The sequence below is a fragment of the Foetidibacter luteolus genome (genome assembly GCF_009650435.1).
GTDB lineage: Bacteria > Bacteroidota > Bacteroidia > Chitinophagales > Chitinophagaceae > Foetidibacter > Foetidibacter luteolus.
The window spans coordinates 135,176-192,846 of record NZ_VVIP01000038.1 but is presented as its reverse complement, the minus strand read 5'-3'; the positions used below and the strand labels follow the sequence as shown (position 1 = coordinate 192,846).

At 45.8% G+C, this 57,671-nt stretch carries 47 protein-coding genes and 1 tRNA gene (1 of these 48 cut by a window edge); 27 read left to right on the top strand and 21 right to left on the bottom strand.

From position 1 onward, the window contains the following. Positions 1 to 169, top strand: partial view of a DUF6929 family protein gene (locus tag F0364_RS11895; protein WP_153798002.1) — the end only. 794 nt of this gene lie to the left of the window's left edge; 169 of the gene's 963 nt are visible here — the last part of the coding sequence; its start codon lies beyond the left edge, outside the window; the stop codon is at positions 167 to 169. Between the two features lie 2 nt (positions 170 to 171). Here the strand turns inward: F0364_RS11895 and F0364_RS11890 are convergent, their stop codons facing one another. After that, positions 172 to 597 carry a hypothetical protein gene (locus tag F0364_RS11890; RefSeq protein WP_207632627.1) on the bottom strand — a complete coding sequence of 142 codons (426 nt, stop codon included), beginning with the start codon at positions 595 to 597 and terminating at the stop codon, positions 172 to 174. A gap of 167 nt (positions 598 to 764) precedes the next feature. On the opposite strand from F0364_RS11890, the gene F0364_RS11885 reads away from it, so the two are divergent. The 7 genes from F0364_RS11885 to F0364_RS11855 all read left to right on the top strand — a co-directional run bounded on the left by F0364_RS11885 (position 765) and on the right by F0364_RS11855 (position 9,409). Then, complete coding sequence (locus tag F0364_RS11885; protein ID WP_153798001.1) at positions 765 to 1,748, top strand: GlxA family transcriptional regulator; 984 nt, start codon at positions 765 to 767, stop codon at positions 1,746 to 1,748. 101 nt (positions 1,749 to 1,849) lie between these two features. Beyond that, on the top strand, positions 1,850 to 3,253 hold the full coding sequence (locus F0364_RS11880) for a sialate O-acetylesterase (protein WP_153798000.1): 1,404 nt from the start codon (positions 1,850 to 1,852) through the stop codon (positions 3,251 to 3,253). Between the two features lie 182 nt (positions 3,254 to 3,435). Continuing rightward, positions 3,436 to 5,010: a M1 family metallopeptidase gene (locus tag F0364_RS11875; protein WP_153797999.1), complete on the top strand. Its 1,575-nt coding sequence runs from the start codon at positions 3,436 to 3,438 to the stop codon at positions 5,008 to 5,010. Positions 5,011 to 5,117: 107 nt separating this feature from the next. After that, positions 5,118 to 6,053, top strand: a complete 936-nt coding sequence (locus F0364_RS11870) for a sugar phosphate isomerase/epimerase family protein (RefSeq protein ID WP_153797998.1) — start codon at positions 5,118 to 5,120, stop codon at positions 6,051 to 6,053. Positions 6,054 to 6,344: 291 nt separating this feature from the next. After that, the gene (locus tag F0364_RS11865; protein WP_153797997.1) at positions 6,345 to 7,319 is read left to right on the top strand and encodes a hypothetical protein; all 975 of its coding nucleotides are present in this window, start codon (positions 6,345 to 6,347) and stop codon (positions 7,317 to 7,319) included. A gap of 36 nt (positions 7,320 to 7,355) precedes the next feature. After that, entirely contained in the window at positions 7,356 to 8,111 is a 756-nt protein-coding gene (locus F0364_RS11860) for a TssN family type VI secretion system protein (protein WP_153797996.1), read from the top strand. Positions 8,112 to 8,347: 236 nt separating this feature from the next. Beyond that, entirely contained in the window at positions 8,348 to 9,409 is a 1,062-nt protein-coding gene (locus F0364_RS11855; protein WP_153797995.1) for a hypothetical protein, read from the top strand. A gap of 199 nt (positions 9,410 to 9,608) precedes the next feature. Here F0364_RS11855 and F0364_RS11850 read toward each other — a convergent pair whose 3' ends face one another. From F0364_RS11850 to F0364_RS11795, 12 genes are all read right to left on the bottom strand, one after another. Beyond that, complete coding sequence (locus F0364_RS11850) at positions 9,609 to 10,553, bottom strand: phosphatase PAP2 family protein (protein ID WP_153797994.1); 945 nt, start codon at positions 10,551 to 10,553, stop codon at positions 9,609 to 9,611. After that, complete coding sequence (locus tag F0364_RS11845) at positions 10,537 to 11,178, bottom strand: sterol desaturase family protein (protein WP_153797993.1); 642 nt, start codon at positions 11,176 to 11,178, stop codon at positions 10,537 to 10,539. Before F0364_RS11845 ends, F0364_RS11850 begins: the two co-directional genes overlap by 17 nt. 25 nt (positions 11,179 to 11,203) lie before the next feature. Further along, positions 11,204 to 11,743 (bottom strand): DUF4833 domain-containing protein, encoded by a 540-nt coding sequence (locus tag F0364_RS11840; protein ID WP_153797992.1) that lies wholly within the window; start codon positions 11,741 to 11,743, stop codon positions 11,204 to 11,206. Then, positions 11,740 to 12,465 carry a CDP-alcohol phosphatidyltransferase family protein gene (locus F0364_RS11835; protein ID WP_153797991.1) on the bottom strand — a complete coding sequence of 242 codons (726 nt, stop codon included), beginning with the start codon at positions 12,463 to 12,465 and terminating at the stop codon, positions 11,740 to 11,742. The genes F0364_RS11840 and F0364_RS11835 overlap by 4 nt, the downstream gene beginning before the upstream one ends. 11 nt (positions 12,466 to 12,476) lie before the next feature. Then, positions 12,477 to 15,002, bottom strand: a complete 2,526-nt coding sequence (locus tag F0364_RS11830) for a DUF5686 and carboxypeptidase-like regulatory domain-containing protein (RefSeq protein WP_235921070.1) — start codon at positions 15,000 to 15,002, stop codon at positions 12,477 to 12,479. 46 nt (positions 15,003 to 15,048) lie between these two features. Beyond that, on the bottom strand, positions 15,049 to 15,426 hold the full coding sequence (locus tag F0364_RS11825) for a GtrA family protein (protein ID WP_153797989.1): 378 nt from the start codon (positions 15,424 to 15,426) through the stop codon (positions 15,049 to 15,051). A gap of 427 nt (positions 15,427 to 15,853) precedes the next feature. Beyond that, positions 15,854 to 16,303 carry a phosphatidylglycerophosphatase A family protein gene (locus tag F0364_RS11820; RefSeq protein WP_153797988.1) on the bottom strand — a complete coding sequence of 150 codons (450 nt, stop codon included), beginning with the start codon at positions 16,301 to 16,303 and terminating at the stop codon, positions 15,854 to 15,856. Continuing rightward, on the bottom strand, positions 16,300 to 17,628 hold the full coding sequence (locus F0364_RS11815) for an inositol-3-phosphate synthase (RefSeq protein WP_153797987.1): 1,329 nt from the start codon (positions 17,626 to 17,628) through the stop codon (positions 16,300 to 16,302). The genes F0364_RS11820 and F0364_RS11815 overlap by 4 nt, the downstream gene beginning before the upstream one ends. Before the next feature lie 34 nt (positions 17,629 to 17,662). Further along, positions 17,663 to 18,649, bottom strand: coding sequence for an NAD-dependent epimerase/dehydratase family protein (locus F0364_RS11810; protein ID WP_153797986.1), 987 nt, complete (start codon positions 18,647 to 18,649; stop codon positions 17,663 to 17,665). Beyond that, positions 18,646 to 19,767 carry a GNAT family N-acetyltransferase gene (locus F0364_RS11805; RefSeq protein ID WP_153797985.1) on the bottom strand — a complete coding sequence of 374 codons (1,122 nt, stop codon included), beginning with the start codon at positions 19,765 to 19,767 and terminating at the stop codon, positions 18,646 to 18,648. The genes F0364_RS11810 and F0364_RS11805 overlap by 4 nt, the downstream gene beginning before the upstream one ends. Further along, positions 19,764 to 20,975 (bottom strand): serine palmitoyltransferase, encoded by a 1,212-nt coding sequence (gene spt / locus F0364_RS11800; protein ID WP_153797984.1) that lies wholly within the window; start codon positions 20,973 to 20,975, stop codon positions 19,764 to 19,766. Before spt ends, F0364_RS11805 begins: the two co-directional genes overlap by 4 nt. A 318-nt stretch (positions 20,976 to 21,293) precedes the next feature. Continuing rightward, complete coding sequence (locus F0364_RS11795; protein WP_153797983.1) at positions 21,294 to 22,106, bottom strand: 2,3,4,5-tetrahydropyridine-2,6-dicarboxylate N-succinyltransferase; 813 nt, start codon at positions 22,104 to 22,106, stop codon at positions 21,294 to 21,296. A 405-nt stretch (positions 22,107 to 22,511) separates the two neighbouring features. On the opposite strand from F0364_RS11795, the gene F0364_RS11790 reads away from it, so the two are divergent. From F0364_RS11790 to F0364_RS11765, 6 genes are all read left to right on the top strand, one after another. Then, entirely contained in the window at positions 22,512 to 23,078 is a 567-nt protein-coding gene (locus F0364_RS11790) for an L-threonylcarbamoyladenylate synthase (protein ID WP_153797982.1), read from the top strand. A gap of 142 nt (positions 23,079 to 23,220) precedes the next feature. After that, positions 23,221 to 23,442: a hypothetical protein gene (locus tag F0364_RS11785; protein ID WP_153797981.1), complete on the top strand. Its 222-nt coding sequence runs from the start codon at positions 23,221 to 23,223 to the stop codon at positions 23,440 to 23,442. Between the two features lie 38 nt (positions 23,443 to 23,480). Then, entirely contained in the window at positions 23,481 to 24,899 is a 1,419-nt protein-coding gene (locus F0364_RS11780) for a CCA tRNA nucleotidyltransferase (RefSeq protein WP_153797980.1), read from the top strand. A 260-nt stretch (positions 24,900 to 25,159) separates the two neighbouring features. Beyond that, positions 25,160 to 25,738 (top strand): IS1096 element passenger TnpR family protein, encoded by a 579-nt coding sequence (locus F0364_RS11775; RefSeq protein WP_153797979.1) that lies wholly within the window; start codon positions 25,160 to 25,162, stop codon positions 25,736 to 25,738. A 59-nt stretch (positions 25,739 to 25,797) separates the two neighbouring features. Beyond that, on the top strand, positions 25,798 to 26,694 hold the full coding sequence (locus F0364_RS11770) for an SDR family oxidoreductase (RefSeq protein ID WP_153797978.1): 897 nt from the start codon (positions 25,798 to 25,800) through the stop codon (positions 26,692 to 26,694). Between the two features lies 1 nt (position 26,695). Then, a complete protein-coding gene (locus tag F0364_RS11765; RefSeq protein ID WP_153797977.1) occupies positions 26,696 to 27,502 on the top strand; it encodes a CHAD domain-containing protein in 807 nt (268 codons plus the stop codon). 169 nt (positions 27,503 to 27,671) lie between these two features. On the opposite strand, the gene F0364_RS11760 is transcribed toward F0364_RS11765, so the two are convergent. Continuing rightward, entirely contained in the window at positions 27,672 to 28,955 is a 1,284-nt protein-coding gene (locus tag F0364_RS11760) for a Xaa-Pro dipeptidase (RefSeq protein WP_235921069.1), read from the bottom strand. A gap of 702 nt (positions 28,956 to 29,657) precedes the next feature. On the opposite strand from F0364_RS11760, the gene F0364_RS11755 reads away from it, so the two are divergent. Then, complete coding sequence (locus F0364_RS11755) at positions 29,658 to 30,974, top strand: glycerate kinase type-2 family protein (RefSeq protein ID WP_153797976.1); 1,317 nt, start codon at positions 29,658 to 29,660, stop codon at positions 30,972 to 30,974. Between the two features lie 146 nt (positions 30,975 to 31,120). Here the strand turns inward: F0364_RS11755 and F0364_RS11750 are convergent, their stop codons facing one another. The 4 genes from F0364_RS11750 to F0364_RS11735 all read right to left on the bottom strand — a co-directional run bounded on the left by F0364_RS11750 (position 31,121) and on the right by F0364_RS11735 (position 36,630). Further along, the gene (locus F0364_RS11750; RefSeq protein ID WP_262885380.1) at positions 31,121 to 32,086 is read right to left on the bottom strand and encodes an NAD(P)-dependent oxidoreductase; all 966 of its coding nucleotides are present in this window, start codon (positions 32,084 to 32,086) and stop codon (positions 31,121 to 31,123) included. Beyond that, positions 32,064 to 34,196, bottom strand: a complete 2,133-nt coding sequence (gene metG / locus F0364_RS11745; RefSeq protein ID WP_153797974.1) for a methionine--tRNA ligase — start codon at positions 34,194 to 34,196, stop codon at positions 32,064 to 32,066. Before metG ends, F0364_RS11750 begins: the two co-directional genes overlap by 23 nt. Before the next feature lie 341 nt (positions 34,197 to 34,537). Next, positions 34,538 to 36,106, bottom strand: a complete 1,569-nt coding sequence (locus F0364_RS11740) for an acyl-CoA mutase large subunit family protein (protein ID WP_153797973.1) — start codon at positions 36,104 to 36,106, stop codon at positions 34,538 to 34,540. A gap of 17 nt (positions 36,107 to 36,123) precedes the next feature. Next, positions 36,124 to 36,630 carry a DUF7935 family protein gene (locus F0364_RS11735; protein WP_153797972.1) on the bottom strand — a complete coding sequence of 169 codons (507 nt, stop codon included), beginning with the start codon at positions 36,628 to 36,630 and terminating at the stop codon, positions 36,124 to 36,126. Between the two features lie 28 nt (positions 36,631 to 36,658). Here F0364_RS11735 and F0364_RS11730 point away from each other — a divergent pair, with 28 nt between their 5' ends. The 7 genes from F0364_RS11730 (at position 36,659) to F0364_RS11700 (ending at position 43,847) form a co-directional block, all read left to right on the top strand. Then, positions 36,659 to 36,841, top strand: coding sequence for a hypothetical protein (locus tag F0364_RS11730; protein ID WP_153797971.1), 183 nt, complete (start codon positions 36,659 to 36,661; stop codon positions 36,839 to 36,841). Between the two features lie 246 nt (positions 36,842 to 37,087). After that, complete coding sequence (locus F0364_RS11725) at positions 37,088 to 37,552, top strand: hypothetical protein (RefSeq protein ID WP_153797970.1); 465 nt, start codon at positions 37,088 to 37,090, stop codon at positions 37,550 to 37,552. Positions 37,553 to 37,693: 141 nt separating this feature from the next. After that, positions 37,694 to 37,766, top strand: a tRNA-Gly gene (locus F0364_RS11720). A gap of 345 nt (positions 37,767 to 38,111) precedes the next feature. After that, the gene (locus tag F0364_RS11715; protein WP_153797969.1) at positions 38,112 to 38,846 is read left to right on the top strand and encodes a DUF6515 family protein; all 735 of its coding nucleotides are present in this window, start codon (positions 38,112 to 38,114) and stop codon (positions 38,844 to 38,846) included. A gap of 517 nt (positions 38,847 to 39,363) precedes the next feature. After that, positions 39,364 to 40,863 (top strand): LamG-like jellyroll fold domain-containing protein, encoded by a 1,500-nt coding sequence (locus F0364_RS11710; protein ID WP_153797968.1) that lies wholly within the window; start codon positions 39,364 to 39,366, stop codon positions 40,861 to 40,863. A gap of 374 nt (positions 40,864 to 41,237) precedes the next feature. Beyond that, positions 41,238 to 43,637 carry a glycoside hydrolase family 9 protein gene (locus F0364_RS11705; RefSeq protein WP_153797967.1) on the top strand — a complete coding sequence of 800 codons (2,400 nt, stop codon included), beginning with the start codon at positions 41,238 to 41,240 and terminating at the stop codon, positions 43,635 to 43,637. A gap of 33 nt (positions 43,638 to 43,670) precedes the next feature. Beyond that, the gene (locus tag F0364_RS11700) at positions 43,671 to 43,847 is read left to right on the top strand and encodes a hypothetical protein (RefSeq protein WP_153797966.1); all 177 of its coding nucleotides are present in this window, start codon (positions 43,671 to 43,673) and stop codon (positions 43,845 to 43,847) included. Positions 43,848 to 43,875: 28 nt separating this feature from the next. On the opposite strand, the gene F0364_RS11695 is transcribed toward F0364_RS11700, so the two are convergent. The 3 genes from F0364_RS11695 to F0364_RS11685 form a co-directional block, all read right to left on the bottom strand. After that, a complete protein-coding gene (locus F0364_RS11695; RefSeq protein WP_153797965.1) occupies positions 43,876 to 44,316 on the bottom strand; it encodes an RDD family protein in 441 nt (146 codons plus the stop codon). Positions 44,317 to 44,366: 50 nt separating this feature from the next. Further along, positions 44,367 to 46,388, bottom strand: coding sequence for a M13 family metallopeptidase (locus tag F0364_RS11690; protein WP_153797964.1), 2,022 nt, complete (start codon positions 46,386 to 46,388; stop codon positions 44,367 to 44,369). A 711-nt stretch (positions 46,389 to 47,099) separates the two neighbouring features. After that, positions 47,100 to 47,885, bottom strand: a complete 786-nt coding sequence (locus F0364_RS11685; protein WP_153797963.1) for a DeoR/GlpR family DNA-binding transcription regulator — start codon at positions 47,883 to 47,885, stop codon at positions 47,100 to 47,102. A 634-nt stretch (positions 47,886 to 48,519) separates the two neighbouring features. On the opposite strand from F0364_RS11685, the gene F0364_RS11680 reads away from it, so the two are divergent. The 5 genes from F0364_RS11680 (at position 48,520) to F0364_RS11660 (ending at position 57,189) form a co-directional block, all read left to right on the top strand. After that, positions 48,520 to 51,642 (top strand): SusC/RagA family TonB-linked outer membrane protein, encoded by a 3,123-nt coding sequence (locus tag F0364_RS11680; RefSeq protein WP_153797962.1) that lies wholly within the window; start codon positions 48,520 to 48,522, stop codon positions 51,640 to 51,642. A gap of 20 nt (positions 51,643 to 51,662) precedes the next feature. Continuing rightward, complete coding sequence (locus F0364_RS11675; RefSeq protein WP_153797961.1) at positions 51,663 to 53,198, top strand: SusD/RagB family nutrient-binding outer membrane lipoprotein; 1,536 nt, start codon at positions 51,663 to 51,665, stop codon at positions 53,196 to 53,198. Between the two features lie 637 nt (positions 53,199 to 53,835). Beyond that, entirely contained in the window at positions 53,836 to 55,482 is a 1,647-nt protein-coding gene (locus tag F0364_RS11670) for an alpha-L-fucosidase (RefSeq protein WP_153797960.1), read from the top strand. A 98-nt stretch (positions 55,483 to 55,580) separates the two neighbouring features. Next, on the top strand, positions 55,581 to 56,066 hold the full coding sequence (locus F0364_RS11665; RefSeq protein WP_235921068.1) for a RidA family protein: 486 nt from the start codon (positions 55,581 to 55,583) through the stop codon (positions 56,064 to 56,066). A 55-nt stretch (positions 56,067 to 56,121) separates the two neighbouring features. Beyond that, the gene (locus F0364_RS11660) at positions 56,122 to 57,189 is read left to right on the top strand and encodes a dipeptidase (RefSeq protein ID WP_153797959.1); all 1,068 of its coding nucleotides are present in this window, start codon (positions 56,122 to 56,124) and stop codon (positions 57,187 to 57,189) included. Positions 57,190 to 57,671 lie beyond the last annotated feature (482 nt).

Below are 57,671 nucleotides of genomic sequence, written 5' to 3'. Positions count from 1 at the left end.
GAAAATTAACAGGTTGGTTGACCTTTCTACAGCCGATAAAAAATTCAGGGGATTCAAAATTGAATCCGTTTGCATACAAAGCGAAAAAGACCGCAGTCTTAAAGTGCACCTTGCAGCCGATAATGATACCGGCAAAACATATCTTTTTAAGGCCGTTATAAAACTGTAAACTCAGAGCTTATGTTCAGCCTGCTTTTCCTGTAACTCCTGTTCCTGTATCTGTGTTTGTGTTCTTTCTTTTTTAAGGCTGGTGCGCAGCCAGGCATAAATGCTCATATAACAATTGGCAATCCATACAATGGAAAAGCCTGCTACAAGGTAACCCCGCCAATCGTTAAGCAGTAATTTAAACCCTGTAATAGCCAGGAACAGGATGGTAACATAATGGCTAAAACAATATTCGCAGGTAAATAAGTAAAAAAGTTTTTTACGCAGGAGCGATTTGGAGTTGCCGGAGCATTTTTTGCACCAGCCCGTAAATTCGCTGAACACTTCTTCGTGTGTAACCGTCCACGAAATACAGGCCACAGGCAGGGCCATTACAAAAAGCCAGGTAAGCTGTTGGTTAAGCTGTATCATAGCGTTATTTAACTGCATTTTTTTGAAAATGTATTAACACAATAGTCAGGCCAGTTGCCATTTGTAAAAAATAAAGCCTGGGGCAAACCAACATTCCCAAATTGTTTTACGTACCATCTATCACATACAAGTTTCTGAAACTGCTCAAATTATTAACTTGTCCAGCTTTCAAAATACCAGACACCATGAAAAAAATATCCCTGCTTGTTTATGAAGAAGCCATCCTGTCTTCTTTAACCGGTGTGGTTGACATTTTTACTGCCACTAATTATTATTTGCTTGAAAGTGGGAAATCTCCGGCTTTTGAAATAGAAATGGTAAGTGAGTCAAAGGCGGCCACGCCATTAAACCTGCCAGCCGGCCATGTAGGCCACAGAACGCTGGATGAAGTAGATAAGACTGACCTTATTATAGCCCCGGCTTTTAACGGCCCGGCGGATATAATAATGCAAAAGAATAAATCTCTTATTGACTGGATAAAGAAAATGAACCAACGTGGCGCGGAAGTGGCCAGCCTTTGTTTTGGCAGTTACTTTTTGGCCGAGGCGGGCCTGTTTGATGGCAAGCAATGCACGTCTCACTGGATAGCCATAGAAGATATGCGCCGCCGCTACCCGAAGGTGATAGTAATGGCAGACAGGGTTATTACAGACCAGGGCGGCATTTACAGCAGTGGAGGGGCTTTTTCATCTTTAAACCTGATACTTTACCTGGTGGAAAAGAACTGTGGTAAAGATGTGGCTATATGGGCCAGCAAAATGTTTTCCATAGATATGGACCGTGTAAACCAGGCACATTTCGCGGTGTTCAGGGGGCAGCACCTGCACGAAGATGAAGCTATTTTAAAAGCCCAGAATTTTATTGAAGAAAATTATCACCATCCCATTACCATAGAGCAGATTGCCGATAAAATACACATGAGCAAACGTAATTTTATCAGGCGTTTCAAGAGCGCAACCCGCAATACGCCGCTGGAATATTTGCAGCGTGTAAAAATTGAATCTGCTAAAAAAGCGCTGGAGAGCAATACAGAAAATATTTCTTCACTTATGTACGATGCCGGGTATAACGACATCAAAACATTCCGTAAAATTTTTAAGCGCATAACAGGTTTAACCCCGCAGGATTACCGCAACAAATACAGCCGTGTGTTAAGCCAGGCAAGTTAACCGGGGCACAAATAGTATTTTTTTACAAGGCAACCCAACTTCATTTGGTTGGTACAGTTTTTTAAAATAGCTTAACCGCTCTAACAAAACAACCAGCTACCATGTTGAAAAATGTTTTGGCGTTTGCCACCTTGCTAATCAGTGCATCATCCTTTGCTAATGTTCGTTTGCCGCATGTTATAAGCAGTAATATGGTACTGCAGCAACAGGCTACCACAAAACTGTGGGGCTGGGCATCGCCCGCCGAAAAGATTTTTATCACTACTTCCTGGAACAATAAAACAGATTCCGCTGTAGCCACCAGGGATGCCAACTGGCAGCTTGCCATACAAACACCCGCTGCTGGCGGGCCTTATACCATCACCATTAAAGGTTATAATGAAATTGTGCTGGAAAATGTGCTCATTGGCGAAGTATGGGTTTGCAGCGGCCAGTCAAATATGGAGTGGGGTTATCAGCAGGGGCTTAAAAGCATTAAAGACGAACTGCCCACCGCCTATAACAACAACATCCGTTTTTTTAATGTGCCCAAAACAACATCCACCTATCCGCAGGATGATTGCAATGCCACCTGGTCGGTTTGCGACAGTAACAGCATCAAAACATTCAGTGCTGTAGGGTATTTCTTTGGCAAAAAACTAAATAAAGACCTCAATGTGCCCATCGGGCTTGTTAACAGTAGTTGGGGCGGCACACCTGCCGAAGTATGGACACCTGCAGATGCTGTTGCCAGTAATGCTACCCTAAAAGATGCAGCGGCTAAATTAACGCCTGCGCCCTGGTGGCCGTACCTGCCTGGCTATGCGTACAACGCCATGTTAGCTCCCTTAACCGGCCACGCCATTGCCGGCGCTATCTGGTACCAGGGCGAAGGTAATACCGGCACTGCATCTACCTACACGGCCCTGATGGATACCATGATCAACGCCTGGCGCAAGGCATGGAATAAAGACCTGGCTTTTTACTATGTGCAGATAGCGCCCTTTAAATATGGTAATAAAAACATAGGCGCCTTATTGCGGGAAGCGCAAACCAAAACCATGCAGCATCCCAACACAGGCATGGCCGTTATTACAGACCTGGTAGATGACACCAACGATATCCACCCCACCAACAAACATGATGTTGGCCTTCGGCTGGCCAACCAGGCGCTGGCAAAAACCTATCACAAAAACGGCATTGTTTACCAAAGCCCAATGTACAAAAGTATCTCTGTACAGGATGGTAAAGCCACCATCAGCTTCGATTTTGCTACTGCCGGCCTCAGCGCAAAAGACAAAAAAATCACAGAGCTGTATATAGCCGGCGAGGACAAAGTTTTTTACCCTGCCGAAGCAAGAATTGAAAACGGCCAACTGGTGGTTTGGAGCAAGCAGGTAAAGCAGCCTGTAGCCGTAAGGTACGCCTTCGGCAACACGGCAATCGGCAACCTTTTTGGTAAAGACGGCCTGCCCGTCGCCCCATTCAGAACAGATGACTGGGAGGTAGATACCAGTAAACTTTAACTCCCGCTGTCAAAAGGGGCATTATTGGGTAACATTGGCATTTTTATGGTACCGGCAGCGGTTTTTCATGGCATCGCCTGTTGCAAATATATTTTCTGCAATGCCCGTGGCAGCTCCGGTTTCAGGTACCGGCAGCAAAAAGGTTGGCTAAACCTTTCAATACTATCCCCTTATTTTGCGGTATGATTAATAAGTTGTTTACCTGTTTTATTATTAGCCTGTTAGCGGGCAACCTATCCGCACAGTTACCCAATAAGGATATTGATGTATTGCATTACCGCTGCAGCATAGCTGTAAACGATTCAAACAACATTATTAAGGGCAACGCGGAAATAACATTGCAGTGGGTTAATACCGCCGGCAGGTTAAAGTTAGACCTGGCAGAAAAATCCGCCAACGGAAAAGGCATGCTGGTAAGTGCTGTAACTCATAATGGCAGCACGCTTGCCTTTACACAGCAGGGCGGGCAGTTGTTTATTGAAAATGGTGGCAAATCGGGCGAGCAGCAAACCTATGCGATAGCTTACGAGGGAGAGCCGGCAGATGGCCTGGTAATAGGCACCAATAAAAATGGCCGCCGCACTTTTTTTTCAGACAACTGGCCTAACAGGGGGCATAACTGGATACCCTGTAATGACCATACATCAGACAAGGCAACGGTTGAATTCTTGGTAACCGCGCCGGAGCATTACGAGGTGGTATGCAACGGGCTGATGGTGGAAGAAAGCAACCTCGAACAGCATACAAAACTTACACACTGGAAGGAGGAAGTACCTATAGCGCCTAAAGTATTCGCGTTGGGCGTGGCTGAGTTCGCCGTTAATTATTGGGGTAATGTAAACTGCATTCCTGTATCGGGCTGGGTATACCCGGAAGATAGGGAGCAGGGTTTTAAGGATTATAAGCTGGCCAAAGAAATACTGCAATGGTACATTACACAGGTAGGGCCTTACGCGTATGAAAAGCTGGCCAACATACAATCAAAAACCATGTTTGGCGGCGTAGAGAATGCCGGGGCTATTTTTTACGCGGAAAAATCAGTAGGCAGTCCAGGTGTAGAATCTTTAATAGCACATGAAATAGGACATCAGTGGTTTGGTGATGCGGCATCGGAAACAGACTGGCCGCACCTGTGGTTGAGCGAGGGGTTTGCTATTTATATGACGCACCTGTACATAGAGCAGAAATATGGAACGGACTCCCTTAAAGCAAGCATGGCGAAGGACAGGGTTACGGTCATAAAGCTTTCCCAAAAGCGCAACACCCCTGTCGTAGATACTACCGGTATTTTAAACCCTATGGGCTTGCTGAACGCCAACAGCTACCAAAAAGGCGGGTGGGTGTTGCACATGCTGCGGCGCCAGTTGGGCGACAGCGCTTTTTGGAAAGCCGTGCGCAATTATTACGCAACTTACATGAACAAAAATGCCTCAACAGAAAACCTTCAGCATTTTTTTGAAGAAGCCAGCGGACAGCGCCTGGATAGCTTTTTCCGCCAGTGGCTGTACACACCGGGCCAGCCAAAATTAACCGTTACCTGGAAGTACAACGCAGCAAAACAATCCATAGCGGTTACTGTTGAACAACAACAGGCGCAACCCTTCCGGTTTCCCCTGAAACTGCAGTTTAACGCAGCCGGTAAGGTTTTTACCCCAACACTCAACATTACCGGCAAAACTTATACAACGGAAATACCTGTTACTTTCCAACCGCTGCAAATGATAGTTGACCCTGATGTTGACCTGCTTTTTGAATAAGTGCCTTGTATGCTAAGCGAACGGCCACTGCTATAAGCATAAAACGCGGGTATACTGCCTGTTATACTGTAAACAGTTGTAGTTTAGGGCAAACAAAAACATAATCTATGATAAACAGGCGTAACCTGTTAAAGGTTTTAGGAGGCGCCGCTGCCGGTGCGTTATTGCCCCGTGTAAGCAGGGCTGCCATAACACATACACCCGTAGCCAAAGATGGGTTTACCTACTGCCTCAACATGGCCACCATACGCGGCCACAAGCTGGGCTTTGCCAAAGAACTGGAAACAGCTTCCAAGGCGGGATTTACCGCTGTGGAAATTTGGATAGACTCCCTGGAAACCTATCTTAAAACCGGCGGCACGCTTACTACTGCCAAACAAATGCTTAACGACCTGGGCATAACTGTTGAAAATGCCATTGGTTTTGCCGAATGGATTGTGGATGATGATGCCCGGCGCAGCAAAGCCCTGGAGCAAATGCGGCGCGAAATGGATATGCTGGCTCAGATAGGCTGCAAACGCACTGCCGCGCCACCGATGGGCGCAACCGGCCTGCCGTTGCTTGATTTAAACAAGGTGGCGGAACGCTACCGCAATATTCTTTTGCTGGGCGACAACTCCGGCGTGGTGCCGCACCTGGAACTATGGGGTTTCTCCAAAAACCTGGGCCGTGTAAGCGAAGTGATGTATGCGGCATTACAAACCGGCCATCCCGCTGCCAGGGTTTTGCTGGACGTGTTCCACCTGTACAAAGGCGGCTCCAGCTTGGAAACACTGCCGCTGATTAGTAAAGACGCCATAGATGTATTGCACATGAATGATTATGCCGCCGGCCTTACCCGGGAAGCCATAACCGATGCCGACCGTATTTACCCCGGTGACGGCGTGGCGCCGGTAAAACAAATACTGCAGGTGCTTAAAAAGAGCAGTACACCATTGGTTCTTTCACTGGAAGTATTTAACAAAAACTATTATGCCCAGCCTGCGCTGGAAGTGGCCAAAACAGCTTTGGCCAAAATGAAAGCGGTTACGACAGGGGTGTGAATGGTGAATAGTGAATGGTGAATAGTGAGTGGTGAATAGTGAATGGTGAATGAAGTTCGTTTAGTTAAGGATGTCAGCCTGAGTTCCGAAGTTCCGTACCCTGGAAACGCTTAATATAGGGCAGGGTACCTGTAATTCCTTCTTTATCAGCAAAAAGATTACCCGGTTAAATCCAAACCCCCATTTTTTTCGTAATACAATCAGCCATTGGGCTTTCACATCTCCAATATCCCGCACTTCGTCCTGGTAATCGTAAATAAGAATTTCAGTCACCTGAAAAACACCGCTACAATGAAGCTGAATTTTACCATAGCCTTGCTGGCTGTTGCTGTACAGTTGGCGGCCCAGAGTATCCCCATTACAGATACCGCTTTGCCGGGCACAGTTTTTCAATTAAAGAAAGAACCACGTTTTTATCTTAATTACCATGGCGGCTACGGCATGGCCATTGGGTCTTCTTACGGTTATTTTCCTGACAATATCAACTCTGTGAGTGTTAGGCAGATAGAGGGCAACGAACCTGTAAAAAGCACCACCTACAGGGAAAATACAAAAGGCCTGGGCACAGGTTTCAGGCTGGGTATTGGCGCTTACTACGCGGTAAACGACTTTATTAACGTGGGCCTGGATGTGGACTATTTTCAGAGCAGCATAACAAAAACAAAAGATTCTTCTTTTTACATGATAACCACTACCGAAGGCATGGTGATGGAACAGCAGTTTAATGGCCGTTCAACCAATACCTACAATGCACGGGTTTTTACACTGTCTCCAGGTATTATTTTTAAAGCCATTACAAGGCCCGGTTGGTATTTGTACAACAAAATAGGTGTTACGGCAGCTTTTGGTATGAAGGTGAAGCAAACCGAACGGGAAAATAATTCTATGCAGATGGGTATTGACGGGAGTTTTAAGGACTCCGCCGCAGCAATCAGTAAAGAATATAAATACAGCATCAACAGCCCGGCGATGGGCTTTAACGCGGGCCTGGGTGCACAATTCAAGCTTTTTGAACGGGCAAGGTGTTTTGCGGAACTACAATTTTCTCATGTGCTGTTTTACCCTGAAAAGCGCTCAGCAACCAGCTACATTGTAAATGGCTCTGACAGGCTGGGCAGTTTGCCAACCGCGTTAAGGGAAGTTGAGTTTGAAAAAGGCTATACGGATAATGGCGTAATTGACCCTAACCAACCTATTAAAATGGTAAGGCAAAAAGTGCCCATTACTTATTTGGGGCTGGTGGCAGGCATAGCTTACCGGTTTTAGGTAAGCCGCAATTATTTACTTACAAAGCAATCTTCCATGAAAAAACAACCATACCTATTCTGGAAAAAATTTCTGGCCAAACTTATAGCTAACCGGCAGGTACTGCTGGTGTACACATGCTTTTGCCTGGTGTTTTTTTTATGTGCAGGGCTGGTGGTATTGGTTAACAGACAGGCGATTTTACCAGCGGTAGTGCAGTTGGGTTTGTTTTTTGCGCTGGGCGCTTTTCACGTGAGAAATATGCTGCACCGTTTTTTGTTTCTTAATTTTTCTTTTGCTACTGAGCCTTTGCTGCTTACCGTGGTATTGGGCGCAACCTGTTGCTTGCCATTGCTGTTTATCTATGCTTCCGCTGCTGTAAACCTACTGCTGGCAGCGGCATGTTTTTGCGCTTTCCTGCTGCCCTGCCTGGCGGTGCTTACCCGGCAGGCATATACGGCGATACCTGCCAGGGAATACAAGTCATGGAGTTTATCTGACCATTATATGGGCGATGAGCTAAACATATTGGTACAGCAGGATATGGAGGTGCAAATAATGCTGCAGGGAAAAAACATGAAAGAAAGCCCGGTGTTTTTGTTGCAGGTGCCCAGGCAACGCAAACTGGGCGAAGTGTTTTCTGCACTGATAAAAGACAAGCAGATTCCCGGTGTTAAGGATGCCACGCAATACCGCTGGAACTTTTACATAAAAGAGTTGTGGGGGCTGAAAAAGCATTTTCTTGACCCGGGCCGCAGCCTGCGGCAAAATGCCATTAAAGACAGGAGCCTGATTATTGTAAGGCCCCTGTAATTAAAGGCGCTACTGGTTATTACCGCCGTACTGTAACCTGCCAGCGAAAAAAGCAGCAGGTTACACCGGTGGGTGAGGGATTGAAGCGGATACCCCGGTGAGGCCATGGCAGCAGGGCTTTTGTGCCGGAGTATGAGCGTAAAGCCCGACCCCTTGCGATAGCTTGGGGGCACCCCCTGAAAATCTTATAACATAAGAATACAACAGCCTTGTTAAATGCGGGGCAAAGTTTAAACATGCCAAACAAAAAAATGATATCCCTGGAGCCGCTGAATGTGCAGGAGCGTAAGCAAAGGCTTGCGGGGTTTTACCTGTTGTACGCCTTATCGCTGTTAACGGTAGCCGCTATGCTGTATTTTGTGTTTGTTTCATGGAGGAGCAAGAACAGGTATGCGCCTGTTTCAAGCATAAGCGCAACTGCAGAAAATGTATCGCTGCAGCCGCCCGATTTTATTGTGGAAGACCTGGTGTATGTAAGTGCCTCTCTTAACAGCCTGCAGGCCATAGACAGCCTGTATGAAAAACAGCTATTCGACTCCACGCAAAGCAGGATGGATGTGGTGGCCAGCCATCTAAACCGCAGCGAAACCGAATTCAGGAAGGTGGTTGACAGCGCCAGGGCTAAATTGACAGCCAATAATAAGCTGTTGCAACCGGCGCTGCTATCGTCTGTGATGGACATATACGATGGCATGCTTAAGAACCGTGAGTCACTTGCCATTGCAAGGAAGATGGCCATGCTGTCCGGTTCGGGCATAAGTGCCGGCGACCGGCTTAACCTGCAACTGCAATATGAACTTACAGCCAAAAACAACCGCATAGCTGAGCTGGAAACCCAGGTTGACCAGATGATAACCAACCAGAACGTGCAGGAGATAGCTACAGGTAAAACGGAGGATGTGCAACAGCAAAACAAGCAATTATTGAATGAGTTGCACAACAAAACAGAAGCCATCAGCCGACTTACCGCTGCCAATACCAGGCTGCAGGAAGAGCTAAAAAACGCTCCAGGTAAAGTAAGCGCTGCCACCAACACAGTTACCGATGCACAGCTTGCCAGCCTGCAAGCCAGGCTGGAGCAGGTAACGGGTGATTTATACTTTACACAAGTAGAATGCAACCTGAAACGTATTGATGCCAAGCAGATTATTTCAAGCGCCCGCCAGCGTACGGAACTGCTAACCCAAAGCCTGCAAACGCTAACAACTCTCTCACGCTCTCAAAACCCGGCCATACAAACCAAGGCCAGGCAAAAAATACAGGAACTTAATGCCATAGCCAAGGAGTTGAGGGATTAAAGAAAGGAGGAAGGATGAACAAGACACAAAGACTACGCGGTGGGAAAAATTGCTTAGCGGACAGAACATAAAAGAGTTTCCAGTTTGCTGCTTTGCCGCGCAAATTGCGCAACGGCGGCCTCATAGGAGTTCCCCCTGCCGGACTCATAAAAATGCTTTGGCCGTTTATTAAACCTGCCTTTGATGAAGGGGTAAATATTTAATCAATCTTAAGCTTATAACGGGCAAGAAACCGGATGAAGTTACGGTCGTTCATCAGGTACTTTTTGAAGATAAATATGCCTGCTATAGCGCAGAGTATGCCTGCCAGTACATCCAGTATGTAGTGGTGGCTGGTATAAACGGCGGCAAACCAAATACCTGCCATTACCGTGGCTAACAATACGTTTACCCAGCCCAGCCTGTTTTTGAGGCCGTAGTAAAATACAATAAGCGGGTAAGCGGAATGCAGCGATGGCATTGCAGCGAATACGTTGGAACTTTTACTGTACAATGATTTAAAGATCCCGGTATGCAACAGGTCATCGAACCGGTGCAGGCCGGCTGTATTGCCAGGCGTGGCGGCGTGAAAATGAAACCCATGCTGCTGCACATACCAGGGCGGTGCGGCAGGGTACACGTAATATACCACAAAACCGAGCAGGTTTACCAGTAAAAAAGTGAGGGAGAACTGTAAAAACTGGCCCCGGTTTTTGTAAAAAAGATAACCGGCAAACACCAGCGGCACGGGCACCCAGCAAAGGTAGAATACACCGCTGAGCACATCTAAAAATGTAGATGGGTGCTGTAACCAGAACTCGTTAGGTGTTATCCTGCCGGTAGCGGTAGGTATGCCGAAAAGAAATTTTTCTCCGTTATACAGGCTTTCTATGCTTACTGTTTGAAAGCGGTAATTGGGAAAGGCCTTCATGTAATCGAATATGATCCAGTAAACGATGAAAATGGAAAACCCTAAAATAAACTTGCGGGTGATGGATGAAGCATAGTACAGGGTGTTAAAAAGCAATACCAGCATCAACTGGTCTGTTTTAAAACCTACCAACAGGGCAGACAGTAATATGTAGCCTATGGATATGGCTGTGGTAACCAGTATGTCCTGCCTGGAAAAAAGGTGTGGTGCCACCAGGCTAACGCTTTTCTTCATTCTTTTGCTTCTTTGGAAAACCGGATCTGAATATTACATCCCACAAAGCGGTGCTTACGCCATAACCTTTGGTTGAATCATCGTAGTGGTGAAGCATGTGGTGTTGCTTCACTTTTTTCATAAGGGAGCTTTTAAAATTATAGTGGTGCATAGCATAATGCATCATGTCGTAAATAAGGTAACCAACAAGGAAGCCCGGAAAGAAGGCGTAAAGATTGGTTTTGTTTTGCAGTATCCATAAAAACAGGAAATAAAACAAGAGTGCCAGGGGTATGCTGGCCGATGGCGGCATTACCAGTCTTTTGGCATCTTTGGGATAATCGTGGTGTACGCCATGAAAGATAAAATGCAGCCTTAAACCCCATTTGGATTTTGGCACATAGTGGAAAATATACCTGTGCAGCAGGTATTCGGTTATCGTCCACACGGCAAGCCCGCCAAGAAAATACAGGGCGAAAAAGCCGGCGCTTATGCCATTTGCAAAGGCCAGGTAAATAAAAACGGCTATGGCCGGTATATAGATAAACAGCGGCACCGAGAAATGTACTTTGGAGAGACTTTCCATAAAGCTGCTCCTAAACATCCTGGTAGATTCGGTTGAGTTTGAAACGTAATTCTTTTTCATTGTATCATGCTTTGCAAAGCTGCAATTATATTTTCATTCTTTCTGTAACTTCTGTTCCTGTTACCGGGTCAATGCCCACCAGGTCCACATACTCCACATGGGGCGTCCAGAAAGAGCCGCCTTTAATGCGCACAAAAATACGGTTTAGTATAGCCTGTTTTTTATTTATCGTGGCGTATACATGGTATTTGTTATCTGCCGCCTTCATTAAATGCATCAGGTATTTTTTATACGATACAAAATGAAGTTCGTACTTATCCTTCTCCAACAGCCTTGTTTTTACACCGTAGGCAAACTTACGCTGTACAAAATTCAGTTCTGCCCGCTGGCCTTTTTCGCCAAACCGCAGCCAGAAAACATGCACGGGGTCTTCCTCATCCAGTATGCCATCTTTATAGTTCAGTTCACATACAATGGTGTTGGTGTTGGGGTCCCGCTGCAGGTAAAACAACTGGTTTGGGTTGGGTGGCGGCGTAGGAAAAACCATTTCCTGGGCCATTACTAAACCTGTAACCAATATGCCTGCTATAAATAAGGTTAGCTGTTTAACAGTAGTATTTTTCATGATTTTTTTGGGGTGCCTTCTTTAGCGTCCAAAGCTTTTTTAGCATCGTACAGCCGCTTGATGGCCGTTATGTTGGTTAGCACTGCCATAACCGTTATGGGTATGGTAAACACACTCATCGTTTCAAAAATATGGTACCTGAAACCGGGAATGTACAATTTGTAATTACCGCCTATAACAGATGCCGTAAGTCCGCAGGCTATGGCTGCTACCGCAGTGAGTATCACTCTTTCCGGCCGCTGCATGAGGCCCCCTTTATTTTGTATGCCCAAACCCTCGCTGCGGGCCCGGGTATAGCTAACCATCATGGAGCCTATCAGGGCTATAAACGCGAATAAAGAGCTTAAAAAGTAATGCTTGGCCACCAGGTAATAACAAATGCCCAGGAACATTACCATTTCGCTGTAGCGGTCCAATACAGAATCGTACAGGGCGCCAAAGGTGGATGTCATGCCGCCCAGCCGGGCTACCTGGCCGTCCAGCATATCAAACAGGCCGGCAAAAAGTATAAGGCCGCCTGCCCAGCCTACATAAGATAAATCTCCACGGTTGCCCTCTTCGGCCCCTATAATGAATATTACCGCTACGCCAATGTTTAGTATAAGCCCCGTTGTGGTTACGGTATTGGGTGTAAACCCAATGCGTATCAAACCCCGTACAAAGGGGTTGATAACTTTATAAATAAGCTTTTGCAGCCTGTCCCGCAATAATTGTTCTGCCATAATTCAAGCAATCAAAAATCAAACTTAATCCTGGATCTAATGCCCCATTGGCTTACATCAGGATTGTTTAAATAAGTAAGTCTTTTTACCAGGTCAATACGAAGTAACCTGAAAATATTGGTAATGCCTGCACTAACTTCTACATAAGGTCCATCATTGAGTATATACGTAGTTGGCAGGCCTGTTACTGTATTTACCGGGAACTTAAAGGTTTCTTTGTTTATCGCCGGGTTATTCTGGTCGCTGATGCCACCATACAACACTTTGGCTGTTATTACTTCTCTCCACTTCAGCTTTTTGAACAGGGGTATTTTATTAAATATAAACCCGTTAAAGTAGTGGTCAACATTAATGCCCACATACCTGTCGCTGATGAACTCCATAAAATTCATCAGGTTATAGGCATTTAGCTGGTAAGAAAAGCTTTGGTTGGCCCTGTGAACGGTTAACAACGGAAATGGCACGTTGCCGAATATTTTACCACCTTCTACTGTTACATCTGTATAACCTAACTGTGCCAGGTAAAACCGCTTGTCTATAGTAAGGTTAAGGTTATGATAGTTGTACTCGCCACCTGCAAGGCCCTTAATGCCGGCAATGTACCGCAGCCTGAAAATGGGGTACTCATTAATAATGGGTATCCTGAATATTTTACCCTGGTAAAATTTTTCATGTGGCGCCCACCGCAACTCAGCCGATAACTCAGTAGTGGTTACATTGGGTATGTTTTTTACATCGCCCCCGTTCTGTTGATCAAATACAATGGCGCCTGCGGGGGTTTGTTTCCAGTTTTTAAAGCCAAGCGTGTAAGATAGCCTGTTACTGAATTCCCGTACATATTCTGCTTTAAAGATGTTGTTGTACAGCCACTTGTCGTTATTGCCCCGTTTAAAGGATAATAAAAAATTATCTTCCTGTACAAACTGCAGTTCCTGGCCGGGTATCTTGGTATCCCGCTGGTAGCTGAACCTTAAGTAATTGAGCGGAAAAGAATATATAGACTTATGGTTAAACGAATAGGTGGCTGCCAGGTAATACTTCCACTTTTCATCTTTAAAACCATAAGCCAGGTAGTTTTCAAAGAAAATATTTTTGCTGAAGTTAGGTGTGGTACGACCACCGGCACGCAGCCTGAAACCTTCCACCGGGTTAAAGCTGTAAAAAGTGCTTACCGGCCCCAGTTCGTAATTGGGCCCCATTTGCTTATAGCCTGCCAGCAAAAGGGTAAGCCAGTCCATCAGCCTGCGGAAAGATTTCATGTTCTTAAGGCTGTCTATATTGGTATAAACTTTCGATTCAACTTCCGAGAGCGGCTGGTGCCTGTTAGCTATCCAAAAACTATCATTGCCAACACTGGTTATATTTTGAAAGGCCACTTCTGCAGGCCCCTGGTAAACAGTATCTGCCGCCGGCTTATTGATAATGTAATCTTTCAGCGAAACGGTTCGTTCCCCAATAATACTGCCTTTTGAGCCCTGTGTTAGCGAAAACTCAACCAGCATATTGCTGAGGATGCGGTGGTAACGGCCATCCGGGCCTCTTTCAAAATCCTGGTTTATTTTAAGGTCTTTGGTCCAGTTAAGGTTGGCGTTTTTACTGATGGTAAAAGTTATTTTCTGAACCGCATAATTGCCATCCAGAGTAATAAACATGGTTCCTTTAAACAACAGGTCGTTGGGGTTACGGGGGTAAAAAGCCATTTTTACCAGCTTTATGCCATCCTGCTCCACGGTATCCCGTATGTAAAACATGTAAAAAGTGGGGGCGAGGTCTGCAATAGGGCTCAAAAACTGGGTGGTCATAATGTTGATGTTGTTTTCGTACACATCCACATCCTGGTACAGCCTGTTAAGGTAACTGTTTACACCACTGTTGTCAATAAATTCGCCATAATCCACCCGCTTTTCGCCCAGTATATAAGCTTTTTCTTTCTGCGGGTCCCGCCGATAGTATTTCTGGGAAAGTTTTTCATCCAGGTACACCGGCAATAATGCCTTGCCTTCTATTTTGGAAGTGTCTTCATTCTCCAATACAAAACTGAAGTTTTTAAACAGCTTGCTTTTCAGCAGTTTTTCGGGGCGCTTGGTAAGCGAAAGCTCCATTTTCTGGTACTCCTGGTACTGTACGTAATCGTAAGCGCTTTCACGGTTCTTGCTTTTGTTGTCTATTACCTTTCTTATCAGTTCTACAGCAGGGTTATTCTTATTGCGGTATTTGGCCCTTTTGTTAGTGCTTACCACTACTTCATTAAGGTCGTAAGTGGGTTGCAGCTCAATATCAATTTGCTGTTCTTTACCCGGTGTTATTTTTTTTATGGTTGTTTTGTAACCTACAAAAGAGTATTCTACTTCTTTCAGGTTAAGGTCGCTGGTTTTAATGGTATAGGTACCGTCAGTAGAAGTAATTACACCTCTGCCACCCCTGAAGAACACGCTTACCGATGTAAGCGGACTTTTGCTGGATGCATCAATTACCTTACCTTTTACCACTGTTTGCGCCATTGCTGTAAGGCTGCCGCACAACAGCAGAACCAACACAAAAAAATGTTTATTTAGTCTTGCCCAATTCATACAACTTAGTCAGTTATGCTTTAAATACGAATTTTTTTTGCAACGGGTAATTATAACCAAACGCAACCAGTAACGATATAAACAACTTAACTGCTACGTAGTAGTGCTTGCCCACCAGCTTTATACCGGCATAAAACCCGCCGGTGTTTAAAACCAGGTTTCCGCACCATACCAAAACGTAACGCAAAGCCTGTTTGTAAGTACTGCCGCTGCCTGCGTTAAAAGCCCAATGCTTTCCTATCAAAAAATTTGTTACGCCACCACAAATGGTGCCGGTCATACTGGCAAGCACAACGTCTATCCTAAAAAATTTTTCCAAAGCAATCGTTATAAAGTAGTCAACCGACGAAGCGATTAACGAGGCTGCATTTGCTTTAAGGAATGTAACCATCTTTATAACTTTAAATTCTGCCGCCCCCTGCGGTGGCCGAAAATTTTTATGGGCCCGGCTGACGGAACAGGAATGTTACTTCTGTTGCGTCGCACTCTTGTACTGAGGCAACTCTATTCAGCAATTGCCTCAGCAGCCTGCCCTGGACATAGCCAAAGCTATTGACAATCATACCCCACTTGCTCCCCCTGGAATACGTCGGTTTTTAGCATTACGCATTCATGCAGCCTGCTGATGGGAGAGGCTTGTTAAAATATACCCCTTCAACCATGTAAGGCCTGCCTATACTCAGGCTGTTACACTTTGCGCCAGGGATAGAAGCGGAAAGCCCGCAACCACCGTAGCCTTAGCGAAGGTAGTGAGGACTTGCAGCGGATAGCCCGGCCCGCCCTGTATTTTGGAGGGGGCGCCTTGCATTCTTTCTCTTTTACAGAAATAACTGCAATAACGCCAGCAATGCCCGTGCATAAATGCCAGCCAGCACATCATCGGCCATAACACCCCAGCCACCTGGTAACTGCTCTGCCTTCCTGATATACAGGGGTTTAACTATGTCAAAAAATCTGAATAATATCAACCCGGCTATAATATTTACCGCAGTTAACTTAACAAACGCCAGTGCAATCATCATGCCTGCTACTTCGTCTATCACAACCCGGCTGCTATCGTGCCCCCATTGGGCTTCTACCTTACCTGCGCTCCATGTACCCAGTACGCATACTGTTGATATTACAAAAACCTGCCATAGAAACATATTTTCTATGGCAGGCGCAAAAAAACAAACAATACACCAGGCTGCGGCGGCAACCGTTCCGCCCCCTTTTCCAATATACCCAATTCCGCCGGCCGTGGCAACTACCTGGTAAAATTTAATCATAGCTCTTCTTCCACCAGTTCCTGGTAATAATCCAGTCCCAGGTGCGTAATCAGCTCTTCGCCCATCATGTGGCGCAGTGTGTTCTGCAATTTGATGAGCTGTTTAAAAATATCGTGTTCAGGCCTTAACTCGGGCAATGTTTGCGGCGATTTAAAGTAGAATGAAAGCCATTCCTGTATACCGCTCATGCCTGCACGTTTGGCCAGGTCGCTAAACAAGGCAAGGTCCAACACAATTGGCGCAGCCAAAATAGAGTCCTTACACAAAAAGTTTATTTTAATCTGCATATTGTAGCCCAGCCAGCCAAATATGTCAATATTGTCCCAGCTTTCCTTGTTATCGCCGTGTGGGGGATAATAGTTGATCCTGATTTTATGGTAGATGTCGCCATAAAGCTCCGGGTCAATATCAGGCCTGAAAATATCTTCCAGTACACCCAGTTTGGAGACTTCCTTGGTTTTAAAGTTATCCGGGTGGTCAAGTACATAGCCATCGCGGTTGCCCAGTATATTGCTGGAAAACCAGCCACGAACACCCAGCGCCCTTGCCTGCAGGCCGGGGGCCAGTATTGTTTTCATTAAGGTTTGGCCGGTTTTAAAATCTTTACCGCCAATAGGTGTACCGGTTTCTTTGGCCAGTTGTTCAAGCGCAGGTATATCGCAGGTAAGGTTGGGGGCGCCGTTGGCAAAAGGAACACCCAGTTTAATGGCGGCGTAAGCATAAATCATGCTCGGCGCAATCATGGGGTGGTTTTCCTTTAAACCTTCTTCAAAAGCTTCAATTGTTTCATGCACCTCTTCTACCTCAATGTATTTTTCGGTAGAGCCGCACCATACAATCACCACACGGTCGCAACCATTCTCCCGTTGAAAGTTTTCAATATCATCTATTAACTGCAAAGCCAGATCGTATTTGGTGGCTCCGGTTTTTACGTTTTCACCGTCAAGGTTGCTAACATAGCTTTTGTCAAAAACGGCAGTCATTGGCTTAATTGCTTCCAACTGGGGCTTGATGGCATTTAACAGGCTGGTTTCCAGAACTTTGGCATTAACAGCGGCTTCGTACACGTTATCTTTGTATAAATCCCAACCTCCAAAAACAATATCGTTTAAACTGGCAAGCGGCACAAAGTCTTTAATTTTCGGATAGCGGTTTTCTGTTCTTTTACCCAGGCGGATGCTGCTCATTTGTGTAAGTGAACCAACAGGCTGTGCCAGCCCTTGCTTAACGGCTTCAACACCAGCGATGAAAGTGGTGGCAACAGCTCCCAAACCAGGCATTAATACACCCAGTTTTCCTTCAGCAGGCAAGATTTGCTCTTTCATGTTATCCATTTTAGAATTAGTAATCAGTTAGTTTTCATAACCATTTTTCCTGCTTATACCAGCTCATGGTTTCAGCTAAACCTTTTTCAAGGTTATAAGCAGGGGTAAAACCCAGTTCGTTTTGTGCTTTTTCTATATTACAGCACCAGTTAACCGCGGTTAACTCACTTAACTTTTCCCTGTTCAACGCAGGTGTTTTATTTAATAAAACATAGGTTTTTTCCAGGGCTAACGCCAGGACCCTAACAACGCCCAGGGGTAAATGAAACCTGAGTGTTTTTTTGTACAGAAGTGGTTTGGTAAGATTGGCTAAATCGTAGCGGCTATAACTGTTACCATCGGTAACGTTATAGGTTTGGTGAACAGCAGGTGCAAAGATAGCGTTCAGTGCCAAAACGGCAAGGTCTTTTACATAAATAAAACTTAATTGTTGTTGCACTCTGCCAATATAGGGTTCCAGACCACGGCTAAGGGCTTTAAACAGGATGAATATATCTTTATCCCTGGGACCATACACAGCGGTAGGTCTTAATACGTTTAATGGAATATTCAATTGCGCAACTTGTTGTTCTGCAAGTAGTTTGCTGCGGCCATACGCTGTTACGGGGCGGGGCGGTGTAGATTCTGTTATTAAACTGTCCGGCTGCTGCAGCGGGCCAATGGAAGCAAGGCTGCTTAAAAAAACTATCTTTTTAATAAAAGGGCTGCAGCATTCCGCGGCTTTAAACAGGTTATAAGTATAATCTGCATTAATGGCTGTATAATCAGCTTCAGATTTAGCCTTGGTAGTTCCGGCAGCATGAATAATGTAATCGTATTGTTTTTCTTCCAGTTCTTTCTGAAGCGAGGCAATATTGCCAAAGTCGGGATACGTGTATGTTATGGGCAGGTGCTGCAGGTGTTTAATATCGCTGCTTTTTCTGACAGCGGCATACACATCAAGCCTCCGTGCCAGCGCTTCATTTACAAGGTGAAAACCCACAAATCCACTGGCGCCGGTAATTAATATCTTTTGCTTCATAATGGTTTTTCGTAAATACGGTATTTGCTGGTTATTTTACCGTTGATACTTTCTATGCCGCTATTCATCAGGGTGTTGGTTTCCAGTATCCACGATGCTTCGCCGCCTTTTATTTTTTTTGCGGCGGCTTTTTTAATAATGGTGGCATAAAAACAGGCTTCAATACCCATTTTACGATAAGGTTCCAGTACACCCAGCGCCAGTACACGTACAAAATCTATTTTCTTAAGGCCAAACAACAGTTTGAAAATTCCAAACGGTAATAACCGGCCTTTTTTTATTTTCCGTTGCAGTTGGTTTACATCGGGTATGCCCAGGGCAAAACCAATTAGTTGGCCGTCTTTTTCTGCCACCAGGCAAAAATCGGGGTCCAGTACAAGTTTAAGGTCTTTGGCCAGGTAGTTAAACTCATTGGTTGTCATGGGTACAAAACCCGTGTTCTTATCCCAGGCAGCATTGTATATCTCTCTCACCTTAACCACTTCGTTCTTAAAATCTTTCATATTAATAGCCCGGATAACTATGCCTTTGCGGTTAAGCCTTTCTGTAAGGGTATCCAGCAGTTTGAGAGAGCGCTGGCTAACCGTAGCGGTTTCAAGATCCCATGCCAACAGATCAATCTTTTTAGTAAAACCATACTTTTCTGTCAGGGTGTTATAATATGGCTTGTTGTAAGTCATCATGGCCCTTGGCGGGCGGTGATAGCCCTCAATCAACATTCCCAATGGCTCATTGGTTGATGGGTTAACGGGGCCAATTACCGTATCCGCACCTTTCGCCTTTAACCAGTTTTCTGCTGTTTCAAAAAGGGCAGAGGAAACATTTTCATCATTCACACAGTCAAAAAAACCAAAGAATCCATCTTTGGTATTATTAAACTGGTTATGGTTATTATTGAGTATGGCGGCTATCCTGCCTTTTAGTATATCTCCGTCCCAGGCTAAAAATTTTTCAACACTGGAATGTTCATGAAAGGGGTGTTTGCCGGGGGTAAGTAAATCCCGCTGGGCAATAAAAAGCTCGGGCACATAGTTCTCGTCATCTTTATACAACTCATGAGGAAAATCAATAAACCTGGCTAACTGTTTTTTTGTTTGTACCGGTTCAACCCGAATCATATCGCTTGTTTTTGCATAACCCGTTTTATATCCAGCATGTCGGCAGCTTTGGAAAGCTTTTCAACCGCTTCTTCAATCTGGCCAAAAGTGTGGGTAGCCATCAGTGAAAAACGAATAAGGGATGCATCGGATGGAACGGCGGGAGATACCACCGGGTTAACAAATACGCCATCTTCCTGCAGCATTTTGGTAAACAGGAAGGTTTTATGGTTATCCCGTACATACACGGGTATAATGGGGCTTTCTGTATAGCCTGTGTCAAAGCCGTTTTCCTGCAGCAACTGCATAGCATAGCGGGTATTGGCCCAAAGCTTGTCAATGCGTTCGGGTTCTGCCTGTATAATATCCACAGCGGCTATAACACTGGCAACCGATGCCGGCGTCATACTGGCACTAAACATCAGGGCCCTGGCACGGTGTTTCAGGTAGTCTATCACTTCCGCGTCGCCGGACACAAACCCACCCAGCGAGGCCAACGATTTGCTGAAAGTGCCCATAATAAGGTCAACCTTATCAGTTAAACCAAAATGCGATGCTGTGCCTGCGCCTTTGTCGCCAATAACGCCAAGGCTGTGTGCATCATCCACCATAATATTAGCGCCATACTTATCGGCAAGCGCCACTATTTCGGGCAGATTAACAATATCGCCCTCCATGCTGAAGATGCCATCTACGGCAATCAGCTTCATGGATTCGGCAGGCAGCCCGGCAAGTTTCTGCTCCAGGTCCTGCATATTATTATGTGCATATTTGATAGTGCGGGAGAAAGATAACCGGCTGCCGTCTATAATAGAAGCGTGGTCATATTCGTCCAGTATCAGGTAATCGTTACGCCCGGTGATGGAAGAAAGGATACCCAGGTTTACCTGGAAGCCTGTACTGAACAAAAGGGCAGCTTCTTTACCAGTGTATTCGGCCAGTTTGGCTTCCAGCTCCAGGTGTATGTCAAGCGTGCCATTCAAAAAACGGGAACCGGCGCAACCGCTTCCATATTTTTCCACGGCTTTTTTGGCTGCTTCTATTATCTGGGGGTGGTCTGTTAACCCGAGGTAGGAGTTTGAACCAAACATCAAAACCCTCTTGTTGTTCAAAATCACTTCTGTACCCTGGCTGGACTGTATCGTGCGGAAATAGGGATAAAGTCCCATCTCTTTCAAGTGTTTGGCATCTGTAAAGGATGCGACTTTCTGATGTAGTTTTTTATGCATTAAGTAACTCACTTTTCAAGGGATTATGAAAAATTACGACTTATAAAAGTACTAATTGTAACAATAAATTAATGTCATTTTAGAAGAACACAAGTTTTTTCTTCTAATTTTCCAGATATAAACACGCAAAGATGTGGAAAACTTGTAATACCGCAATACTCTAAAACAGGATTCCCTCACGGGTGTATGTTCACATGGCAACTTCCGGAACCTGTAATTGTTTATGAATATCAAGATTACTGACACAAATTGTTGCCTGAAAGATAAAGAATCCCTTTTAAATTCCTGTCCAGTTTCCTCACCTCTGCGTATAAATATTTATGCACTAACGTTGAAATCTCTCAGAGCGTCGTTCAGGCTTGTCTTTAAATCTGTGCTTGCCTTGCGCTGGCCAATAATCAAAGCGCAGCTTACGCCAAACGAACCCGCAGGAAAATCCTTGTTATAAGTACCTGGTATTACTACGCTTCTTGCCGGAACCCTTCCTTTATATTCTATCGGTTCGCTGCCACTAACGTCAATAATTTTTGTTGATTGGGTAAGTACAACATTTGCACCCAACACGGCTTCTTTTTCTACAATCACGCCTTCTACCACTATGCAGCGGCTGCCTATAAAGCAACCATCTTCAATAATTACAGGGCTGGCCTGCAATGGTTCAAGTACCCCGCCTATGCCAACGCCGCCACTAAGGTGTACGCCTTTGCCAATTTGTGCGCAACTGCCTACTGTTGCCCAGGTATCTACCATGGTGCCTTCATCAACGTAAGCGCCAATATTTACATAACTTGGCATTAACACTACGTTTTTGGCTATATAGGCGCCATAGCGTGCCACCGCATGGGGTACGGCACGTACACCTAACTCCTTATAATTTGTTTTCAACAACATTTTATCATGAAACTCAAAAGGAGGGATATTCCAGGTCTTCATGGTTTGAACGCTGAAATACATGAGAATAGCCTGTTTAACCCATTCATTTACCGCCCAGCCCTTATCGGTTGGCATCGCGGTTCTTAACCTTCCCTTATCAACTTCCTCAATTACAGATTTTACGGCCTCCAGGTATCGCATGTCTTTCAAAAGTTCCCGGTTTTGCCAGGCATCCTGTATTAATTGTTTGAGTTCCATCTTCAAAAAATTTGTGCGAAAATAACAGATGCGGGCCGAATACGTAGTTTTGCTTTTACAATAACGTGGAAAGTTTACAAATTATGATGCAACAGTTAGCTGGTTACCAATATTTTATAATTTCAATTTAAGGCAGGTGAGATTTTGTGTGTACTTCATCGTGCTTCAAATTTTGTAATAGCTTTTTTGGGGGTGTCCCTCGTACCTCGAGCCGGGCAGAACTACGTTCGCAACCTTCGCAAAAGCAACATTTAGTTGCTTTTACGAAGGTTGTGCTCATACTCCGGCACAAAGCATCGCTGCGATGGCCTCACCGGGGTATCCGCTGCAATCCCTCACCCGATGGTGCACCCTGTTGTATTTTTTGTAAGCAACTTATATAAATATTTTAAATAAAAACATCTAATGATTGATTTTCAAATTGATATAGAAAATTGCATAAATGTTCTCAGGGCAGGAGGGATTATACTTTATCCCACAGATACCGTTTGGGGATTGGGCTGCGATGCCACCAATGCAGAAGCCGTGGAGAAAATTATTGTTCTAAAAAAGCGTCCGGCTGAGAAAAGCTTTGTAGTACTGGTGGCTTCTGAAAGGGACGTTCTTCAATACACGGCAGCTCCTGACCCAGCTATTTTTGATTACCTGCAATCCCAGGAAAAACCCACCACGGTTATCTATGACCATGCAATCGGCCTGGCTGAAAATGTTGTGGCCGCGGATGGTTCTGTTGCTATCCGTATTACAAAAGATGAATTTTGCCGGCACCTGGTTAAACGTCTGCGCAAGCCCCTGGTAAGCACTTCGGCTAATTTCAGCGGCATTACACCCCCAGCCATATACGCCCAGGTTGATAAAGAGATTGTTGCCGGCGTTGATTATGTACCGCGTTACCGGCAGGATGATACCCGTCAGTCTCCGCCATCTTCCATCATACGGTGGAAAAAGGGGGAGGTCGTTAAAATAAGATGAGTATTTTACATTAAACTTTGTAAGCTTATCATTATAAATAGATTATGATTTAGAATTGAATATAAACAGGAAAGAGGATAAGTTTTTTTGGTAATTATTTTTAGTCGTCGTAGCTATGCCATAATACCAAACCAATATTCTGATGAACGTTCCTATGTCTTCAGGCTCTGTAAAAGCGCATTGTAAAATCAACCCGCTGCTTGATTTAATTATTCAAACAGGCCTTGAGAAACAAACCATTTACCAATCTTACCAATTAGACAAATTAAAGCGAAACAACCCTTCAAAGGTTATGTATTTCCTGCACCAAAAAAGAGTTTTTCCTGCCTGGGATGCTAATAAAAATGAGCTGGAGTTTGAATAAAGCTTCGCTGGCTTAGGTCAACTATTATCTTTGCCCTTATGCAAATAGATTGCACGGAAAGGGAATTATTCATTTTTAAGAAAATAGCCACGGCGGCACGGGAAGCTGGTGTAGAATGCTATCTTATCGGCGGTTTTGTAAGAGATAAAATTATTGGCCGCCCTACTAAAGATGCTGATATTGTTTGTCTTGGCGATGGAATAGCCCTTGCCCATGCTGTTGCTGCCAGGTTTAACCCCGCGCCACCTGTTGCCTTTTTTAAAACTTTTGGAACAGCGCAGGTTAAGCTGCCTGACCTTGAGCTGGAGTTTGTAGGCGCCCGCCGGGAAAGCTACAGCCAAAACAGCCGCAAACCCGCTGTTGAGCCCGGAACGTTGATTGATGATCAAAACCGCCGTGACTTTACCATTAATGCCCTGGCTATCAGCCTTAACCAGGCGGATTACGGAAGTTTGATTGACCCATTTAATGGCCTGCTGGATATAGAGCGTAAGCTGATACAAACGCCTTTAACCCCAGGTCAAACCTTTAGCGACGACCCATTGCGCATGATGCGGGCCATAAGGTTTGCCACCCAGCTTAATTTTACCATTGCCCCGGAAACCTTTGCTTCCATACAGGAAAATGCAGAGCGCATTTCTATAGTAAGCCAGGAGCGTATAACAGATGAGCTTAATAAAATAATGCTAAGCCACAGGCCATCTACCGGCTGGGACCTTTTGTCAAAAAGCGGGTTGCTCTCTCTTATTTTTCCGCAAATGATGGCGCTGCATGGCGCGGAATACCAGGATGGGCACGGGCATAAGGATAATTTCTATCACACCTTGCAAGTGCTTGATAATATAAGTGTTAACACGAATGACTTGTGGTTGCGCTGGGCAGCATTGCTGCACGATATCGGCAAGCCCGCCACCAAAAAATTTGAGGAAGGCCACGGCTGGACATTTCATGGCCACGAGGTTACCGGGGCCCGCATGGTGCCAAAGATTTTTGCCCGCCTTAAATTGCCCCTTAACGAAAAAATGAAACTTGTGCAGAAACTGGTGGCTTTGCACCTGCGGCCCATTAGCTTAACAAAAGAGAATATTACAGATAGTGCCATACGCCGCCTGCTGTTTGACGCAGGTGAAGATATTGATAGCCTGATGTTGCTTTGCAGTGCCGACATAACCAGCAAGAATAAGTTTAAGGTAAAACGCTACCTTCAAAACTTTGCGCTGGTAAAACAGCGCCTGCAGGAAGTGGAGGAAAGTGACCGCATAAGAAACTGGCAACCACCTGTTACAGGCGAGATGATTATGGAGAAATTTGGCTTGCCGCCAAGCCGTGCCGTGGGTGTTATTAAAGATGCGATAAGAGAAGCCATACTGGATGGGGCTATACCCAACGATTTTGATGCCGCCTACCAGTTTATGCTGCAAAAAGCGCAGGAGTTAAATTTGCGGCCCATTGAATAAAATGTATTTTCGCTGGCTGGTGAAGATTAGTTTCCCGAACTGGTGACCAGCTAAAAAGGAAATTAATGATATGGGCTGCATGGCAATAGAATTATCTTAGTCGCACCCCGCAATGCAGAGGGATGCCGGGCATGCTGGTGCGTAAAGCGGTAGCGTACAAGAGTGCGACGTATCGATGCTCAATGCATATTCCGTCTGCCGGGCCCATAAAAATCCAGTTACAGGTAACGGATGGTTATTTACAAACTATATACTTTTAAATGGCTATTTTAAAATTCAGAGTGTATTACGAAGAAGACGATGCGGTTTACCGGGACGTGGTTATTAAACATACGCAGTTCTTTAAAGATCTGCATGGTGTTATACTTAAATCGTATGAGTTCGATTCCAAACACCAGGCTACTTTTTACCGCAGTAACGATCATTGGTTGCGCGGCCGCGAAATAAGCCTGGAGAAATATGATAAAAAATACCAGGCAGAGCCCCTGCTGATGGAAAATACCACCATTGGCAGCGAAATACGCGATACCAACCAAAAATTTGTATACGTGTACGATTTTGCCAAGAACTGGACATTTTTGGTAGAGTTGATTAATGTAAGCAAGGAAGAGAATTCAAAAACCGTTTACCCGGCTATTACCCGTACAGAAGGTATTGGCCCCCAGCAATACGGCACACGCAGCCTGCTGGGTAACAAATTTGCCGACATTGAAGAAAAGTACGACCTGGACAAAGGCGCCGAAGGATTTGGCACAGAAGGCGATGACAGTGGCGGCGATGAAGACGAGTTCGGCTCCGGCGAGGAAACCGGTGAAGAAAGCAATAACGATGAATATTAATAAACTGTAAAGCTTTTATTAATTATTTTTTGTTTGTGTTACCTTCTTAAATTGGCTGTATGAAAATACTTATAACCGGCGCCAATGGCTTTTTAGGCCAGCACCTTACATTGCACCTGGCTGCAAAAGGTTATCATGTATTGGCTGTAAGCCGTGGCGATTGCCGTATTCCGCTGCCACATAATTTTATTTTTGCCTCACTCGATATAACAGAAAAGCAACCCGTTGATGCCCTGGTAAAAGTCTATGCTCCGGATGTTATTGTACATGCGGCTGCCATAAGCAAACCCGATGAATGTGAAAAAAACAGGCCTGCCTGCCTGCTGCACAATGTTACCGCAACCCAGTTTTTGTTACATGCCTTGCAGGCATTACCACAAGGCAAATCGCAATTCATTTATATATCCACCGATTTTGTTTTTGGAGAAAACGGCCCACATGCTGAAGAGGATGAAAAAGGGCCGCTGAATTTTTATGGCGAAAGCAAACTGCAGGCCGAACGGCTTGTTGAACAAAGCGGCTTACCCTTCAGCATAGTAAGACCGGTATTTATTTATGGCGCTGTTTGGCAGGGGCTAAGGCCAAGTTTTCTACACTGGGTTAAAAATAACCTGGAAAAAGGCCAGCCCATTAAAGTTGTAAGCGACCAGCAACGTACCCCCACCTTTGTGGAAGACCTTTGCAAAGGCATTGAAAGCATTATTGAAAATCGTAAAACAGGTGTTTACCATCTTGCCGGTAAAAACATTTTATCGCCCTGGCAAATGGCAATGGATACGGCGGCAATTTTAGGCCTGGATGCAGCATTAATAGAAAATGTTACGTCTCAATCTTTTGCAGAGCCTGTAAAAAGGGCAAAAAAATCAGGGCTTAAAATAGATAAGGCCATACATGAGCTGGATTATAACCCTGTTGATTTTAAGGAAGGTATTCGTTCTACTTTCAATATAACCTAAGATGCTTACCCCACTGCAGAAATATTTTGCGCAGCGTGTAAAGAACCTCTTTAACCATTTGCACGATTTTGAGCTGAATGGAGATGAGGTTTCTATGCACGATTTTAGGGTAGAGCTAAAAAAAATGCGTTCCATTGTAAGGTTCCTGGAGCAAATTTATCCCAAACCCAAACTTAAAAGAGCTTCGCATTTACTCCGCAATATCTTCCAGGTAGCAGGTGAAATAAGGGAATACCAGCTTTTACAGCAATGGTTACAGAAGGGCAATTTTTTTGTGCTGGAAAAAGAATACTATCCGCCGGAACGGTTAAACAACATGGTTGAGGCCTTCCGCATGCGGGCCGATGATTACAAAACCGATTTGAATGAGATAATAGAAACGGTAGGGCATTATGTACATTCCACCAACGAAATTCTGGCAGAGCAATATTATACCGATATGAATGCGCAGGTGGAAAACATGACCCGCCGTAACCTGCCGCAAATTGACTGGCACGAACTGCGCAAACTGATAAAACAGCGCATTTACAGTTTTAACTGGGTACGCCACGAAGACAATTACGAGGATAACGCTTTTGCTTATTACAACAAATTACAGGAAACAATAGGGCAGTGGCACGACCTGGAAATTATTAAAGATAACTTCTCACAAAAGCAGGTTTGGCTATCGCAGGATATTGAAGTGCAAAAAGATTTTAACCTTGCCTGGGACAAATTAACCACCGGGCTTAAACAAAAAGAGCGTGTTATAGAAGATATGTTGGCAACCAGGCAGGCAGAAGTAAAGGGGATAAAGTCTGATGCATGAAGTTTTGTCCCCCGCTTACCATTCCCCACTCCCCACCGCCTTTTTATGATACCAGCTACATCACTCCGTAGCATCACCTGTTGCGTCGCAATCCGTTCATCGTTCTGTCCATCGGGCAGCTTTTCAGCCCCTTGTAGATTATGCTGAAGAAAAGCCCCAATCACCATTATTACTGCTTCGTCAGCTCATCCTTATACACAACGCCGCCCTTCATAACAAAGCCCACTTTTTCCAGCGCTTTAATATCGTCCAACGGGTTAGTGGCAACGGCGATGATATCAGCAAATTTGCCAACAGAGATGGAACCGGTTTTTTCTTTCCAGCCCAGCAAATCCGCCGCGTTAACGGTAGCTGCCTGTATGGCCTGCATAGGGGTAAGGCCATATTTAACCATGTAAAAAAACTGCTTGCCATTCCAGCCATGCGGGTATACACCCGCATCCGTTCCAAAAGCAATTTTAACCCCGGCCTTAACGGCTTTGGCAAAGTTTTCCCTTTGCAGCTTGCCAATCATTTTTTCTTTGTTGATAATCTTTTCAGGATAGCCCAGGTTACCGTATTCGCTTAATATGTAATCATCGTTGTAAATATCCGCAACCAGGTAAGTGCCGTGCTGTTTCATCAGTTGTATGCCTTCATCATCTATAAGGCTGCCGTGTTCTACAGAAGCTACGCCTGCTTTTACTGCAATCTTTATCGCCTCGGCGCCATGCGCATGGGCGCAGGTTTTCTTCTCCCACATGGTGGCTTCGCTTACAATAGCATTCATTTCTTCCTGCGTAAACTGCGGGGCGCCTACGCTTTCTTCTTCGGTTAGTACCCCGGCGCCGGCGCCAAACTTAATTACATCCGCGCCGTATTTTATGTTATAGCGTACCTGTTTGCGTAATTCTTCCACGCCGTTGGCTACGCCCGTCATTTCTTTCGGGTACTTCCATTCAAGGTAAGGAGAAAAGCCGTTAAGGTCCCCATGACTGCCCGTGGAGCCAATAAACAGGGTAGCCACCTGCAGGCGTGGGCCGGGAACATCCCCGTTGTTGATGGCGTTGCGCAAAGCCACGTCAACAAGGCCAATAGCCCCAACATCGCGGCAGGTGGTAAAACCTGCTTCTAAAGTACGTTTGGCATAGATATGGGCGGTAACAGCAAAATCAACCGGGGTTTTGCGAAAGATTTCACCATAATAATCGCCGCCCGGTTGGGATGTAATGTGTGTATGGCAGTCAATCAGCCCCGGCAGTACTGTAGCTTTTGAAAGATCAATAACAGTAGCGCCGGCAGGTATGGCAATATCCGCCGCTACCTGTTTAATGGTATCGCCGGATACCAGTATCATTTGATTATTGAGTATGCGGCCATTTTGGGTATCTACCAGTTTGCCGGCTTTAATAACAGTTACATTTTGCGCAGCAGTTATGCAGGGCAACAGAAGAATCAACAGGATTAGTCTCACAAAGTTTGTTTTAGTTGGGTTTACTTAGAAAACCACACTAATATACGATGCTATGTTAAACATAAAAAGGGAGTGGTGAGTGGTGAGTGGTGAATAGTGAATGAGGGCCAACATTAAACTTGTTACTTTTTTCCATCGTACATCCCACATCAAACATCTTACATGATTAGGACAAGTGGGGGAGTGGTAAATGTAAAGTGGGGGTAAGCCTTTTAAACATCATACATCCCACATGAAACATCTTACATAAAAAAGTACTTCGTAATTCGTACTTTTTCCATCGTACATCCCACATCATACATCTAACATAAGTAAGTACTTCGTACTTCAAACTTCGTACTTGGGGGTGCCCCCAAGCTGCGCAAGGGGTCGGGAAGAACTTCGTTCGTAACATTCGTCAAAACAACATTTAGTTGCTTCTCCTCGCTTGTGCTCATACTCCGGCACAAAGCAGCGCAGGCTCTCCACCTTTAGGGGGAGTTGGAGGGGGTACTCAGCGGGGTATCCGCTTCAATCCCTCACCCGAAGGTGTAACCCGCTGCTTTTTTCGCCGGGCCTATTGGGTGAAATAACAAGGGATGAAGCTGTTCCCCCTGAGTTTATCTAAGGGTTAGGATAGTATATAGCTGGTATGAGATTGTGCACCGGCACATTGCCTACAGCGTTAATGGCAGTTCCTTCAAAAAGTTGTAACCTTACAGCATGAAGTCTTTGAATGATGCCATTGAAATTTTTAACGCTGCGGTAAAAGCTGTACAGCCTGCTGTATTAATACCTCAACAGCTTTCAGTAAAGGATAACCACCTTCTTTTACCTGGTGGTACATGGCCGCTTGATAAGGGGAAAATTTATTTACTGTCAGTAGGCAAAGCTGCTTCGGCCATGGCACAGGAAGCGGAAAAAATATTGGGCAGTCATATAACAAAAGGGCTGGTAGTAACCAAGTACCACCATAGCTTGCCGGTTAAGTTTTGTACCACCATAGAAGCCGGGCACCCTGTTCCGGATGAAAACAGCATAAAGGCAGCGGAGGCCATAAAAGGTTTCCTGCAAAATCTTGCTGGTAGCGATTTGCTGCTTTGCTTCATCAGTGGTGGCGCTTCTGCTTTAATTGCTGACATAGCTGAAGGCATTTCGCTGGCGGATTTGCAACAGTTGTCCAGGCTGTTGTTGCAATGTGGCGCATCCATCCATGAAATAAATACCATCCGTAAACATACCAGTACATTAAAAGGGGGCCAGTTGTTGCGTTATGCTAACGGGGCCAGGGTAGCGGCATTTCTTATCAGCGATGTAATGGGCGATGATACCTCAGTTATTGCCAGCGGGCTTACCGTAGCGGATAAATCTACATTCGCGGATGCATGGAAAATTGTAAAGCAATATAATTTGGAAGAAAAACTTCCGCATGCCGTTGCAGCGCATTTACGCAAAGGGCTGAATGCTGAGATAACGGAAACACCCAAGCCCGGCGACGATTGCTTTGCCAATACCATCAACAGCATTATTGCCAGCAATAGCATTGCGTTAGGCGCCGCGGCAGGCACAGCCCGTAAACTGGGGTACAACGTAAGCATCATTAATGCTGCTATTGATGGTGAAGCACGGCAACGGGCCGCGGAATTTGTAAATGAACTGCTGCATTATGAGGCTGCAAAACCTGCCTGCCTTTTAATGGGTGGAGAAACCACGGTAACCATCCGTGGTAAAGGAAAGGGTGGCCGTAACCAGGAGTTTGTGCTGGCTGCATTACAGGAGTTAATTCAGCAACAAGTAACTGCGGATAAACTTCCTGTAGTTTTATCTGGCGGCACCGACGGCACGGATGGCCCTACAGATGCTGCCGGCGCGGTTATAGACAACAGCATAATGCCGCTCTTAGCTTCGTTACAATTAGATCCATTGCCTTACCTGCGGAACAATGACGCTTATCATTTTTTTCAGCAAACCAGCAACCTGCTGATTACCGGCCCAACACAAACCAATGTGATGGATGTAGTGGTGGGGTTGGTAGGCTAAACACATCCGGGTCTGAAAAGATGCCATAGAAAACCGGACGATGAAAGTAATGCGACGCAACGAAGTCGCCACATAGCACAGTCGCTGGTAACCAAAATAATGTTGGCATTAATAGCAGACTCCTGATTTTATGCCGCCACGGCAACTCATTTTAAAGCCAGCGCTACAGCCGTCCAGTCATGCTCAGCCAGGCCTTGCTGCATGCATTGTTCCAGTTGCAGTTTTGCCTGTTGCCCAAACGGCATTTTAGAGGATGTTTCCGTGGCCTGCTGCAATACAAGGTTCACATCCTTCAAACCTAATTTTAGCGCAAAGCCGCCGGGCTCAAAAACTTCTTTCAACAGTATATTGCTATAGTTAACATAGATGGGCGAAGTAAATAGGGTTTGCGTAAGCATATTCATCCATGCGCCTGCATTAAGCCCGCTGCGTTGGGCAAGGTTAATGCCTTCGGCCATAGATTCTATGGCAGTTACAATTAAAAAGTTACTGCATAGTTTGGCAACATTGGCGGCGCCCGGCGCTTCGCCAAATTCCCATACATTAGCCGCGCCGGCATCCTGCAGCAAAGGCCTAATAATTTCTATGGTTGCTTTGCTGCCTGAAGTAAGAAAGTTGAGCTTCCTGGCTTTTGCTGCTTCGGGCCTGCCCATAACAGGGCATGCTATGTAGTGGCTGCCATTTTGCTGGTGAATACCGGCCAATTCATTTGACGTAGCAGGCAAAACAGTACTGATGGAAATATGGATACCGCCGGACTTTAAATGGGTGGCAATGCCATCCGGGCCTGAAGTAATGGCCTGTAAAGCGGCATCATCTGATACGATGCTGAAAACAATATCGCAGTCCGTGGCCAGTTGCTTAATACTGCTGCAAACAATTGCGCCTTTAGCTTTTAACGCATCAGCTTTAGAAGCGGTGCGGTTATATACCTGCAAGGCGTGGCCTTTGTTTAATAAGTTTTCCGCAATGGGTGTTCCCAAATTGCCAAGACCAATAAAACCAAGTGTCATATAGGTTATTTTGTTGAGTAATATGTTTAACAAAAACAGCAGGCCATGGCCTGCTGTTTTTACTGTTATAATAACATCAGCTAACTTCTGCGCCTGCATCAACTGCATCTTCAGGGTTAATGAAATGTAGCTTGCCACTGGCATCTTCAGCCATCAATATCATGCCATTGCTTTCTATGCCACGCATTTTACGGGGTGCCAGGTTAGCTACAACAGTTACCTGCTTACCAACGATATCTTCGGGTTTAAAATGCAGGGCAATGCCAGACACAATTGTCCTGGTTTCAAAGCCAAGGTCAATGGTAAGCTTAAGCAGCTTATCTGCCTTCTCCACTTTTTCAGCGGCTGTTATCTTGCCCACCCGCAGGTCTATTTTGGCGAAATCGTCGTAAACAATTACCGGTTTCAGGTTGCCGGTTCCTGGTTGCTGGTCTGTTGTTGATGCAGGTTGCTGTTGGGCAGGGGCTTCTTGCGGCTCGCTTGCGGCAGGTTTAACCAACCCGTTTTTCAGCTTTTCTATTTGTGCGGCAATCTCCGCGTCTTCAATTTTTCTGAACAAGAGTTCCGGCGCCCTTAAAGTATAGCCTACACTCAATAGTTTAACGCTGCCTGCATTTTCCCAGTCCAGCATTTTATCAACCACTTTCATCATGTGCAGCATTTTCTTAGCTGTTGTGGGTAGGAAAGGATTGATGAGTATAGCCAGGTTAGCGGTTAACTGCAGGCATAAATGCAGCGTGTTGTCAATATTCCTTTGTGCATCTGGGTTTTCAGCCAATTGCTTTGCGACAATCCAGGGTTCTTTCTTCTGCATATATTTATTGCCCCTGTCACTCAGCATTATTATTTCAAACAAAGCATCCCTAAATTTAAAGTCTTCAATCAGATTTTCGACTTTAACTTTTGTTGCCCCGATATCTTCAATAAGTTCCTTATCTACGTCTTCAATAAGTTCATTATGAAACGGCGGTACTTTGCCTCCGCACAATTTGTGCATCAATACCATTGTACGGTTTACCAGGTTACCAAACTTATCAGTTAATTCGCCTTTACTGCGATCCTGGAAATCCTTCCATGTAAAATCATTATCCTTTGTTTCCGGTGCATTGGCACACAGTACATACCTCAATACATCTTCGCAGCCGGGAAAATCTTTTACATATTCATCCACCCATACAGCCCAGTTGCGGCTGGTAGAAACCTTGTCGCCCTCAATATTTAAAAACTCATTGGCGGGTACATTCTCCGGCAGCACAAAATTGCCATGCGCTTTCAGCATGGATGGAAAAATGATGCAGTGAAAAACAATATTGTCCTTGCCAATAAAATGCACCAGTTTGGTATCATCCTTACACCAGTAGTCGGCCCAGTTTTCAGTTAATTCTTTCGTGGCGCTTATGTAACCGATAGGCGCATCAAACCAAACATACAGCACTTTGCCTTCGGCATCAGGTAATGGCACTTTAATGCCCCAGTTGCTGTCGCGGGTCATGGCGCGGCTTTGCAGGCCATTATCCAGCCAGCTTTTGCATTGGCCATATACGTTGTTCTTCCATTCTTTGTGGCCTTCAATTAACCATTCTTTCAGCCAGGGTTCGTAGTTCTGTAGTGGGAAATACCAGTGTTTGGTTTTCTTTTTTACCAGCGGGGCATCGCTTAGTGCGCTGCGTGGGTTTATCAGTTGTTCCGGCGATAAGGTGCTGCCACATTTTTCGCATTGGTCGCCATAGGCGTTGGGGTTGCCACAAACCGGGCAGGTGCCTATAATGTAGCGGTCAGCCAAAAAGGTATTGGCTTTTTCATCGTAGTACTGTTCTGTTTCTTTTTCTTCAAACAGGCCGTCATCATACAGCTTCTTAAAAAAAGCCGCAGCCGTTTCATGGTGCGTTTTGTTAGATGTCCTGGAATAAATATCGAACGAAATGCCTACCTGCTCAAAGCTGCTTTTAATCTGTGCATGATATTTGTCAACCACCTGCTGTGGCGTAACACCTTCTTTCATGGCACGTATGGTAATGGGTACGCCATGCTCATCGCTGCCGCCAATAAACTTAACATCCCTTTTTTGTGCACGCAGGTAGCGTACATATATGTCGGCAGGTATGTAGCAGCCGGCCAGGTGGCCAATATGCACCGGGCCATTGGCATAAGGCAGTGCCGCGGTTACCAGGTATCTCTTAAAATCTTTGTTTGGTTGTTCTGTGCTCATTATTCTTCCTCTTTTTTACCATCCGGTTAAGGGAGTGCAAAAATAGGCATCGCTGAATGCACCATAAAATTTATGATATGTCAAAAGGGAGGTGGCTTTTTATATTCGTATAAAAATTGTTTGCCAAAGAAGTAACAGGCTACACTATCGGGTGAGGGATTGAAGCGGTTGCCCCGGTTAGTACCCCTAAAGGTGCCTGCGCTGCTTTGTGCCGGAGTAATAGCGCAGCTTTCGTTACCCGAGGTACGAGGTACATCCCCAAAATACTCCCGGGTATATAAGGGGCAGCGGCAACATTTGATGGGCCTTGATAATGTTGTGTAAACTCATGTGTCAGTTGTTTAGCGGTATTCGCCAAACACTTTTCTCAAAACGTCGGCAATTTCGCCAAGGGTGCAAAGGTTTTCAACCGCATCAATTACATGCGGCATCAGGTTACTGCCATCTTTGGCGGCGGTTTCTATTTTATGAAGGCAAAAGGCTGTTTTTTCCTGGTCGCGGCCAGCCTTTAGTGCTGCCAGCCTTTCACTTTGTATCAGGCGGATGCTGTCATCAATCTTAAAAACGGGGACGGGCTCCTCCTCCTTAACAGTAAACTTGTTAACGCCAACAATAATTTTTTCGCCGCTTTCCACCTGCCGTTGGTAATCGTAAGCGCTGCGGGCAATTTCATTCTGAATGAAGCCTTGCTCAATAGCACTTACACTGCCCCCTATATTGTCAATTTTCTCCACCAGTTGCCAGGCCTTTTCTTCTACTTCGGCTGTAAGGGCTTCCACAAAATAGCTGCCTGCCAGCGGGTCAACCGTTTCCGCCGCGCCACTTTCAAAACCCACTACCTGTTGGGTACGTAAGGCAATACGTGCAGCTTCTTCTGTAGGCAGGCTAAGCGCTTCATCGTAGCCATTGGTGTGCAGGCTTTGCGTACCGCCCAGCACCGCGGCCAACGTTTGTATGGTTACACGGCTAATGTTGTTTTTAGGCTGTTGCGCCGTTAGCGTACTGCCGCCTGTTTGGGTATGAAAGCGCAGCATCATGGCCTTGGGGTCTGTTGCGCCCAGGTCTTTCATCATTTTTGCCCACATGCGCCTTGCCGCACGAAACTTGGCCACTTCTTCAAACAAGTTGTTATGGGCATTAAAGAAAAAGGAAAGGCGTTTGCCGAATACATTTATGTCAAGCCCTTTGGCCAATGCAGCCTGCACATAAGCTTTGCCATTACTGAGCGTAAAAGCAATTTCCTGTACCGCAGTGCTACCTGCTTCACGTATATGATAGCCACTGATGGAGATGGTGTTCCATTTAGGCAGTTCCGCGCTGCACCATTCAAAAATATCGGTGATGATGCGCATGGATGGCTTGGGGGGGTAGATATAAGTGCCTCTTGCAGCATATTCCTTCAGAATGTCGTTTTGTATGGTGCCTGCAATCTTCGATAAATCGGCGCCCTGTTTTTTGGCCAACGCCACATACAGGCTTAAGAGTATATACCCGGTAGCGTTTATCGTCATGCTGGTGCTTACATCTTCCAGCTTAATGTCTTTAAACAAACGCTCCATGTCTTCCAGGCTGTCTATGGCAACGCCTGTTTTGCCCACTTCACCTTCGGCCAGTTCATGGTCGCTGTCGTAACCTATTTGCGTAGGCAGGTCAAAGGCAACGCTAAGGCCCATCACCCCCTGGGACAACAGGTAATGATACCGCTTGTTGCTTTCTTCGGCAGTGCTGAAGCCGGCATATTGCCGCATGGTCCAAAGTTTGCCGCGGTACATGTCTGGCTGTATGCCACGTGTAAAAGGATATTTTCCCGGCTGTTCTGTTGCGGTGTTATAGGTTGCTGGCAGAGATTCAGGTGTGTAGAGTTGCTTTATTTCAATGCCGGAATCTGTTTGATATTTTTTTTCTGACATACGGCAATTTACGGCTTTCAGGCAAATAATCTTTTAGCCTCGTAACTAAGTACTTCACTAACCACTTCGTGCAGGCTGCCCTTTTTGTCGTTCATTAAAAACTCCAGCAGTAGCTTATTCAGGTCAAGCCCGGTAGCTTTAGGAGGCAGGGCATTGGCAAACTGGTTTACCACCAGCATGTTTTGTTCTTTCAGGTTTTTAACGGCCGTCCATGCATCGGCGCTTACATAAATCTGCTGGGTTATGTTGTATTCGTATTCGTCTTTAATATTTTTGGTAAGTACAAGCTGCATTTCCCTGGCGCTAAGGCCGGCCTGGTTTACGCGGCTGATAAGGTTGGGCAGTGCAATTCTGTCAACCAGCAAGGTAAGTCTTTCGTAAGCCTGCAATTGTAATTGCAGCGCAGGGTTTTCTTTTTCCTCAGTTTTGCCACCCTTTTTTCGGTAATCTCTGAAAATATATACCAATGCCCCCACGAACAAAAGCCCTGCTACCGCAAGCAAAAGAATAGTTGTATCGCCCATCGCAATCTTTTTTGCAAAAATAGGGAGGTTGGCAGTTCATTTACAGGATGCAGAAAAGCCATTTTTTGGACACCGGCATTTGGTTTTCATGGCATCGCCGGTTGTGTCACTCACTGCACCGTTCGGAACATTTTTCAACAAAGCGAAGGTGGGCAATCTCATCGCTGCCATCCGCCTTTTTGCTTCACGGGCTGAAACGCTGCACATTTAACAGAATGACGAAGTGATTGCCAGCCAGCTTTATTAATCCCTTTAATTCTAACCTGCATAATAAACCTTGATGTGATTGCAAAGAATGGCCGTATCGCGTTTAGAAAATGTTGCGTGGTATATGCTGCCTGGCAGCGGTGTGTAGCGTTTTTTCTACCTGCTTTGTCTATTCATTTATACTAATTTCGCCCTTATTACCATTGCGGCATGGTACCCGCGTACACTATCGTAAACAAACAATTCGTATATGAAAGCACTCCTGGTAACCGTAATACCGTTCCTGTTCTTACTGCCAACTGTTTCCGCTCAGCTAACCGTAAAAGACTCCTTAAAAATAGAAGCGCAAAAGAAGGATGCAGAAAAGCTGGCGCTTAAGATGGCAGAACAAAAGAAGAAACTTGCCGAGATGGAAGCCCGCATTCCTGGAATGGAGAAAGATGCCAGGGATAAAGCGGAGAAAGCAAAAGAATCTATCGCGGATAATGAAAAAGCCGCTTCCAGCCTTGGTGACGATGTGCAGGATAAGAAGAAAGCTAAACAGGCAAAAAAAGCAGCCAGCCGGGCCGCTGATGATGCCAAAGATGCAAGAAGGGCCGCAGCAGCCCTTAAAGAGATGCAGGAAGACATAGATGATTTGAAAGAGAAGATTGCAGATAATGAAAAGAAGCTGGCCAAATTGCAGGCATTATTGCCGCCGGTACCCGTACCATAAGAGCCCGACAGCCGGATTATACAAGGTAGCAGCCTGGTTATTCTATGAGGAATGAATTTTTTAGCAGGGCAAAAGATGAATGGACAAAAAAGATGGCGATAAAAAGCACTGGTTAATAATACAGTTGTATATTCGGCTTATGCGGAAGTAGCTCAGTTGGTAGAGCATCAGTTTCCCAAACTGAAGGCCGCGGGTTCGAACCCCGTTTTCCGCTCTCTGCTAAAATAAATTGGGCCCGCGTATAAACACAGGCCCTTGCATTGGGGGATGCAATCCCTTGACATGCAAAAAGTACAAATTCATCAACAGGTTTCGCCGTTGAAATAATTTTAAACAGTATTGGTTTTGGAAAAGTGTTGGAGTAAGCTTTGAGAGTGCAAAAATACATTTCTGTTTGCTAAGGGTATCTAAAATATTTGGTAAGAAATTGTAAACGTAGCGGCCTTTACCCTGTTGGCAGCAGCTTTTTTAGAAAACCTTGTTTTAAGAAAATTTTATTATTCCATCGCGTCAACTTTGATAACCGGGTTCGTCAAACCCGGTATTAAAAAACTATTGTATGCGTAACACAATCATAGCTTTCATTTTGCTATTAGCGGCTGTTTCAGGTAATGCACAGCCAAGGCCGCACTGGAGCCCTTCACGGGGTGGATATGGATATTACCGCGGCGGCGGGTATCATTACGGCGGGCCACGGGTAGTGGTAGCGCCAAGGGTAATGATACCTTATGGCGGCATGTCTTATTACTATAACAGCGGGTTCTTTTACAGGCCCTATGGGGCTTCGTTTAGAATTATTGCCCCACCCATTGGCATAAGCATCGGCTTGTTACCTGCAGGCTATATGCCGGTGTATGTTGGCCCTTCGCTGTTTTACTATTATGGCGGTACTTTTTACCAGCGTAATAATAACAATAGCAATTACCAGGTGGTTGATCCTCCGATGGGTGCCGAGATTACCCAATTTCCCCGCGGCGCCAAACTGGTGGTAGTTAACGGGGAGCAGTTTTATGAGTTGAACGGTACTTATTACCAGCGTACGGTAACGGATAAGGGCGATAATGTATATAAAGTAGTGGGCAAAAACGGCGAAATAAACAATAGCCCGCTTCCCCAGGATGAACCGAACGTAGGGGATACCATTAATGAGTTGCCCGAAGGCTGCAAAACCATAACACTTAATGGTGAGAAGTATTATGTATCCCCGCATAACATTTATTACAGGAAAATAACCGGTGAAAATAACCAGGTAAGCTACCAGGTGGCAGGCAAGCCGTCTGAAGAAAAAAAGTAATGCCAGCTATATATAACAAAAGCGCCATTGCAGCTACGCAATGGCGCTTTTGTTATATACACACTGTTAATACAATGTCGTATAATTAAGGATGTTAGCCTGAGCCTGTCGAAGGCGGATGCATAAAAAGCATGGGATGTAAAACAGTTTCGACAAAGTTTACCCCGCAGATTGCGGGGCTAAACCTGGCATTGGTTTCTTATACTACACGCCGCATAAAACCGTGCAAAGAAAAACAGCCAGGCCGCACATTGCCGAATAGAATTACCAGGCGTACAAGTGAGTGACACAACAGGCGCCTTATAGTAGCACTATAGTTGGTCACCAAAAAAATGGTGCACAATTTTATCCGGCAGGCGGTATAACCAAAACACATAGACTTTTTAATAGATCAACGCAAACGTTTGATAAGAAACCAATTACAGTAAGTCCCTACATTCACCGTATTTCTGTTGCCCGGCCCCTTAGAGGCTGGTGACTTGCACAGGAAAGTAACATTTGTAATCTCGATACTTTTATGCGTTTTGCTGTAAGTTTAGTTCTCTCGTTATTAGTTGTAGCAGGTAAAGTAGCAACAGCCCAAAAACCGGTGTGGTCTAACTCCTTTCCGGCAAGTAACCAATACAACACTTCACGTTCATTGTTTGGTACCTGCTTAAATTTATCCGGTACTGCGGCCATGCGTACGCCTGTTGTGCGGCAGTACCCGTTGCCATCCATGCAGCAATCGTTTTCTGTAACGCTGTGGGTTAAGGCAGATGCCGGCCTGCAGCAACCTTACAACATCATCAGCGGTTATGAGCAACGCGGCGACAGCACCTACGGCTGGCGGCTGGGTGTGCAGGCAAACGGCGCCTGGTTTTGGTCTCTCCGGGAAGATACATTGCTTTATGATTACCTGCCCACCGCACGCCGCCAAACCATAAAGGATAACAAATGGCATCACCTCGCATTTGCCTATAATGCAGTTAAAGAAGAAGCGTGGCTATATTATGATGGCCGTAATGTTGCCATTGTGCATACACCCGACGTACGGCGCATTGCCCCGCAAAAATTACTGATTGGTGGAGACAGCACCGGTTACATAGCGCAATGGGAAACTTTCAATGGCTTTATAGACGAAGTGCAATTGTTTACCGGCGTGCTCTCGCCGGCTGATATAGCCAAATCCGTTGAGGGTTATTTTGGGCCTGCAGCAGCCGTGCCATCCCGAAAAACGCTGTCCACGATGAATTATAATATCTGGCATGGCGGCAGGGAAACCGGTAAGGAAACAGGCGTACAGCGCATTGTGGATGTTATTAAAAACTCCGGCGCCGATATCATTTCCATGCAGGAAACTTATGGCTCAGGGCCAGGCATCGCTGATGCTTTGGGCTATTATTTTTACCTGCGCAGCTCTAACCTTTCTATATTAAGCCGTTACCCCATACAGCAAACCATAGATGGTTATAAACCTTTCAACAATGGAGGGGCGCTTATCAAAGTAAACAATACACCCATCGCTTTTTTTACCAACTGGTTTAACTACCCGTTCGACTATTGGGATATGCTGGACAAAGGAGAAAATATTGACCGGAATTTCTGGTTGGAGCAACAGGAAAAAGTAAATACTGCTTTTCTAAGGGGCATCCTTAAAAAAATCAATCCCTGGCTGCAAATGGCTGACAGCATACCCATTGTTTTCTGTGGGGATTTTAACAGCGGCTCACACCTGGATTGGGTAGAATCAACCCGCCACCTCAACCACGGTTACGTAATACCTTTTCCCACTACGGTTCTAATGGAGCAGACAGGCTTCAAAGATACCTACAGGCAATTATACCCAGATCCTCTAAAACACCGCGGCATTACATGGTCGCCGCATTTTACCACCTGGTTCCAGGACAGGATTGATTACATTTATTACATGGGCAAAAAATTAAAACCCGTGCAATCTTTCACCATTACCAGCCACCCGGTAATGTATCCGTCAGACCATGCCGCATTGGTAACAGTATTTACGTTAAACAGGTAATGGAGCTTTACAAAATACAGGGGCTGCATTAATTAAAGTATTGAAATTTTCAGGGGGTGCCCCCAAGCTGCGCAAGGGGTCGGGCAGAACTGCGTTCGCAACCTTTGTCAAAGCAACACTTAGTTGCTTTTCCTCGCTTGTGCTCATACTCCGGCACAATGCCCGGCGGCGAAGGCTTCACCGGGGGTATCCGCTTCAATCCCTCACCCGAAGATGATACCCGCTAATGTTTTTGCAGCCAGGCTTAAGCTTGATAGCGCTAAACTTCATGCCAGTAAGCCATCACTTAACAATACATGCCGCCAGTGCAATGTGCATTCAATACGTGTAGAGTTAATGCGCTGTTTACCCTATTTTTATACAAACACAAACCTATGCTGCTTCATCCCGGTTGCCGTACAATAGTATTGTTATTACTAACCGTCCTTTGTATTAAACCCGCTATTGCCCAAAACGTTTCGTTGCAACGCCAATTGCAGGAAAGCCATTACCTTAAATATGTAATGAAGGCTGATAGAAGCGATGCCGGCATTACCAGGTGGCTAAAGAAAAAAGTAACCAATTCCCGCCAGTTGCCACTGGCAGAAGATGTTAACTCGCTAAAGCTTAAAGGGCCGGGAAGCATCAGAATTGACAAAGCCAATACCATTTCCGGCAAAGGCAGCATATTGCTGGAAACACCTACTTCACTGGCGGTAAAAAATCCCAGCAACCGTAGCTATGCTTCTGCGGAATTAATAAGGCCCATCAAAAGAGAGAACCTGCACGCTTATAACAGGTTTTCTGTTTGGGTATATGCCGATGCGCCGGGCTTCTACACTTTCTTTATCGGGTGTACACTATATAACGAAGGCGAACATATTATGCCAACGCCGGGCAGGTTTGAAGGGCAGCATTTTGTTACTGTGTACCCCGGAAAATGGCAGCAAATAATTTGGGAGTTGCCGGATTTGTATCGCGACGCGGTAACCGGTTTGTCAGTTAATATTATGCTTACAGGCTCGCCGCAAGGTGCAGGCGATAACATGAAGTTGTATGTGGATGATATGCGGCTTGAACAGGTAGAAGCGGAAAATAGCAGGGGTTTCCATTTGCGCAGCAATGCCATAGCATATAGCCACAGCGGGTACAAAAGCGGATCGGTAAAACAGGCGCTTGTTCAGCAGGTGGCTACCACCAAATTTCAACTGGTGGATGCAGCCGGCAAGCTGGCTTTTAGTGGTGAAGGAAAAAAACTGGATAGCGGTTTTGTGCAGCTTGATTTCAGCAGCTTTAACAAACCTGGTTTTTATACCCTGGCGATAGATGGCCGTACCACAAAACCTTTTGGCATTGGAGATGATGCGTACCTGGCTACCGCGTGGCGTACGCTTAATTTTTTCTTTGCTGAAAGGTGCGGCTATAACCAGCCGGGCATTCATCAGCAGTGCCACCTGGACGTTACTACTGCCCACCCTGACGGCAGAACCGTGAATGTTAGCGGGGGCTGGCACGATGCGGCAGACCTTACGCAAGGCATCGGCAATACAGCCAGGGGCGGGTTGGCTATGCTGCAACTGGCAGACGCGGTAAAAACCTCCAACGAAACGCTGTACCAGCGCCTGCTTGACGAAGCCCGCTGGGGCCTTGAGTGGGCATTGAAAACAAGGTTTGGCGATGGCTACCGCAATGGCGGGTTAATCATCGGCATCTGGACTGATAACATCAACGGTACTAAAGATGATATGCAGGGTAAGGCATCTAATAATCCAGCGGATAATTTTATAGCCGCATCTTATTGCGCTGTGGCCGCACGTATGTACCAGCAGCAAGACAAGGTGTTTAGCGCCTTATGCCGCAAAGCCGCCATTGAGGATTTTAAGTTTGCCAGCGAACTGTTAGGCATGGCCGCTAATGACAGGAATGAAACTGAATTATACGCCGGCGCCATGGTATCCGCCATGCACCTGTACCGCCTTACACGTGAACAATCGTATCTTGATATGGCTGCACAATATGCCCATGTAGTGATGGATGGCCAGCAGAAAGAACGGCGGACCGACTGGCAAATGCCGTTGCATGGCTTCTTCTATGAATCACGCTCAAAGAAAAGGATATTGGAATACTTCCACCGCAGCAACGAGCACCTGATGGTGCAGGGCCTCAGCATGTTATTGCTGGATGCCCCCAATCACCCGGATGCGCCCTTATGGAAAACTTCCTGCCAGGCTTATGCAGATTACCTTCATGATATTTCCACTGCTATTGCGCCTTACGGCATATTGCCTGCCGCTGTTTATGAATTGAACAATGCTGAGTTTGCGGGCATTTATCACGAAGGCGAAAAGATAGGCCTGCCTTCTATGGAAGAGTACAATGCCCAGGTTAAAAATGGCATCCACCTGGGCGGCAATTTTTACCTGCGCCGTTTCCCGGTAGCCTACCAGTTCAGGGGTTTTCATGCCGTGCTAATGGGCAAGGCAAAAGCCGCGTTTATTTTATCGGCTTTATTAAAAGATAAAGCACTTGCCGATATTGCCACCCGCCAATTGGAGTATATCATTGGTTACAACCCCTTTGCCATGAGCACTATTTATGGCGACGGCTACGATTATCCGCCCCTGTATGGCGCCTATGCCGGCGATGTGGTTGGCGCTGTACCTGTTGGCATAGAAACTTTTGAAAATGAAGATGAGCCGTATATGCCCATGCAGGTAAACGCCACTTACAAAGAAATATGGACGCACACCACCGCCGATGTTATGTGGCTGGTAGCGGCGTTGTTTAAGAAATAACCAATAAGGTATATTTACTTAAGCACTGTGTATATGGAGAAGGCTTTACATACCGGCGTCCGGTTTTTCATGGCGGCCCAGTTGCGTCGCAATCCTTTCATCGGCTGGTTTTTCATGGCAGCTTTTCAGGCCCTGGTAGATGAGCCCGGGCCGCCGATGCAAGCGACAAAATATTACTGCGGAACTGAAAGTTCCGCAAAGCGGGATTGAAGGGGCCCAATATGAATTTTGCCGAGTTTTATGCTTTTTTTACCACGTATGTTTTAGCGACGAGGTCGCCAATTCTTTGTTTGTATTTATTAAGCAGGGAAACAAAAATGCCAATTAAAAGGAAGAAATCAATAATATCAAACAAGTGCCGTACAATTGAATGCGATATTGAAATGGGAGACAAATCTGCTTTTACCACTTCTATTTTCAATGCTTTTTTTCCTAAAGTTTGCCCGGTTGTGCCCTCCTTAACAACAATTAGCAGGAACGAAAGAAACATCCAGGCTAATGCCGGTAAACCGGAAAGTGAATATCCTATTCCCTCCTTATCTTCATGCGGATCTCCAAAGAAAAAGCCGATTACAAGGCCAATCGCTCCAAGAATGTTAAAGTCTATAACAAATGCGGCGAATCTTCTAATGCGTCTTGCTATAACAGGTTTAGGGGTAATGTCAGTTAAATAATCCATAGCTTTCGTCGGCGTGGGTTATATGTGTATGTTCATATAATAAAAATCTTCTACCAAATCTTTAATCTTGCAGAATCCGCTAAATACATTTTATCCCCTGGTTGCACGTGGAATGCATCGTAAAAATGGGTGGAGTTCATAAGCGGCCCGTTAACACGCCACATAGGGGGTGAGTGTGGATTATTGTTTATCCATAACCTCAGAAACTCATCTTTCATCTTAACACGCCAGATGCGTGCTACGGAAATAAAGAAGCGCTGGTCTGGTGTAAAACCGCCAATGGTTGCAGTGTCCTGGCCCTGTTTAGTTAGTTTAAAAGCATCGTATGCCATGGCAACACCGCCTACATCTGCCGTGTTTTCGCCAACAGTAAGCGCACCTTTTATGTGCAGGCTGTCCAGTACGGTAAATGAGCTATACAGGTCAATTACCTGTTTTGTTTTTGCGTTAAACTTCGCGTAATCATCTTTCGTCCACCAGTTTGTTACATTGCCTTCCTTATCAAACTGTGCGCCCTGGTCGTCAAAGGCATGCGTTAATTCATGGCCTATCACCATACCAATGCCGCCAAAGTTAAGGGCGTCGTCGGCGGCATCGTCAAAATAGGGTGACTGTAATATCCCTGCCGGAAAAACAATTTCATTGGCGGACGGATTATAATAGGCTGTTACTGTAGAAGGTGTGGTAAACCACTCTGTCTTATCAACAGGTTTGTTCAGCTTTGCCAGTTGAAATTGGTAATTGTTAGAAGACGCAGATACAATGTTCTCAAAATATTTATTGCGAGTAATAGCTACATTATCGTAGTTTCTCCATTTGTCCGGGTAGCCAATTTTTTTGGCGATGGCAAATAGTTTTTCCTTCGCTTTTATTTTGGTGCTGTCGCTCATCCAGTCAAGCTTGCTCATTCTTGCCTCAAAAGCTTTTTGAAGGTTATTCACCAGTTCAAGCATGCGCTTCTTGGCGGCTTCCGGAAAATACTTCTTTACATACAACTGGCCGAGTGCTTCGCCAAGCGATTGGTCAACAGCGTCTGCCAGTATCTCGCCACGTGATTTTTGCACCGCCTGGCCGGATAATACTTTTGTAAATTCAAATGCGGCATCAACAAATGGTTTGCTCAGTACGTTGGCATAAGTGTTTATTGAGTAAGCTTTCAGGTAAACTTTCCAGTCATTTACCGCAACAGATTTCAGCAACGTGTTAAGCTTATCATAGTAAGCGGGTTGCGATACATCAATGGAGTCTGTTTTGGCGCCCAGGTTATCCAGCAACGTTATCCAGCCTATGTTCGGGTGTTTTTTTGTAAGGCTGGCAACAGCCATTTTATTGTAGTTGGCATTTACATCGCGCAGTTCAATATTTGTTCTGTGGGCGTATGCTAACTGTTTGTCAATGCTGTACACAAGCTCCGCATTTTTCTTCGCCTGTGCGGCATCTGTTCCTGTAAGTTCAAACAAAGCGGCAATGTATTTTTTGTAAGCTTCCTGTATGCCAATGCTGGGTGCATCTGTTTTAAAGTAATAATCACGTTCAGGCAAGCCTATGCCTGCCTGGTAAACATGGCCAATGTTCATGTTGCTGTTTTTGTTGTCGGGCCCCACACCAAAATAAACAACAGAAGCATTGTTAACCTTTGCTTCTGCTGCCACAAACCTCATTAAAGATGAAATGCCGGCAATGCTGTCAATACGTGCCAGCAACGGTTTTATGGGCTCATAACCCCGTTTGTTAATGGTAGCGGTATCCATGCCTGATGCATAAAAATCACCCACTTTCTGTTCAATGCTTCCGGCCTGGTTGCTGGCTTTTGAAACACTGTCCAATATATTTTGCAGGCGTATGCGTTGCGGGTAATTCATAAACATGTAGGCGCCTACACCTGCCTGCGAGCCGGGTATCTGGGCGGTATCGTACCACTTGCCATTTACGTATGTAAAAAAATTGTCACCGGGCTTTAGCGAAGAATCTATTCCCTGTATAGCAATGAACGCTTCAGTACTTTTGTCAGTAGTATTGCTGCAGGCCGTAAACAACAAAAGCGCAGCAAAAAGTAACAGCCAGTTTTTCATACTCAGAACTTTTCTAAAAAATGATTGATGGATAAAGATAACATGATGCGGCATTTAAACTTTCAGGTGTGCTGTAAGTGAGGATTTTTTATGTACCCGGCAGCAGGATTGCTATTGGGCTTTGGTTGTGTCACTCACTTGTACGGCTGGATTCGCTATGCGGCTTTTCCCACATTATAGCCATGTTCTTCTTTGCCCGAAGTTTCTGAGAAAATCTACTTCAGCACTTCATCGTCCAAAAAATTTATCAGTCTCTTACCAATCAACAGACCTGTAACCAGCAACCGTTCAATGTTTGTTTGTTTAAAGTTTAATGTTAGCAAAATTGAATTTCTCCTGCGCTTCATCAACGAAGCAAATTATTGGCCTTTTACACTTCAACAGACCTTTAACCAGCAACCCATGTCATTAAGTTAAGCTGTCAGCCTGAGCCTGTCGAAGGCGGATTGGTGAAGAAGCGGCTTGCATAACCCGGTTTCGACAAGCTCAACCTGACATTCGTTTCCTTAACTTAATGACATTGACCAGTAACCGGCAACGGGCTTTCGGGTGAGGGATTGAAGCGGTTACCCCGGTGAGGCCGTCGCAGCAGGGCTTCTGTGCCGGAGTAATAGCGGAAAGCCCGACCCCTTGCGCAGCTTGGGGGCACCCCCTAAAAAACTTATCGCAGCAGAAAGCAAAGTTTGGGGGTACGGTTTGCAGGCAGCCCGGTTATAATATGCTGATATTTTTAGACTGGTAAGCCTGCAGCATTTTATGGCCGGCATCAAGTTCAGTTACCAGGTAATCAATATCGCTGATGTCGGCGATTTTCATTTGCATGGATGAGTTGAGCTTTTCTGAAATAGTTAGCACTGCCACTTTTGCCGCCGCTTTCATCATGGCTTTTTTAACCTGTATGGTTTCCCAGTCAGAGTCGGTAAGGCCGCTGTTGCTGTCAATAGCGTTAATGCCCAGTATGCAGAGGTCTGCTTTTATGTTGGCCAGCGATGAAAACACTTCGCCGCTTACTACCATTTGGCTGTAGGCGGAAAGGCAGCCGCCAATCATGATGGTTTTTATCAGCGGCTTATCCAGCAGTTCCACAGCTGTTAAAGGGTTTACTGTAATAAAGGTAGCCCGCAGTGTGGAAGGTATTTTTTTAATGAATTCTCGTATGGTGGTGCCGCCCCCGGTTAGCACAATCATATCCTCTTTTAGCAGGCTGGCGGTTTTTTCTGCTATAATAAGCTTGTCTTCCTGGGAGTAGGTTTTGGCTTCCTGGCCCACATGGTAAGCGGCCGCCATGGCCCCGCCTTTTATTTTGATGACCTGGCCTTCATCGGCCAGTTCGTTCACATCACGGCGTATGGTATCTTCCGAAACGTCTATCAGCTTGACAAGGTCAGAGAACATTAAGCGGGTATGAATATTCACCTGCCTGATAATAAGTTTTTTGCGTTCTTTTTTTTGAAGGGCCAACGGTGCGTCTGCAACCTGGGCAATTGTATTTGACATATTTTTTATTGGCCTGGCTGTCGGGCAGCCAGAATTAAGGTTAAACAAAGCCACGCTTTACCGGGTTTTAGCGCAGTTTATGCTGGCACAGCAGTCAAATACGGTGACAACCGAAGAAATTTTGCACAGTATACATGCTGGCAGGCATTTTATTATGGTGTAAGGCTTTAGCCAAAACCTGCTTACCTGGTAATCTTTTCAACCCTGGGTTCTAAGTTATACATCCTGCTGTTAAGTTAACCCTTATAAACAGTTCTTCTGCCGGAAAGATTGCAAAAATTTGGGTCGTGTGTTTCAACCAGTTTTCCAGAAAAGCGTATAATCGTAGTCAAAATTGCAAATTAATTGCATATTAGTAAAATAAATTATCAATATTCTTGGGCAATTAGAGACTAATACTTAGCTGATTAATATGGCTCAGTCAGATTTTTTATTAGGTAGAGCATCAAAATCTGCTTCAATTATGCAAATATTTTTAAATATCTATTCATTTTAATATGAATTTGGCAAATAAATGAGAGAATTATTATCATAATTGCAATATTATGTGCAAATAATTTGCATATTTTGATTTTTTTGCTAAATTCGGTCAGCGAATGCGAAAAAAACAAAAGTCACCATCTTAACTACGTTTATGAAAAAAATCAAACTGACTGCTTTACGTGGCTTCTTGCTGGCCTGCTGCGTGATGGCCCTTCAACAATTGCACAGCCAAGGGAATGGCACCGTGCAGATAACCGGCGTTATTAAAAGCGCTGCTGACAGCAGTGGCCTTGCCGGTGCAACGGTTACCCTGGCTTCCAACAAAAAAATTGCTACCATAACTGATGCCACCGGAAAGTTTGTGCTAACAGTTCCCGCGGGCATAACTCCTGAGTTGCTTGTTTCATCTGTAGGCTTTGAAAAGAAAACCTACAGTTTTAATCCGGGGCAAAGTGGCATAACCATTATGCTTGTACAGGACAATAACCCGCTTAACGAAGTAGTGGTAACATCCCTGGGTATAAAGAAAGACCGCAAAGCCCTCGGGTACGCTGTAACAGAAGTAAAGGGCAGTGAGTTTACCCAGGCCAGGGAAAATAACCTGGCCAACGCACTTTCCGGCAAAGTTGCCGGGGTAAACGTGGCAGGTTTGTCAACTGGACCGGGCGGTTCCAGCCGTGTAACCATCAGGGGCAATGGTTCGCTTAATGGCGACAACCAGCCGCTGTATGTTGTAAACGGTATGCCCATAGATAACTCCGTACCGGGTGGGGCGCCCACCGTTAACGGCATTACCAATAACGTTGACCGTGGCGACGGCATTGCCGGCATTAACCCGGACGATATTGAATCCATCAGTGTTTTAAAAGGCGGTACTGCTGCCGCACTGTATGGCTCCCGGGCCAGTAACGGGGTAATACTTATCACTACCAAAAAAGGCAGGGCGCAGCGTGGTATTGGCGTGGAGTATAACTCTACCGCTACTATGGAAAACGTTGCCGTGATACCCGATTTTCAATATGAATACGGCCAGGGCGATGGCGGCGTTAAACCAACCACACTGGCGCAGGCGCAGGCTACGGGCAGGCGGTCATGGGGCGCAAAAATAGACGGCTCAACTGACTATGTTGGGGTAGATGGCAATACGCACCCTTACCTGGCGCAAAAAGATAACCTGCAAAATTTTTATCAAACAGGCACCACTTTTACCAATACGCTTTCATTTACCGGCGGCAACGAATCATTGAATTACAGATTCTCCGCGTCTGACCTTAACAGCCGCGGTATATTACCCAAAACAACCTATGGCCGTAAAACTTTAAACCTGGCACTTAACGGCAGGCTGGGCGATAAAATAAGCATTGAAGCACTGGCGCAATACAACCTGGAAACCGGTAAAAACCGCACCGGCGCCGGTGATGCTTTGGGTAACCCCAACTGGACACCGCTGGAGATTGCCAACACCGCTGATGTGCGCTGGCTTGATCCCGGCTACGATGCCAACGGCAACGAAAAAATATGGAACGACGCGGCCATTGCTTCCAACGGCTATTTTGTTATTAACAAATTTCAGCAGTCTGACCGTAAGAACCGCTTTATAGGGCAGGCCTCAATTTCTTATGAAATGGTGAAAGACCTGGTATTTAAAGCCACCATCAGCCGTGACTTTTACAATTACAACTATGTCAACATCCTGCCTACAGGCACCTTGTATGTGCCCAATGGCCAGTACCAGGGCATTAAATCTGATGTATCAGAAACCAATGGATTGGTTACTGCCAGCTATAAAACCAATATTGGCAGCAGCATAGGCGTGTCATTCATGGGGGGCGTTAACAGCCGAAAATTCCAGAATAGCCAGTTGAATATGAATGGCGCCCAGTTCATCATACCTTACTTCTACAGCTTCAGCAACCTGGCAACAGCATCTACTATTCCTTACACGGCAAGAATTACTACAAACTCTATTTTCGGTTCTGCCGACTTTGATTACAAGAGCATCCTCTTTGTAACCGTTACCGGCCGCGAAGACTGGTTCTCTACTTTAAGTCCGGCCAACAACCATATTTTTTATCCAAGTTTGGGCAGCAGCTTTATTTTATCGGATGCTGTACGCATGCCTGCTTTTGTAAGCTATGCCAAGCTCCGTGGTTCCTGGGCGCAGGTGGGCGGCGGCGCACCAGACCCTTATGCCATCAACCTTACTTACAGCAACGTGCCCAGTTCAGGCCCATCGTTGCAGAATGTAACCAGCAATGTAATATCCAACCCCAACCTGCGGCCGTTTACTTCAACCACTTACGAGGCCGGCATAGAGTTACAGTTATTCAATAGCAGGCTGGGTGTTGACTTTACCTACTACAACCGCAAAACAACCAATGATATTGTTAACACAGCTATCTCTACCACTTCAGGCTACAGCAATGTTATCCTTAATGTAGGCGAGCTGAATAACAAGGGCATAGAATTACTGGTTACAGGCAAACCTGTAAAGGCAGCCAATTTCAACTGGAACGTAAGCTATAACATAGCTTACAACCAAAATAAAGTGGTGAAGCTGGCGCCTGGGTTAACTTCTATACAAATAGCCAACAGCGTTGGTAACTGGGCTTATTTAAACCACATTGAAGGTCAGCCTTTCGGAACGCTGGTAGGTACCCGCATTCTTAAGGACGGCGAGGGTAATACTGTTTTCAATGCAACAACGGGTTTGCCGGTTGCCACACCCCTGCAGCAACTGGGTAACAGCGTAGCGCCACTTACTATGGGCTTTACCAACGAATTCAGGTACAAAAACTTTTCACTGAATGTGCTGCTGGATGGCAAATTCGGCAATAAGGTTTTCTCCATATTCGAGTTGTATGCCATGCGTATGGGCAAGCTTAAAAGCACATTGCCAGGCAGGGAAAACGGCCTTCTGCTGGAAGGTGTTGATCAACAGGGCAACAAATATTCCCGCACAGTGGAAGTTGCCAACCTGCGGCCTTATTATGATAACAACAAGAGCTATTCAGAACTGTTCCTGCACGACGGCAGTTTTGTTAAGCTAAGGCAAATCATTTTCTCTTACAACATTCCGGTTAATAAAATTAAGCTGTTGAAACTACAGGCTGCCAGCATTTCTTTTGTGGCACGTAACCTGGCCATACTGTATAAAAAGACAGACAATTTTGACCCCGAACAAAGCTTTACCAACAGCAATGCACAGGGCTTTGAGTCAATAGGCCTGCCACGTACACGCAGCTATGGTTTAAACCTGGCAGTTAAATTTTAACCTACACAAACACAACAACAATGAAAAAAATAATCACGAAATATAGTGCCGGGTTGCTTTTAGTGCTGGGGGCGGCCAACCTGCAATCCTGCGATAAGAATTTTGAAGAAATCAACATCAATCCTGATGCCTCTGCAACGGCATCTCCGCAATATGTATTCACCAAGGCGCAGTATGATGGTACGGCTAACATGTTAAACCTGTTGCTGGGCACTATGCAGTACACCACCAGCTTTAACGATGTGGCCGGTTTTGGCAGCAAGTATGTTACCAGCCAGAGCCAGCAGTCTTCAGCAGCATTCAGCAATGCTTATCCTAACGAGTTGAATGAGCTGGGCATTGTTATAAAAGCGGTAAAGGACAATCCCGAACAGGTAAACCTGCTGGCTGAAGCTAAAATATGGCGGGTATATTGTGTAGGCAGGCTTACTGATTTGTACGGGGATATACCTTTCTCGCAATCAGTAATGGGTTACGATTCGTCCATATACCAGCCTGCATACGATCCGCAACAGTCCATTTACGCCAGCCTGCTGGCAGACCTGGAAACGTCCATTCAAAGCCTTGATGCAGCTAAAGCAACTTTTGGCACTGCTGATTTAATTTATGGCGGCGCTACCGATAAGTGGAAAAAGTTCGCCTATTCACTTATGCTGCGCTTGGGCATGCGCATGACAAAAGTGGATGCTTCCGCCGCTCAAAACTGGGTAAGCAAAGCCATTGCCGGGGGGGTAATAACCGCTGATGCGGATGTGGCTAAAGTTGCGTATGTGGGCAGCGGCCAGGACATTAACAAAAACCCACTGGCGCTTAACTTGTGGAACAGCGATTACATTGCCCAAAATGGCAGCACCAATACCGAGGGTGGTAAGTACCAGGAAGTGTTTATCAGCTATCTTAAAAACAATAACGATCCGCGCCTGCCGGTAATATCCGTTGTGTACAACAATGGTGTGGCCGATACAACAGCCGCCATCCAAAAGGGCATGGCCTCCGATATTAACAATGTAAAGCCGCCTGATTTTGTAACATACTCCGAGCCTAATCCTAAAACTGTATTGTTACTCGCTTCTCCAAGGCTGGTATTTACCGCGGCAGAATCTTATTTTTTACTGGCCGAAGCAGCTTTGCGTGGCTGGTACAATGCAGAAACCGCCGCTTCTTTATACCGCAAAGGCATAGAGGCCGCCATGCGCCAGTGGTCAATTATAGCTGGTAGTGCAGGCACGATAGGCGATGAGCAGATAAAAGCTTATGCGGATAGCCATGCATTGAATATGGGTGGCAATTTTAACCAGCAGATGGAGCAAATTTATACACAGTTTTGGGTGGGCCTGTTTCCCGATGCGCAGGAAGTGTTTGCCAGTTACCGCCGTACAGGCTATCCTGCGTTGGTGCCCAACAATTACCCCAACAATGCTACAGGTGGCAAAATATTCAGAAGGATGCTGTACCCGTTATCTGAGCAAAACCTGAACGCCGCTTCTTACCGTGCTGCCGTAAGCAGGCAGGGGGCAGATGAGTTTTTAACAAGGGTTTGGTGGGATAAAGAGTAGGGGTTTCAGGGGGTGCCCCGAAGCTGCGCAAGGGGCCGGGCTTTCCGCTCATACTCCGGCACAAAAGCTCTGCTGCGATGGCCTCACCGGGGTATCCGCTTCAATCCCTCACCCGAGGGCCGGTTACCGGTTGCAGGTTGCAAGTTGCCGGTCTGTTGAAATGGAAGAGGCGAAAAGAAATTTTTGCGATATTATTTTCCGGAGGAACATTTTGTGCTCATCGCTGCGCAGGCAAGCACAAAGCGTTCCTCCGGAACGCAGAGAAACATGCTAATACCTGCTACCCACAAAGTGTTCCGCCGGAACACACGTTGAACTATGCATTTATTATGCTTAAACTTCTATTTGGCGCCATAAGCTAAGATATGTACAGCCAAAATTGCTCATAACGTTAAGAACAGGGAGGGCATGTCTATGTCTTCCGTTATTATACACTTTTTAATTACAGCCTGGCAGAAGAATACGCCTGCTGCGGCACAATGGCGAATAGAATTGTTGCAGTACAAGAGTGCGACGCAAGTAAAGCCTCATAGTAGATTCTCAAGCCGGGCCCATAAAAAATATTTTTCAAATTGCGTGCAGCAATTCTATTTAATACTTTTAGGACAGTCTTTAGGTTGCACGATAACATTTGCTGATGAATATCAAAAACACCACAGCCATTATGCTTGCCTGCCTTTTTTGTTTGCCGGCCTTGGCGCAAAGCGATACGGTAAGAGACCAGGATGCCAGCACTTATAACCTTAATAAGCCCGAACGGGAAGAGTGGCTGCGCAATACCAACAACGGCATGTTTATTCACTTTAGCGTAGATGCGCAACTGGGTGTGGTAATTAGCCATTCGCTGGTAGGCGCTTCAGCAGATTATGCCAACCGCTTTTTTAAAGACCTGCCCGAAACATTTAACCCATCTGCTTTTAACCCTTATGAAATAGCGGTGTTGGCAAAACTGGCAGGCATGAAGTATATCATGTTTACCACCAAACACCACTCAGGCTTTTGCATGTGGGATACAAAGACCACGGGCTTCAACATTATGAACACGCCGTATAAAAAAGACTTGCTGAAAGAATTTACAGATGCCACCCGGCGGGCTGGCCTGCAGGTAGGCTTTTATTTTTCTCCGGAGGACTTCAGCTTTCTTCACCGGCACCATTTACCCATTAGCCGTGACAATGTAGTGATGAATGAAGCTGTTAAGAAGGAGTTTGATGAGTTTACCCGCCGGCAGTGCGAGGAACTGATGACCAACTATGGCAAAATTGATTTGCTGTTTATTGATGGCGAGCCGAAAGAAGTGGTGAAGGAAACCTGCTGGAAGCTGCAACCCGATATTTTGATTACCAGGGGTGCACTGAAAACACCGGAACAAATGCTGCCCGGGGTTACCATAAACGAGCCCTGGCTTTCTTGCATTACCATTGGCACGGCATGGCAATACCAGCCAACGAACGACCGCTACAAAAGCGGCCGCAAATTAATTGAACTGTTGATAGAAGCACGCAGCAAGGGTGGCTCGCTGCTGCTTAACATTGGCCCTAAGCCAAACGGCGCCATAGCACAGGAACAGGAAGACAGGCTGCGGGAAATGGCGGCCTGGTACTTTGTAAACAAAGAAGCGGTAGACAGTGTGCGGCCCTGGGTAATTACCAATGAAGACAGTACCTGGTTTACAACTTCTGTGGACAGGAAAATACTATACGCCATCATAACCAATGCTGCCAACTGGAAGGAAGGAGACAGAAAATCATTTGTACTGCATTCTGTAAAAAGCACGGAGCAAACAAGGGTGTCTGTACTGGGGCAAAACAGCCTTATCCAGGAGTATAATCCCGGTAAAGATGTAAGCTGCAGGTTCACACAAACAGATACCGGCCTGGTGGTATCTGTAGTTAAAGCCCAGCGCATTTACGATGACCATAAATGGCCCAATGCTGTAGTGGTAAAGCTGGAAAATATACTGCCGGCCATAGCGCCTGTGCAGGTACAAACACTGCAGGCCCGGCAAACTGCGGCCACGGCAACATTATTATACGGCAGGTTGTTTAACTATGCAAAAGGGCAACCTGTTAAAGCCCGTTTTTATTACCGTGTGTACCATGGCCAAACGGAGGATTTATATGGCGGCGCCTGGGCGATAAGCCAGCCTGCTGTAATTAATGCCGATGGCTCTTTCAGTGCCGTTGTTAACCGGCTGGCAAAAGGTGAACGCTACGAATACAAAGCTGTAATTGACTACAGCCGGGTAACAATTGACGGCGACAAGAAAACCTGGCGGCAATAAAACCAAGCCTAAGCGGTATTGCAACCAAAGGCTTGCATGGGTATTGAAACTTGTACCTTGCGGCCACATTACTGAAATTTGTTTTTAAATATTGATACATGGAAACAGTAACAACTGAAACGATGACGGCAGACCAACGCCTTGAAGAACTTGGATTAAGCTTGCCACCTGCGCCTAAACCGCTTGGCGTTTACAAACCTTTTCTTATTGATGGAAAGTACCTTTATCTCTCCGGCCATGGCCCCGTACAAAATGACAAAAGCCTTATTATTGGCCGCATTGGCCAGGATATGGATATTGAGCAGGGCAAACTGGCCGCAAGACAGGTTGGGCTTACCATGCTCTCCACCATGCGCACCCATGTAGGCAGCCTTGATAAAATAAAGAGGGTGATTAAAGTGCTTGGCATGGTTAACTGCACGCCTGATTTCTTACGCCATCCCTATGTTATTAATGGCTGCAGCGAGTTGTTTGCAGCAGTATGGGGCGAAGAAAATGGCATTGGCGTACGCAGTGCTGTAGGCTTTGGCTCTTTACCGGATAACATTCCTGTAGAAATAGAAGCTTTGTTTGAACTGAAGTAGTACAAGCCGCACAACCAGTATTGAACTTTAAACAACCGAACATTAAACTTTCCCGATGTTTACAATAGATGCGCACCTTGATTTAAGTATGAACGCCATGGAGTGGAACAGGGATCTGCGCTGCCCTGTGCAGGCCATACGCGAAAGGGAGGAAGGCCTGGCCGACAAGCCCGACAGGGCCAAAGGCACCGTTGCGTTTCCTGAGTTGCGCCAGGGCAACATTGGCCTGGTGGTAGCCACCCAAATAGCGCGTTATGTAGCACCGGGCAATAAGCTGCCCGGCTGGCATTCACCACAGCAGGCCTGGGCGCAAACGCAGGCCCAGCTTGCCTGGTACAAAGCCATGGAGGCCGCCGGCGAAATGGCAATGATTACAGACCTGGCAGGGCTTACAAATCATATTGACTACTGGCAAACATCGCTGGATGATAAAAAAGCCATTGGTTACATTCTTAGCCTGGAAGGTGCAGACTCGCTTGTAACACTTGATAACCTGCACATAGCTTATGATTATGGGTTACGTGCCATCGGCCCCGCACATTATGGCCCCGGCCGTTATGCCAACGGAACAGATGCTACAGGGCATTTAAATGAGCAGGGCATTGCTTTGCTGAAAGAAATGGACAAGCTGGGCATGATACTGGATGCCACCCATTTATGCGATGACGCTTTTTGGGATGCCATGGAAATGTATACCGGCCCTGTTTGGGCAAGCCATAACAACTGCCGGGCACTGGTTAACCATAACAGGCAGTTTAGCGATGAAATGATCAAAGCACTCATTAGCCGTGGCGCTGTTATTGGCGGTGCGCTGGATGCATGGATGATGGTACCGGGCTGGCAGCGCGGTGTTTCCACTCCGCAGCAGATGGATTGCAACCTGGAAAAAATGCTTGACCATCTTGACCATATTTGTCAGTTGGCCGGCAACACTTTGCATGTAGGTATTGGTACCGACCTTGATGGCGCTTTTGGCAAGGAGCAATGTCCTTACGATCTTGAAACCATTGCTGACCTGGATAAGCTGCCTGCCATGCTGCTGCAGCGCGGCTACACGCAAACAGATATTGAGAACATTATGCACGATAACTGGTTGCGCTTTTTAGAAAAAGCCTGGGGATAGTACAGACGAAGGGAATGATGTTTTCAGGGGGTGCCCCCAAGCTGCGCAAGGGGTCGGGCTTTCCGCTCATACTCCGGCACAAAAGCCCTGCGGCGATGGCCTCACCGGGGTATCCGCTGCAATCCCTCACCCGGAAGCCGGTTGCCGGTTACCAGTTGCCGGTTACCGGTCTGTTGAAGTGTAAAACGCTGATAATTTGTTTAGTGGCGAGGCGCAGAAGCACTGCTTACTACTGAAATTAAACGGTTGCCGGTTACAAGTTGCAGGATGCCGGTCTGCTGATGCATAAAAGGCTGAAAATTTGTTCAGTTGCGGAGGCGCAAAAGCGCTACCCGCTGCTGACATTAAACTTTAAACAAACGAACATTAAACAATCAAAGCCCCATCGGGGTGGTATGTTAGTAGCCATAGCAAACACCAGGTAATGGAGCGCCGTAGGTGCGATATGTTAGGCTCGGGATAACCACCGAAATGGTTAATGA

Coding starts and splice junctions, on each gene's coding strand:
- F0364_RS11890 (WP_207632627.1), bottom strand. CDS start 597: ATGCAGTTAAATAACGCTATGATACAGCTTAACCAACAGCTTACCTGG.
- F0364_RS11885 (WP_153798001.1), top strand. CDS start 765: ATGAAAAAAATATCCCTGCTTGTTTATGAAGAAGCCATCCTGTCTTCT.
- F0364_RS11880 (WP_153798000.1), top strand. CDS start 1,850: ATGTTGAAAAATGTTTTGGCGTTTGCCACCTTGCTAATCAGTGCATCA.
- F0364_RS11875 (WP_153797999.1), top strand. CDS start 3,436: ATGATTAATAAGTTGTTTACCTGTTTTATTATTAGCCTGTTAGCGGGC.
- F0364_RS11870 (WP_153797998.1), top strand. CDS start 5,118: ATGATAAACAGGCGTAACCTGTTAAAGGTTTTAGGAGGCGCCGCTGCC.
- F0364_RS11865 (WP_153797997.1), top strand. CDS start 6,345: ATGAAGCTGAATTTTACCATAGCCTTGCTGGCTGTTGCTGTACAGTTG.
- F0364_RS11860 (WP_153797996.1), top strand. CDS start 7,356: ATGAAAAAACAACCATACCTATTCTGGAAAAAATTTCTGGCCAAACTT.
- F0364_RS11855 (WP_153797995.1), top strand. CDS start 8,348: ATGCCAAACAAAAAAATGATATCCCTGGAGCCGCTGAATGTGCAGGAG.
- F0364_RS11850 (WP_153797994.1), bottom strand. CDS start 10,553: ATGAAGAAAAGCGTTAGCCTGGTGGCACCACACCTTTTTTCCAGGCAG.
- F0364_RS11845 (WP_153797993.1), bottom strand. CDS start 11,178: ATGAAAAAGAATTACGTTTCAAACTCAACCGAATCTACCAGGATGTTT.
- F0364_RS11840 (WP_153797992.1), bottom strand. CDS start 11,743: ATGAAAAATACTACTGTTAAACAGCTAACCTTATTTATAGCAGGCATA.
- F0364_RS11835 (WP_153797991.1), bottom strand. CDS start 12,465: ATGGCAGAACAATTATTGCGGGACAGGCTGCAAAAGCTTATTTATAAA.
- F0364_RS11825 (WP_153797989.1), bottom strand. CDS start 15,426: ATGGTTACATTCCTTAAAGCAAATGCAGCCTCGTTAATCGCTTCGTCG.
- F0364_RS11820 (WP_153797988.1), bottom strand. CDS start 16,303: ATGATTAAATTTTACCAGGTAGTTGCCACGGCCGGCGGAATTGGGTAT.
- F0364_RS11815 (WP_153797987.1), bottom strand. CDS start 17,628: ATGAAAGAGCAAATCTTGCCTGCTGAAGGAAAACTGGGTGTATTAATG.
- F0364_RS11810 (WP_153797986.1), bottom strand. CDS start 18,649: ATGAAGCAAAAGATATTAATTACCGGCGCCAGTGGATTTGTGGGTTTT.
- F0364_RS11805 (WP_153797985.1), bottom strand. CDS start 19,767: ATGATTCGGGTTGAACCGGTACAAACAAAAAAACAGTTAGCCAGGTTT.
- spt (WP_153797984.1), bottom strand. CDS start 20,975: ATGCATAAAAAACTACATCAGAAAGTCGCATCCTTTACAGATGCCAAA.
- F0364_RS11795 (WP_153797983.1), bottom strand. CDS start 22,106: ATGGAACTCAAACAATTAATACAGGATGCCTGGCAAAACCGGGAACTT.
- F0364_RS11790 (WP_153797982.1), top strand. CDS start 22,512: ATGATTGATTTTCAAATTGATATAGAAAATTGCATAAATGTTCTCAGG.
- F0364_RS11785 (WP_153797981.1), top strand. CDS start 23,221: ATGAACGTTCCTATGTCTTCAGGCTCTGTAAAAGCGCATTGTAAAATC.
- F0364_RS11780 (WP_153797980.1), top strand. CDS start 23,481: ATGCAAATAGATTGCACGGAAAGGGAATTATTCATTTTTAAGAAAATA.
- F0364_RS11775 (WP_153797979.1), top strand. CDS start 25,160: ATGGCTATTTTAAAATTCAGAGTGTATTACGAAGAAGACGATGCGGTT.
- F0364_RS11770 (WP_153797978.1), top strand. CDS start 25,798: ATGAAAATACTTATAACCGGCGCCAATGGCTTTTTAGGCCAGCACCTT.
- F0364_RS11765 (WP_153797977.1), top strand. CDS start 26,696: ATGCTTACCCCACTGCAGAAATATTTTGCGCAGCGTGTAAAGAACCTC.
- F0364_RS11755 (WP_153797976.1), top strand. CDS start 29,658: ATGAAGTCTTTGAATGATGCCATTGAAATTTTTAACGCTGCGGTAAAA.
- F0364_RS11750 (WP_262885380.1), bottom strand. CDS start 32,086: ATGCAGGCGCAGAAGTTAGCTGATGTTATTATAACAGTAAAAACAGCA.
- metG (WP_153797974.1), bottom strand. CDS start 34,196: ATGAGCACAGAACAACCAAACAAAGATTTTAAGAGATACCTGGTAACC.
- F0364_RS11740 (WP_153797973.1), bottom strand. CDS start 36,106: ATGTCAGAAAAAAAATATCAAACAGATTCCGGCATTGAAATAAAGCAA.
- F0364_RS11735 (WP_153797972.1), bottom strand. CDS start 36,630: ATGGGCGATACAACTATTCTTTTGCTTGCGGTAGCAGGGCTTTTGTTC.
- F0364_RS11725 (WP_153797970.1), top strand. CDS start 37,088: ATGAAAGCACTCCTGGTAACCGTAATACCGTTCCTGTTCTTACTGCCA.
- F0364_RS11715 (WP_153797969.1), top strand. CDS start 38,112: ATGCGTAACACAATCATAGCTTTCATTTTGCTATTAGCGGCTGTTTCA.
- F0364_RS11710 (WP_153797968.1), top strand. CDS start 39,364: ATGCGTTTTGCTGTAAGTTTAGTTCTCTCGTTATTAGTTGTAGCAGGT.
- F0364_RS11705 (WP_153797967.1), top strand. CDS start 41,238: ATGCTGCTTCATCCCGGTTGCCGTACAATAGTATTGTTATTACTAACC.
- F0364_RS11700 (WP_153797966.1), top strand. CDS start 43,671: ATGGAGAAGGCTTTACATACCGGCGTCCGGTTTTTCATGGCGGCCCAG.
- F0364_RS11695 (WP_153797965.1), bottom strand. CDS start 44,316: ATGGATTATTTAACTGACATTACCCCTAAACCTGTTATAGCAAGACGC.
- F0364_RS11690 (WP_153797964.1), bottom strand. CDS start 46,388: ATGAAAAACTGGCTGTTACTTTTTGCTGCGCTTTTGTTGTTTACGGCC.
- F0364_RS11685 (WP_153797963.1), bottom strand. CDS start 47,885: ATGTCAAATACAATTGCCCAGGTTGCAGACGCACCGTTGGCCCTTCAA.
- F0364_RS11680 (WP_153797962.1), top strand. CDS start 48,520: ATGAAAAAAATCAAACTGACTGCTTTACGTGGCTTCTTGCTGGCCTGC.
- F0364_RS11675 (WP_153797961.1), top strand. CDS start 51,663: ATGAAAAAAATAATCACGAAATATAGTGCCGGGTTGCTTTTAGTGCTG.
- F0364_RS11670 (WP_153797960.1), top strand. CDS start 53,836: ATGAATATCAAAAACACCACAGCCATTATGCTTGCCTGCCTTTTTTGT.
- F0364_RS11665 (WP_235921068.1), top strand. CDS start 55,581: ATGGAAACAGTAACAACTGAAACGATGACGGCAGACCAACGCCTTGAA.
- F0364_RS11660 (WP_153797959.1), top strand. CDS start 56,122: ATGTTTACAATAGATGCGCACCTTGATTTAAGTATGAACGCCATGGAG.